The 57671-nt window shown below is 56.9% G+C and carries 57 protein-coding genes (1 of these 57 running past the window's edge); 46 read left to right on the top strand and 11 right to left on the bottom strand.

Translation table 11 applies throughout. From position 1 onward, the window contains the following. The 13 genes from LOM8899_RS19535 to LOM8899_RS19475 all read left to right on the top strand — a co-directional run. Positions 1-445 carry the 3' portion of a TRAP transporter small permease gene (locus LOM8899_RS19535; protein ID WP_093993942.1) on the top strand. 86 nt of this gene lie to the left of the window's left edge, so 445 of the gene's 531 nt are visible here — the last part of the coding sequence; its start codon lies off the left edge, out of view; it ends in the stop codon at positions 443-445. Next, positions 445-1719 (top strand): TRAP transporter large permease, encoded by a 1275-nt coding sequence (locus LOM8899_RS19530; RefSeq protein ID WP_093993941.1) that lies wholly within the window; start codon positions 445-447, stop codon positions 1717-1719. The genes LOM8899_RS19535 and LOM8899_RS19530 overlap by 1 nt, the downstream gene beginning before the upstream one ends. Positions 1720-1831: 112 nt before the next feature. Further along, positions 1832-2473, top strand: a complete 642-nt coding sequence (locus tag LOM8899_RS19525) for an RraA family protein (protein ID WP_211096232.1) — start codon at positions 1832-1834, stop codon at positions 2471-2473. Positions 2474-2898: 425 nt separating this feature from the next. Continuing rightward, entirely contained in the window at positions 2899-3993 is a 1095-nt protein-coding gene (locus LOM8899_RS19520) for an ABC transporter substrate-binding protein (RefSeq protein ID WP_168770606.1), read from the top strand. Between the two features lie 48 nt (positions 3994-4041). Further along, entirely contained in the window at positions 4042-5064 is a 1023-nt protein-coding gene (locus LOM8899_RS19515; RefSeq protein WP_093993938.1) for a sugar ABC transporter substrate-binding protein, read from the top strand. An 89-nt stretch (positions 5065-5153) separates the two neighbouring features. Beyond that, on the top strand, positions 5154-6134 hold the full coding sequence (locus LOM8899_RS19510; protein WP_093993937.1) for an ABC transporter permease: 981 nt from the start codon (positions 5154-5156) through the stop codon (positions 6132-6134). Next, positions 6127-7653 (top strand): sugar ABC transporter ATP-binding protein, encoded by a 1527-nt coding sequence (locus LOM8899_RS19505; protein ID WP_093993936.1) that lies wholly within the window; start codon positions 6127-6129, stop codon positions 7651-7653. Before LOM8899_RS19510 ends, LOM8899_RS19505 begins: the two co-directional genes overlap by 8 nt. After that, positions 7637-8629 (top strand): ABC transporter permease, encoded by a 993-nt coding sequence (locus tag LOM8899_RS19500; RefSeq protein ID WP_093993935.1) that lies wholly within the window; start codon positions 7637-7639, stop codon positions 8627-8629. Before LOM8899_RS19505 ends, LOM8899_RS19500 begins: the two co-directional genes overlap by 17 nt. 4 nt (positions 8630-8633) lie before the next feature. After that, entirely contained in the window at positions 8634-9434 is an 801-nt protein-coding gene (locus LOM8899_RS19495; protein WP_093993934.1) for an SDR family NAD(P)-dependent oxidoreductase, read from the top strand. 19 nt (positions 9435-9453) lie between these two features. Further along, the gene (locus LOM8899_RS19490) at positions 9454-10680 is read left to right on the top strand and encodes a CaiB/BaiF CoA transferase family protein (protein WP_093993933.1); all 1227 of its coding nucleotides are present in this window, start codon (positions 9454-9456) and stop codon (positions 10678-10680) included. 5 nt (positions 10681-10685) lie between these two features. Beyond that, a complete protein-coding gene (locus LOM8899_RS19485; RefSeq protein WP_133065078.1) occupies positions 10686-11735 on the top strand; it encodes a hypothetical protein in 1050 nt (349 codons plus the stop codon). Then, the gene (locus LOM8899_RS19480; protein ID WP_093993931.1) at positions 11732-13495 is read left to right on the top strand and encodes a CoA-transferase; all 1764 of its coding nucleotides are present in this window, start codon (positions 11732-11734) and stop codon (positions 13493-13495) included. The genes LOM8899_RS19485 and LOM8899_RS19480 overlap by 4 nt, the downstream gene beginning before the upstream one ends. Before the next feature lie 12 nt (positions 13496-13507). Then, the gene (locus LOM8899_RS19475) at positions 13508-14335 is read left to right on the top strand and encodes an SMP-30/gluconolactonase/LRE family protein (RefSeq protein ID WP_093993930.1); all 828 of its coding nucleotides are present in this window, start codon (positions 13508-13510) and stop codon (positions 14333-14335) included. Positions 14336-14362: 27 nt separating this feature from the next. Here the strand turns inward: LOM8899_RS19475 and LOM8899_RS19470 are convergent, their stop codons facing one another. Next, complete coding sequence (locus LOM8899_RS19470) at positions 14363-15142, bottom strand: IclR family transcriptional regulator (protein ID WP_168770605.1); 780 nt, start codon at positions 15140-15142, stop codon at positions 14363-14365. Positions 15143-15417: 275 nt separating this feature from the next. Between LOM8899_RS19470 and LOM8899_RS19465 the strand changes: the two genes are divergently transcribed. The 6 genes from LOM8899_RS19465 (at position 15418) to LOM8899_RS19440 (ending at position 21493) form a co-directional block, all read left to right on the top strand. Continuing rightward, entirely contained in the window at positions 15418-16440 is a 1023-nt protein-coding gene (locus LOM8899_RS19465; RefSeq protein ID WP_168770604.1) for a phosphotransferase family protein, read from the top strand. Next, positions 16437-17762: a phosphopyruvate hydratase gene (eno, locus tag LOM8899_RS19460; RefSeq protein WP_211096231.1), complete on the top strand. Its 1326-nt coding sequence runs from the start codon at positions 16437-16439 to the stop codon at positions 17760-17762. The genes LOM8899_RS19465 and eno overlap by 4 nt, the downstream gene beginning before the upstream one ends. Beyond that, positions 17759-18610, top strand: coding sequence for a fumarylacetoacetate hydrolase family protein (locus LOM8899_RS19455; protein WP_093993926.1), 852 nt, complete (start codon positions 17759-17761; stop codon positions 18608-18610). The genes eno and LOM8899_RS19455 overlap by 4 nt, the downstream gene beginning before the upstream one ends. Position 18611: 1 nt before the next feature. Then, positions 18612-19358 (top strand): SDR family oxidoreductase, encoded by a 747-nt coding sequence (locus LOM8899_RS19450; protein WP_093993925.1) that lies wholly within the window; start codon positions 18612-18614, stop codon positions 19356-19358. Positions 19359-19495: 137 nt separating this feature from the next. Further along, a complete protein-coding gene (locus tag LOM8899_RS19445; protein ID WP_093993924.1) occupies positions 19496-20245 on the top strand; it encodes an SDR family NAD(P)-dependent oxidoreductase in 750 nt (249 codons plus the stop codon). Between the two features lie 12 nt (positions 20246-20257). Further along, positions 20258-21493: an enolase C-terminal domain-like protein gene (locus tag LOM8899_RS19440; protein WP_093993923.1), complete on the top strand. Its 1236-nt coding sequence runs from the start codon at positions 20258-20260 to the stop codon at positions 21491-21493. 279 nt (positions 21494-21772) lie between these two features. Here LOM8899_RS19440 and LOM8899_RS19435 read toward each other — a convergent pair whose 3' ends face one another. Then, on the bottom strand, positions 21773-22129 hold the full coding sequence (locus LOM8899_RS19435) for an enolase C-terminal domain-like protein (RefSeq protein WP_093993922.1): 357 nt from the start codon (positions 22127-22129) through the stop codon (positions 21773-21775). 195 nt (positions 22130-22324) lie between these two features. Here LOM8899_RS19435 and LOM8899_RS19430 point away from each other — a divergent pair, with 195 nt between their 5' ends. Further along, entirely contained in the window at positions 22325-23359 is a 1035-nt protein-coding gene (locus LOM8899_RS19430; protein ID WP_093993921.1) for a lactonase family protein, read from the top strand. Positions 23360-23433: 74 nt separating this feature from the next. On the opposite strand, the gene LOM8899_RS19425 is transcribed toward LOM8899_RS19430, so the two are convergent. From LOM8899_RS19425 to LOM8899_RS19410, 4 genes are all read right to left on the bottom strand, one after another. Then, positions 23434-24560, bottom strand: a protein-coding gene (locus LOM8899_RS19425; RefSeq protein WP_093993920.1) for an IS3 family transposase whose coding sequence is annotated in 2 segments (ribosomal slippage) — positions 23434-24296 and positions 24296-24560 — 1128 coding nt in all. Because the reading frame shifts where the segments join, the coding sequence is not laid out codon by codon here. A gap of 73 nt (positions 24561-24633) precedes the next feature. After that, the gene (locus LOM8899_RS19420) at positions 24634-25320 is read right to left on the bottom strand and encodes a creatininase family protein (protein ID WP_093993919.1); all 687 of its coding nucleotides are present in this window, start codon (positions 25318-25320) and stop codon (positions 24634-24636) included. Further along, on the bottom strand, positions 25317-26291 hold the full coding sequence (locus tag LOM8899_RS19415) for an aldo/keto reductase (protein ID WP_093993918.1): 975 nt from the start codon (positions 26289-26291) through the stop codon (positions 25317-25319). Before LOM8899_RS19415 ends, LOM8899_RS19420 begins: the two co-directional genes overlap by 4 nt. Before the next feature lie 136 nt (positions 26292-26427). Beyond that, complete coding sequence (locus LOM8899_RS19410) at positions 26428-27465, bottom strand: LacI family DNA-binding transcriptional regulator (RefSeq protein WP_168770603.1); 1038 nt, start codon at positions 27463-27465, stop codon at positions 26428-26430. A gap of 179 nt (positions 27466-27644) precedes the next feature. On the opposite strand from LOM8899_RS19410, the gene LOM8899_RS19405 reads away from it, so the two are divergent. The 18 genes from LOM8899_RS19405 (at position 27645) to iolB (ending at position 46833) form a co-directional block, all read left to right on the top strand. After that, positions 27645-28658 (top strand): sterol desaturase family protein, encoded by a 1014-nt coding sequence (locus LOM8899_RS19405; protein WP_093993916.1) that lies wholly within the window; start codon positions 27645-27647, stop codon positions 28656-28658. A gap of 116 nt (positions 28659-28774) precedes the next feature. Continuing rightward, positions 28775-29752: a substrate-binding domain-containing protein gene (locus LOM8899_RS19400; protein WP_093993985.1), complete on the top strand. Its 978-nt coding sequence runs from the start codon at positions 28775-28777 to the stop codon at positions 29750-29752. A 104-nt stretch (positions 29753-29856) separates the two neighbouring features. After that, a complete protein-coding gene (locus LOM8899_RS19395) occupies positions 29857-30852 on the top strand; it encodes an ABC transporter permease (protein WP_093993915.1) in 996 nt (331 codons plus the stop codon). Positions 30853-30862: 10 nt separating this feature from the next. Beyond that, entirely contained in the window at positions 30863-31651 is a 789-nt protein-coding gene (locus LOM8899_RS19390; protein ID WP_093993914.1) for an ATP-binding cassette domain-containing protein, read from the top strand. Positions 31652-31773: 122 nt separating this feature from the next. Then, positions 31774-32778, top strand: coding sequence for a Gfo/Idh/MocA family protein (locus LOM8899_RS19385; RefSeq protein WP_093993913.1), 1005 nt, complete (start codon positions 31774-31776; stop codon positions 32776-32778). Continuing rightward, complete coding sequence (locus LOM8899_RS19380; protein ID WP_093993912.1) at positions 32775-33734, top strand: sugar phosphate isomerase/epimerase family protein; 960 nt, start codon at positions 32775-32777, stop codon at positions 33732-33734. The genes LOM8899_RS19385 and LOM8899_RS19380 overlap by 4 nt, the downstream gene beginning before the upstream one ends. Positions 33735-33803: 69 nt before the next feature. Beyond that, the gene (locus tag LOM8899_RS19375; RefSeq protein WP_093993911.1) at positions 33804-34115 is read left to right on the top strand and encodes a MocE family 2Fe-2S type ferredoxin; all 312 of its coding nucleotides are present in this window, start codon (positions 33804-33806) and stop codon (positions 34113-34115) included. Between the two features lie 108 nt (positions 34116-34223). Then, the gene (locus LOM8899_RS19370) at positions 34224-35255 is read left to right on the top strand and encodes a LacI family DNA-binding transcriptional regulator (RefSeq protein ID WP_093993910.1); all 1032 of its coding nucleotides are present in this window, start codon (positions 34224-34226) and stop codon (positions 35253-35255) included. 157 nt (positions 35256-35412) lie between these two features. Next, positions 35413-36228 (top strand): TIM barrel protein, encoded by an 816-nt coding sequence (locus LOM8899_RS19365; RefSeq protein ID WP_093993909.1) that lies wholly within the window; start codon positions 35413-35415, stop codon positions 36226-36228. An 80-nt stretch (positions 36229-36308) separates the two neighbouring features. Continuing rightward, complete coding sequence (locus tag LOM8899_RS19360) at positions 36309-37253, top strand: sugar ABC transporter substrate-binding protein (RefSeq protein WP_093993908.1); 945 nt, start codon at positions 36309-36311, stop codon at positions 37251-37253. 95 nt (positions 37254-37348) lie between these two features. After that, a complete protein-coding gene (locus LOM8899_RS19355; RefSeq protein WP_093993907.1) occupies positions 37349-38434 on the top strand; it encodes an ABC transporter permease in 1086 nt (361 codons plus the stop codon). A gap of 13 nt (positions 38435-38447) precedes the next feature. After that, a complete protein-coding gene (locus tag LOM8899_RS19350; protein WP_093993906.1) occupies positions 38448-39230 on the top strand; it encodes an ATP-binding cassette domain-containing protein in 783 nt (260 codons plus the stop codon). A 59-nt stretch (positions 39231-39289) separates the two neighbouring features. After that, positions 39290-40360 (top strand): Gfo/Idh/MocA family protein, encoded by a 1071-nt coding sequence (locus LOM8899_RS19345; RefSeq protein WP_093993905.1) that lies wholly within the window; start codon positions 39290-39292, stop codon positions 40358-40360. After that, positions 40357-41367, top strand: a complete 1011-nt coding sequence (iolG, locus tag LOM8899_RS19340; protein ID WP_093993904.1) for an inositol 2-dehydrogenase — start codon at positions 40357-40359, stop codon at positions 41365-41367. The genes LOM8899_RS19345 and iolG overlap by 4 nt, the downstream gene beginning before the upstream one ends. After that, positions 41364-43289 (top strand): bifunctional 5-dehydro-2-deoxygluconokinase/5-dehydro-2-deoxyphosphogluconate aldolase, encoded by a 1926-nt coding sequence (locus LOM8899_RS19335; RefSeq protein ID WP_093993903.1) that lies wholly within the window; start codon positions 41364-41366, stop codon positions 43287-43289. The genes iolG and LOM8899_RS19335 overlap by 4 nt, the downstream gene beginning before the upstream one ends. Beyond that, positions 43282-45111, top strand: a complete 1830-nt coding sequence (gene iolD / locus LOM8899_RS19330; protein ID WP_093993902.1) for a 3D-(3,5/4)-trihydroxycyclohexane-1,2-dione acylhydrolase (decyclizing) — start codon at positions 43282-43284, stop codon at positions 45109-45111. The genes LOM8899_RS19335 and iolD overlap by 8 nt, the downstream gene beginning before the upstream one ends. Then, positions 45111-46016 carry a myo-inosose-2 dehydratase gene (iolE, locus tag LOM8899_RS19325; protein ID WP_093993901.1) on the top strand — a complete coding sequence of 302 codons (906 nt, stop codon included), beginning with the start codon at positions 45111-45113 and terminating at the stop codon, positions 46014-46016. The genes iolD and iolE overlap by 1 nt, the downstream gene beginning before the upstream one ends. A gap of 10 nt (positions 46017-46026) precedes the next feature. Continuing rightward, a complete protein-coding gene (iolB, locus tag LOM8899_RS19320; protein WP_093993900.1) occupies positions 46027-46833 on the top strand; it encodes a 5-deoxy-glucuronate isomerase in 807 nt (268 codons plus the stop codon). Here iolB and LOM8899_RS19315 read toward each other — a convergent pair. Further along, complete coding sequence (locus LOM8899_RS19315; protein ID WP_093993899.1) at positions 46830-47861, bottom strand: LacI family DNA-binding transcriptional regulator; 1032 nt, start codon at positions 47859-47861, stop codon at positions 46830-46832. The genes iolB and LOM8899_RS19315 overlap by 4 nt on opposite strands. Before the next feature lie 135 nt (positions 47862-47996). Here LOM8899_RS19315 and LOM8899_RS19310 point away from each other — a divergent pair, with 135 nt between their 5' ends. From LOM8899_RS19310 to purU, 5 genes are read left to right on the top strand one after another with little or no spacing between them, the layout of a single operon-like run. Further along, entirely contained in the window at positions 47997-49094 is a 1098-nt protein-coding gene (locus LOM8899_RS19310) for a fatty acid desaturase family protein (RefSeq protein ID WP_245820625.1), read from the top strand. A gap of 11 nt (positions 49095-49105) precedes the next feature. Continuing rightward, positions 49106-49417, top strand: a complete 312-nt coding sequence (locus LOM8899_RS19305; protein ID WP_093993897.1) for a MocE family 2Fe-2S type ferredoxin — start codon at positions 49106-49108, stop codon at positions 49415-49417. Next, a complete protein-coding gene (locus LOM8899_RS19300) occupies positions 49418-50626 on the top strand; it encodes an NAD(P)/FAD-dependent oxidoreductase (RefSeq protein ID WP_093993896.1) in 1209 nt (402 codons plus the stop codon). A gap of 16 nt (positions 50627-50642) precedes the next feature. After that, positions 50643-51452: a 3-methyl-2-oxobutanoate hydroxymethyltransferase gene (locus LOM8899_RS19295; RefSeq protein WP_093993895.1), complete on the top strand. Its 810-nt coding sequence runs from the start codon at positions 50643-50645 to the stop codon at positions 51450-51452. 40 nt (positions 51453-51492) lie between these two features. Continuing rightward, positions 51493-52377 (top strand): formyltetrahydrofolate deformylase, encoded by an 885-nt coding sequence (gene purU, locus LOM8899_RS19290; RefSeq protein ID WP_093993894.1) that lies wholly within the window; start codon positions 51493-51495, stop codon positions 52375-52377. A gap of 89 nt (positions 52378-52466) precedes the next feature. Here purU and LOM8899_RS19285 read toward each other — a convergent pair whose 3' ends face one another. Next, positions 52467-53378, bottom strand: coding sequence for a LysR family transcriptional regulator (locus LOM8899_RS19285; RefSeq protein ID WP_245820623.1), 912 nt, complete (start codon positions 53376-53378; stop codon positions 52467-52469). A gap of 63 nt (positions 53379-53441) precedes the next feature. Here LOM8899_RS19285 and LOM8899_RS19280 point away from each other — a divergent pair, with 63 nt between their 5' ends. Further along, a complete protein-coding gene (locus LOM8899_RS19280) occupies positions 53442-54941 on the top strand; it encodes a CoA-acylating methylmalonate-semialdehyde dehydrogenase (RefSeq protein ID WP_093993893.1) in 1500 nt (499 codons plus the stop codon). 148 nt (positions 54942-55089) lie between these two features. Continuing rightward, positions 55090-55785, top strand: coding sequence for a hypothetical protein (locus LOM8899_RS19275; protein ID WP_245820621.1), 696 nt, complete (start codon positions 55090-55092; stop codon positions 55783-55785). 118 nt (positions 55786-55903) lie between these two features. Here LOM8899_RS19275 and LOM8899_RS19270 read toward each other — a convergent pair whose 3' ends face one another. The 3 genes from LOM8899_RS19270 to LOM8899_RS19260 all read right to left on the bottom strand — a co-directional run bounded on the left by LOM8899_RS19270 (position 55904) and on the right by LOM8899_RS19260 (position 56932). Then, a complete protein-coding gene (locus LOM8899_RS19270; RefSeq protein WP_093993892.1) occupies positions 55904-56131 on the bottom strand; it encodes a hypothetical protein in 228 nt (75 codons plus the stop codon). A 167-nt stretch (positions 56132-56298) separates the two neighbouring features. After that, positions 56299-56556, bottom strand: a complete 258-nt coding sequence (locus LOM8899_RS19265; protein ID WP_068241761.1) for a helix-turn-helix domain-containing protein — start codon at positions 56554-56556, stop codon at positions 56299-56301. A 124-nt stretch (positions 56557-56680) separates the two neighbouring features. After that, positions 56681-56932, bottom strand: a complete 252-nt coding sequence (locus LOM8899_RS19260) for a hypothetical protein (RefSeq protein ID WP_245820619.1) — start codon at positions 56930-56932, stop codon at positions 56681-56683. Positions 56933-57143: 211 nt separating this feature from the next. Here LOM8899_RS19260 and LOM8899_RS19255 point away from each other — a divergent pair, with 211 nt between their 5' ends. Continuing rightward, positions 57144-57497 (top strand): hypothetical protein, encoded by a 354-nt coding sequence (locus LOM8899_RS19255; RefSeq protein WP_093993890.1) that lies wholly within the window; start codon positions 57144-57146, stop codon positions 57495-57497. Positions 57498-57671 lie beyond the last annotated feature (174 nt).

Genomic DNA, 57671 nt, shown 5'->3' with positions numbered 1-57671 from the left:
TCTGGCGGTCGTCATGCGCTATGCGATCGGGCAGCCGCTGGTCTATTCATACGATCTGTCAACGCTTCTGTTTGCATGGACAGTCTTTCTGGGGCTGTCGCTGGCCGAGCACAAGGGCGCGCATCTTTCGATCATCAGGCCCGAGGATTTCGTCGGGCCGCGCACCGGACGCGCGATCGAGATCGTGCGTCTGACCGCCTTGCTGGCGATTTCGCTCGGGACGCTGTGGTTCGGGGTAAAGCTGCTCGGGCGAGCGGTCATGGTCATTCCCTCCATGCGCATCTCCATAGGGTGGCTCTACGCCAGCCTTCCGATCGGCTTTGGGCTGCTGTCGATCGAATATTTCCTCAAGCTGCTCATTGCCTTTAGCAAACGCGGGGGCGCTCCACGGGCCTTGGCCGCACCGCAAACCGGCCACGCAACCCTATTCAAGGACAGCAAGTGATGGGCTGGATCTCCGCAGGGCTGTTTGTCATCCTCGCACTGGCGGGAGTCCCGGTCGCGCTGATCTTTCTGGCGATCATCGCCGCATGGGTCGTGGCCGACCCCGCTATCCTCGACGTCGTCGCGGCGCAGCGTCTGGTCATGGGGACGCAGAGCTTTCCGCTCCTGGCGGTGCCGCTCTTTATCCTGACAGGCGAATTGATGAACATCTCGGGCATATCGCACCGGGTAACGCGCTTTGCTCTGGCGCTCACGCGAAACTATTCGGGTGGCCTCGCCAAGACCAACGTCGTGCTTTCGACACTGCTATCGGGCATGTCGGGCTCTGCAAATGGCGACGCAGCCATGCAGTCAAAAATCCTCGTGCCGCAGATGATACGCAACGGCTATCCGGCGGCGTTTTCGGCGGCTGTGACGGCCTCATCTGCACTGATAGCGCCACTCATTCCGCCCGGCATCGGGCTCATCCTGTTCGGGTTTGTCACCGACACATCAATCGGCGCGCTTTTCGCCGCCGCAATCCTGCCGGGGTTTCTATTGGCGTCGGCGCTCTTGGTGCTCGTGCATTTCCAATGCCGCCGAAATGGCTGGGACCCGGCGCGGGAGACAATAGAGGACGACGTGCCACTTGGTGTCGCGTTTCTTCATTCGCTTCCTGCGATCCTGATGCCCGTTCTCATCATCGTCGGAATTCGCGGCGGCGTCTTCACGCCGTCGGAGGCGGGCGGACTGGCCGTCGCCTACACGCTGGTCTTTCTTGTTTTCTACCGCGAGACCAGCCTAGGCGAATTGGTCGAAGCGCTGCGTTCCACAATCGTGACAAGCGCTGCGATTATCTTGATCCTCGCTGCTTCTGCGACACTGACTTGGGTTTTGACGTTCAACCATGTGCCGCAAGCAATCGGGGAAAGCCTTTTGTCTGTCACGGATGACCGGACAGTGATGCTGATCCTGCTGTCCTTGCTGCTTCTTGTTGCGGGAATCTTCATCGAGGGCACAGCGCTCATCCTGGTTCTGGCGCCGATGCTGATGCCCGTGGCCGAGGCACTCGGGGTGAGCCCAGTCCATTTTGGGATCGTATTCGTCTTCATGATTCATATGGGTGGCATCACCCCACCTGTCGGAACAGTGATGTTTACGACATGCGCCATCACTGGCGTGTCCATCGGACAGTTCAGCAAGGCGATCATTCCGTTTCTTTTGGTCTTTTTGCTCGTCGCGCTGATCCTCATTTTCGTGCCCGCAGTCTCGACGCTTCTAGGCGGGAGCGGTTGACCGGCGAGACCTCAGCTCGAACATCTTCTAACGCAAGGAATGTCCAATGACCCAAGAGCCTGTTGCTGAATGGACCACTGATGCCGATCTCTTCGATTTGATGCGGCGGGAATTGTTCACCGCCGTCATCGGCGATGTCATGGACAAGATCGGCCTGCAGAAGCAATTCCTTCCACCTTATCTTCGCGTGCTGGACCGCGGCATGATCATCGCGGGCAGGGCGGTGACTGTGCTTGAAGCAGACGTTTTCGCCGAAAGGATCGATAACAGCGCAAACCCACTGATGGCAAAACCTTTTGGTCTGATGTTCGAGGCGCTCGATAGTCTGACGCAGGACGACGTTTACATATGCACCGGGGCTTCGCCGGATTTTGCGCTGTGGGGCGGGCTGATGTCAACGCGGGCGCATTACCTCAAGGCGGCAGGGGCCGTGCTCGACGGCTATGTCCGCGACAGCAATGAGATTCTGGAAATCGGTCTGCCGGTAGCCTCGCGCGGGTGCTACGCGCAGGATCAGGGGCCGCGCGGCAAAGTGCTCGACTATAACGTGCCGTTGCGGATCGGCGGTGTGGACGTGCGTCCCGGCGACATCGTCTTTGCCGATTGCGATGGAATCGTCATCGTTCCTCGCGACCGCGAGGCGGAAGTCATCCGGCGCGCTTTGGAGAAGGTACGCACCGAGAGCGCCGTCAGGAAAGCTCTGGCGGGCGGGATGGGGACTGTCGAAGCCTTCGAGAAGTTCGGCGTGATGTAAGTTTTGGTGACCTCAGTCGGGCGCTTTTCCCGTGAGTTGCTTTGACGCCGTATTGAGTTTCACGCGACGACAGATCGTCTGGTGGATGTCTTCACGAAAGCCAGGTTTCTTCGCCTTTGCGGCCGGTCATCTACCAAGTCGGAGAACTTGGGAAGGACGGGGCGTTGTCGAGGAACGGCAACCCATTGGTCTGAAATTTGCCGCGTCGATAATTGCCGTCTTCGGTGCCGGAACAGGACTGGCCGCATGAAAATATTTCGGAACTGCGACGCTATCGGCGTACTCTCGGATTTCGCAAGATTTCAATAATAAAAAATACTTTGCGCATACGCCAAATATGGCTATCTTTCTCGAAAGGAGACGATTCGATTATGACAGAGCTTTGTGGAGTAGCGTGGGATCATCGGCGATGCTGGGGGCCGCTCGTGGATGACCCGGTCGTGCAGTGGTCGCGCCGGTCACTTTACAGTTTCGGGGAGGGGGACCTGTCCGAGTTCACTCCCGAGAACGATCTGATCATCTACGACCATCCGTTCACCGGAGACATCGCGCGGGACGGTCTGATGCTGGACCTGCTGCCGTATTTGTCGGCTGAGGATATCGAGATGCTCGAGAACAATCAGGTCGGCCAGTCCTACAAATCTTATTTCTTTGAGGGCGGGCTCTACGCGCTGCCGATTGATGCGGCGGCGGTGACTGCGGCTTGGCGACCGGATTTGTTGGCCGAGATTAATGCGGATGTTCCAGATACGCTCGATGATGTCGTGTCTCTCGGCATTGAAGCGAAAGCCAAGAGTAAATGGGTCGGGTGGGCGGCAAAGCCTACTGATCTGATGTGCAGCTACGTGACGATTGCCGCGAGCCTCGGTGCTGCGCCGGGTCAGGACGACGGGCCGTTCTTGTCGCGCGAGATCAGCTTGCAAGTGGTTGAGCTTATGCGGCGACTTGCCGAGGTCGCCCATCCCAGTTCGATGACGTGGAACCCTATTCAGCTGTTCGATTACATGTCGGCGAGCGACGATATCGTCTACACGCCATTTGCCTTCAACTATGTAAACTACGCCACGGCATCGGAAAGGCAGCTGCGCTTCGCGTCCGTTCCACGGGCCGCCGCCGGGCTGCAGGCGCGGGGTCTCTTGGGTGGCGCCGGCATCGCGGTAAGCGCGCAGAGTAAGAATCCCGAAGCGGCGGTGGCACAAGCGCTACGTCTGGTCGACCCGGCCTTTCAGGCCGGTGACTACGTGCGCAAGGGGGGGCAACCCGGGATGCGGTCCGCCTGGGTCTCGCGCGAGGCGGATGCGGCGACGAACGGGTTCCTGTCGGGATGTCTGCCTGCGATGGATGCGGCCTTCCTGAGGCCCAATATCCCCGGCTTCGTCCCGTTCTTTCACGATGCGACCCACGAAATTACCAAAGCCGTCACCGGCGAGATCACGCATGAAGCGTTCTGGTCTTGGCAGACGACGACCTACGACGCCCTTCGTGCAGACAATGCAAAAAGGGTGACAATCTCGGCCTGATTGCAGGAGGGCAATCGGGATTTCGACAAATTCAGGAGGAGAATCAAAATGAAATCGACACATGTTCTATCGGCGGTTGCGATAGCAGCGGCTCTTTCAGGAACGACTGCGCTGGCGCAGGACGGCGAGGGGCTGCGGATCGGCTATATTGTCAACTACGCCACCCACGAGTGGTATCAGAACGTCATCCTCGGCATGGAACAGCGCGCCGAACAGCTGGGCCATACCGTCGAAGTGATCGACGCCAACCTCGATATGGCCCGCCAGGTCGCCGCCGCCGAGGATTTCATGGCGCGGGAGATGGACGTGATCATCATGACGCCGGTAAACGAAGAAGGCGTTGTGCCGATCCTGCGCCGCGCTCGTGCTGACGGTGTGCCGATCGTGCTCGAGGGCAACCCCGCGCCGGGCATGCAGACCGTCGTGGCAATCTGTGACTATGACACAGGGTATCTCGCCGGTGTCGCCGCTGGCGAAGCACTTGGTGCGGATGCCGAAGGCATTCGGGTAATGAACGTCGGCCTGCCGCTACTGTCTGCGACGATCCTGCGCAGCCGGGGTTTCATGGATGGTCTGCAGACTGTCATCCCTTCTGCCGAGATGGTCCATGACCTCGACGGTGGCGGCAACCCGGATCGCTCGCAGGAAGTGTCGGCAGCGGCACTTGCTGCGGATTCCGATATCGACGTGATCTACGGCATTAACGACTCCTCTGCGCTTGGCGCGCTGCAGGCATGGCGCGCGGCTGGTCTGCCCGAGGATGATCTAATGGTCGTCGGCACCGGCGCTGAAGGGCTAGCGTTCCTCAACGAGATGCAGACAGAAGGGCCTTATCAGCTTGAGGCCGCGATGTTCCCCGAGAAGATCGGCTTCACGGCCATCGACACGGCTGTCGCTCTGTTCAACGGCGAAGAGGTGCCCGAATATGTTATTAGCCCGACGACGGCGCTCACTCTCGGCGAGGTGTCGTCCTACTACAGCTACGACGGTGAAAGCCGCGAGATTCAGTGGGATGCGGTCAACGCGCTGGAAGCACCCGAGCAGTGCATGATGTACGCTTCGGACCTTTGATCTTATCGCCCCTGCGCCCGGTTCGGGCGCAGGGGCACTAGACCGGGACGCGCAGCGCGTTCCCCAACCATCCTTCAAGGGGGCTCTCGATGCGTGATTTGACGGACGACGACCGTTCGGGTGCGCTGCTCCGGCGAGTGTTCAATTCCGAATACGGCTTTCTCGTCGTTGTTCTGACACTTCTGGTCGTGGGCCTGAGCCTCGCGGCCACGAATTTTCTCACTCCTAGCAATGCGGTCGCGATCCTTCACCAAAGCTCGCTGGTCCTGATCGTCGCGGTAGGCATGACATTTCTGCTGATCACGGCCGAGGTCGACATCTCTGTTGGGGCGAACCTCGCCTTCGCGTCCTGCGTCGTGATGGATGTAATCAACCAGACAAACTCGGTCGCGCTCGGTGCGTTGGCGGGCATCGCTTTCGGAGCGGGGGTCGGACTGATCAATGCTTTCGTAACGCTCGTCCTTAAGGTGAATTCGCTGATCGGGACAATCGCGATGATGATGGCTCTTCAAGGCGGGGTGTATCTTTACACCCGCGAAGCCGTTCAGAACCATCATCAGATCGAAATCTTCCCTAAGATCGCGACAGGGTTCATATTGGGCATCCCGGTGCCGGTGGTCTTCGCAGCCGTTGTTGCTTTGGCTGGTTGGTTCTATCTCGCGCGCACACGGGGCGGACGGCTCGTCTTTGCCAGCGGGGCCAACGAGGCGGCAGTGCGGCTGTCAGGATATTCCCCGGCACGCGTCAAATTCGGCGCCTTCGTAATGACCGGTGCGCTGGTAGGTCTTGCGGCCGTCATCCTTGCCTCCCTTCTCAATGCGGGCCAACCGACGGCGGGCACGGGATTCGAGCTGACCGTGATAGCTGCGGTTCTGCTGGGCGGTACGAGCCTGATGGGCGGGCGCGGCACGATCCTCGGCACCGTCCTTGCGGTGCTCATCCTCAAGATCATCGACAATGGGATCATCATGCTGCGCTGGAATCAGGACCTGCAGATCATCGTGCCGGGGCTGGTGCTGATCCTCGCGCTCTACATGGACCAGAAGAAGCGGGGGCCCGCACATGGGTAAGTCAGACGTGGCAACCGCAGGGGCCGCCGACTTTCACGATCTGGCACCGGCGCTCGCCGTCACGGGCCTAAGCAAGAGCTTTCCGGGCGTCAAGGCGCTCGACGATGTGAGCCTTTCAGTACGACCGGGAGAGGTCCTCGCGCTGCTGGGGGAGAACGGTGCCGGAAAATCGACGCTGATCAAGGTTCTGGCCGGCATCCACAAGGCCGACAGCGGGCAGATAGAGATCGACGGCGTGCCGCAGGACTTTACCAATCCGGCAGATGCGCTCGATGCCGGGATCAAGGTGGTGTTTCAGGAGATCGCCCTGATCCCCGAGTTTTCCGTGGCCGAGAACATGTTCCTCGAAGACCATCTCGCCGGCAAAGCGAACCTCGTCAACTGGCGCGAGATCCATCGCCGGGCTCAGGAGATATTCGACCGCGCGGGTTTTGCCCTGAACACCCGCGCAAAGGTCAAGGACCTCTCGGTCAGCGAACAGCAGCTCGTCGAGATTTCCCGTGCGATGGCGCGGGACGCGCGGATCGTCATCATGGACGAGCCTACGTCGTCGCTCACGCCCGCAGAGGTCACCCACCTGTTCGGGGTGATCAACCGGTTGCGCAAGCTTGGCATCGCCATCGTCTACGTCAGCCACAAGCTCGAAGAGATCTTCGAGATCGCCGACACCTGCGTGGTGCTGCGCGACGGGCGCTGGGTATCGACCAAACCGACGTCTGAGCATACGCCCGCAAGCCTCGTTAAGGACATGGTCGGGCGCGAAATCACCAGTTTGTTCCCGCATTCCGACCGCACGGTGGGACGCGAGATCGTGCAGGTCGAGGACCTGTCCAGCAAACGGCTCGACGACATCAGCTTTCACGTGCGCGCGGGCGAGGTCGTAGGCTTCTTCGGGCTGATGGGGGCCGGGCGGACGGAGGTGGCAAAGGCGATCGTCGGGTTCGATCCGATCACCAAGGGCCGTATTCGTATCGACGGAGAAGACCTAAAGCCGCACAGCACCGTCCGGAGCAAGGCACTGGGCATTGGCCTTCTGTCCGAGGATCGAAAGACCGAAGGTCTGATGCTCGATGGAAGCGTGACGCGCAACATGACGCTGGCGGCACTCGACCAGTTCACCAGGAACGGACTGATGGATCACCGTGCCGAGACGAAGCAGGCAGAGGGGTTCGTCGACCGGTTTGCGATCAAGCTGGCACGGTTGGGGCAACCCATTCGCAACCTCTCGGGGGGCAATCAGCAAAAGGTGCTGTTGTCGCGCTGGCTGATGTTCGGCCTGAAAGCCGTGGTGCTGGACGAGCCGACGCGCGGTATCGACGTAGGCGCCAAGGCCGAGATCTTCGCCCTGATCGACGAGCTGGCGGCGCAAGGGCTGGCAGTCATTCTGATGACGTCGGAAATGCCCGAACTGCTTGGCCTCAGCGACCGGATCTATGTGCTGTCAGAGGGCCGCATGACCGGCGAATTCACCCGTGAGAACGCGACCCAGGAGGAGATCCTCGATGCCGCTATCCGCTAATCCCGCCCTGCCGCAAAATATGCTGTCGCGCACGCTCCGCAAGGTGGCGGGGCAGAGCGAGATCGCGTTGTTCGTGAGCTTGGTGCTGATCGTCATCGTTTTCTCGTCTTTGTCCGAGTATTTCCTTACTACCCGCAACCTGACCAACGTATTGGGTCAGGCGTCGATCATCCTGTTGATCGCAACTGGCGTCGCAGTTGCGCTGATCGGGGGCGAGGTCGATATCTCAGTGGGCTCTCTGGTCGCGGCGGTGGCTCTGCCGCTGGTCGAGATCATGAATGCGACTGGGTCACTGAGCCTCGGCATTCTGGGCGCGCTGGTCCTAGGACTGATGATTGGCGCAATCAACGGCTATCTGTCGGCCTACCTGAGGATCAATTCGCTGATCGTGACGCTTGGCATGCTGTTCCTGATCCGGGGCGGCGTGTATTTGTGGACGAACAAGCGCGCGCAGGCGGATACCGCCTACCTCGACAGCTTTTTCGCCATCGGCAACGGCAAGGCCTTTGGTATCATGCCGATTCCCGCGATCATCGCGGGGGTGATCGTCCTGATGGTCATGTTCATCATGCATAAGACCCGCTTCGGCCGGCGCATTTATGCGGCCGGTGGCAGTGCAGAGGTCGCCCGCATGGTCGGCTATGACGTGCGACGGATCAAGTTTATCTGCTTTCTCATCAGTTCGACGCTGGCCACGATTGCCGGCATCCTGCTGGCGTCGCGGCTTGGCGCCGCGGTGCATACCTCGGGGCAGGGTTACGAGTTTCAGGCGATTGCCGCCGTCGTTCTGGGCGGGGTAAGTCTGGCGGGTGGGCGCGGGAACATTCTTGGCGCTGCACTCGGTGTGCTGATCCTCGCCTATTTGTCGAACGGTTTGGGTATGATCAATGCGCCGACAGAGTGGCAACTCGTTATCACAGGTATCGTGATCGTCGCCGCCGTCAGCCTCGACAGCTACAAAAAAAGCAAGGAGTAGGGTCATGAATAGATTGCAGGATAAGATCTGCGTCGTGACCGGTGCCGCCGACGGCATTGGCTACGCCATCGCCTCTGCCATGGCCGCTGAGGGCGCGCATGTCTGGCTGTCGGATATCGACGACGCCAAGGGAAAGGCTGCCGCCGAGAGGCTGAACGCCGGCCCCGGTGCCGCGACCTATCACCGTTGCGATGTTGCCATGGCGGGGGACGTCACGGCGCTGTTCGACGAGGTGCTCGCCGCGCACGGCCGCGTCGACGTTCTTGTGAATAACGCCGCCATCGCCATCGGCGGCATGCCCCTGCACGAGATGGAAGACGCCCAGTGGGACCGGCTCATGTCGGTAAACCTGACGTCCGTCTTCAGATGCTGTAAGGCCGTCCTGCCTGCGATGATCGCTCAGAAATCCGGCTCGATCATCAATATCGCCTCTGCGCAGGGCCACATCGGCCTTGATGGGTGGACGGCCTATGCCGGTGCCAAGGGGGCGATCATGGCGATGACACGCCAAATGTCGGTAGAGTTCGGCCCCAGCAACGTGCGGGTCAACTCGATCTCGCCCGGCACCATCGACACCCCGATGAACTTACAGGTCGTTGCCGACTTGGGCGAGCACCTGTCGAAGACCTGGGTCAAGATGCATCCCATCGGCCGGATCGGCCGGGCCGAGGAAGTGGCCGAGGCGGCGGTCTACCTCGCATCTGATCTTGCAGGTTTCACCACCGGCATCGATCTCAAGGTGGACGGAGGGCTGACGAACGCACCTCGATACGTCCCTGAATTCTTTCAACCAGACGCCAAATAACCCCGCGGAGATCTAAAAAATGGAAAAGGCCCTCGAAGGCATCAAAGTCCTCGATTTCAGTCATCTGCTGCAAGGCCCCTTCGCGACGCAGTTGCTGGGCGATATGGGTGCTGACATCGTCAAGATCGAACGTGCGGGAACGGGCGACATGTTCCGCGGCATGACGTTCTTCAACAAATGGGTCGGCGGCAGTGAAAGCCCGTCGTTCCTGTCGTGGAACCGTAACAAGCGGTCCATTGCGCTGAACCTCAAATCGCCCCGCGTGCGCGAGATCATCATGGAGATGGCCAAGGATGCCGACGTGGTGGTGCAGAATTTCCGCCCCGGCGTGATGGAAAAACTCGGCTACGGATATGAGGATTTCCGGGCGGTCAACGAGCGGATCATCTATTGCTCGGGCTCTGGCTACGGCGAAAGCGGCCCCTATGTGTCGCGCCCCGGTCAGGACATGCTGATCCAGGGTCTGACCGGCGTGGCGGCAGCGACGGGCCGAGCCGATCAGCCGCCGGTGCCATTGGGGGCAGGGATGCCCGATCAGCTTGGCGCGATGAATATGGTCTATGCGATCTTGTCCGCGATCATCTGGCGGCACAAATCGGGCAAGGGGCAAAAGATCGAGGTCAACCTAATGGCCGGCATGATGGCGCACCTCAATCAGGAATACGTCTCGGTTCTGAACCTCGATCAGGATTTCGAACGTCCCAATTCGGGCATCGGTCATCCGGGTGCCGAGGCCCCTTTTGGCATCTACGCCACCAAGGACGGGCGCTATGTGTCCATCGCAATGAGCCCATTCGGCCACCTGATGCGCACCCTCGGGGCCGAAGAGCTGCTGCGCTACGACAGTCGCGATCAGCTGTATTCCAAGCGCGACGAGATTTGGGAAGAGGTCAACAAGGTCACCCTGACATTTGACTGCGATCCGCTGCTCGAGATCCTTCTGGAGGCGGACGTCTGGACCGCCGAGGTCAAGGATTTCCGTAGCGCGACGCAGGACCCGCAGGTCGTTCACCTTGGGCTGATGACCAGTTATGAGCACCCGATCGCGGGGACGGTCAAATGCGTCGGTCCCGCCGTCAGGATGAGCGAGACGCCTGCGGAAATCAGCCGTCCCGCGCCGATGATCGGTCAGCACGGGCAGGATATCCTTGCCGAACACGGCATCGACGCAGCCGAGATCGAAGCGCTGATCGCATCGGGCGATATGACCATCCAGACCAAGGAAAACACCAAGGCGCGGAGCTGAACGTCATGGGTCGCACCGTTCACAACGAGCTACGTCATATGGCGTGGGCGCATGGGGAGGTCAGCGTCAGCGCCTTTGGCGGCATGATCGGACCCAGTGCCTTTGCACTGCCCGGTGGCAGAACCGTGCGCCCCTTTCATAGCGCGCCGTGGTTGACGCAAGGAGACGACGACGGCGCGGACGGTCTGCTGGCCGGGTTGCAGGGAGAGTGGCCCTGCGTGCCCTTCGGCTATCCAATGCCCGCGCCGGACGGGCCAGAAAGCTGGCCCACAGGCTGGCCCGGAGACATCGAGGCGGCGGCGCAGGTCTCCGATGTGCACGGATACGGTTCCGCCGCGCGCTGGACTTTCGACGAGAGCGGTAGCAATGCGATTTCGATGCATGTCGACTATCCGGACGACCACGCAATCGCCCGGCTGGAGCGCGTCGTGCGCCCGGTGCCGGATGCGCCGGCCTTGGACATCGACCTCGTCATCCACGCGCGCCGCGTCACATGCGAGCCTGTCGGCCTGCACGGCTGCTTTCGCCTGCCGCCACTGACCGGCGCCGCCGTGCTGGAGCCCGGCCGCTTCCGGGTCGGTCGCACGCACCCGTTGACGGTCGAGCCGGAGGCACCGATCTTTGCTCCGGACACGACCTTCGACAGCCTGGACGCGGTGGCGGCGCGGGGCGGTGGCCATATCGACGCGCGCCTTCTGCCATTTGCTGCGAACGGCGAAGACCTTCTGCAACTCGACGGCAGCGACGGGCATTTCGCGATGGCCGTCGGGGGAGACGGTCCAGATGGGGGATATCGTGTCACCTTCGACTGGGATGCGGACCTGCTGCCCAGCGTCGTGCTGTGGTATTCGAACCGGGGCCGCTCGGCCCCACCATGGAAGAACCGCCACCTTTGCATCGGCATTGAACCCGCTTGTTCGGCGTTCGGCCTGTCGCCTGACCTGTCCCGCAGCGACACCCCGATCTCCGCCGGCGGCACGCCGACGTGCCTGAACCTGACCCCCCAGACGCCCCTGACGATCCGCTACCGGATCGGTGTGAAAGATTTGACATGACCCTCGTAAAGCCTAACCGACCGCAGTTTCTTTCCCTCGACGCGATGATGGACGAGGTCCATTCCGGCGACTGCATTTCCATCGGTGGCCACCATTTCGCGCGACTGCCGATGGCGATGATCCGCACGCTCGCGGCGCGCAATCTCAAGGACCTGCATTACCTCAGCTGGGCGGGGGGGCTGCCGCTGGAATTCCTGCTCGAAGCGGGGGCGGTTTCGCAGATCGATATCTGCTTTTCCAGCCTCGACATCTTTGGCCTAGCGCCCCGGTTCCGCAAAGCCGTCGAAGGCGGCACGGTGCCGATGAATGACTGGCCCGCGCTGGCGCTGATCAACGCCTTCCGGGCACGAGAACAGAACCTGCCTTTCCTACCGATGCAAAAACCCGAAGGGTCTGCGGTGTCGGAAAGGTGCCCTGCCTTGCGACCGTGGACGGACCCTGTCTCGGGCCGCGACCTGATGCTGGTCGAAGCGCGCGAGATTGACGTCTTCCTAATGCACGCCGCTCGCGCTGATACTTCTGGCAACATCGAAATCTACGGCGCGCATGCACTCGATAAGGTGCAGGCAGGGGCCGCGCGAAAGGTGCTGGTGACGGTCGAGGAAATCGTCCCCGTCGGGCAGTTGAACCGTGACGGACGCGGTGTCGTGATTCCGCGCAACAAGGTCAGCGCAATTGCCACGGTGCCGGGCGGGGCCTACCCCTGTTCTTGTCTGCCGTATTATACCAACGACTGGGCCGCCTTGCGGAAGCTGGTGGAGGCAAAAGTCCTTCGCGACGCCGCAGACGCGCTCGGCAACGCCGTGCCGGACAGGCTGCGGCTGGCGGCAAAGGCACCGCGCGCAGCGATCAGCGCCGACAAGTTTCTTCCCGCCGCCGTGTCGATGGATGCGCCAGCGACGGTAGATGAAATAATGGCCGTGCGCATCGCCCGCACTCTCGACAACGACAGCTATGCCAGCGCGGGCGCGGTTTCGCCCTTGGGCAACGTGGCCTACCGTTTCGCCAAGATGACACACGCGCCCGACATGATCATCACGACGCTCAGTGGTGGTCATGTAGACATCGCCGCAGGTCCGATGTCGCTCTCGCTGGTTGAGGCGATGGACGTGGACTCAGCAGTGCAACTTACGGGGGGCGAGGACACCTATTGGGTCGCCTATCAAGGCGGTTTCGTCACAAGTGAAATCGTCGGCACCGCTCAGATCGACGCTCAAGGCCGGACCAACACCCTCGAGATCACTAAACCTTCTGGGGGCTTACTACGGCTGCCGGGGCAGGGTGGCATGTCGGATGTCGCTAATATGCACCGCGATTTTGTCGTCTATGTTCCGCGCCATAGTGCTTCAGCATTGGTTGAAACGGTCGAGGTTGTGAGTGCGGCGCGCGGCATTCATGACAAAGCGGCGCGCATCGCCGCGGGTTACAGGCCGGGGGACGTAATGGTGTTTACCAATCTTTGCGTGTTCCGATACGACGATTCCGCAGGCCAGCTTGTCGTAACGGAGATCATGCCGGACGTGACGCGCGAGGACATCGTGCAGAACACCGGTTTCAAAGTCGTGTTTCACGACGATTGCGGCCCTGTCGCGGAACCGACGCAAGACGACCTCTACATCCTGCGTCATCACGTCGACCCAATTGGATTGCGCCGATTGGAATTCGTAAGCGCGCGGGATCGTGTTGCCGTGATCGATGACGTTTTGGCCCGCGACGCAGCAGCCCTTCAGCACATTGCTGGAGATGTCCGACCTTCATAGGAGCCCACCAACATGAAAGCCCTCTTGCCCGCCTCTGCCGCGACTGTCTTTTTCGACGGTATCTTTACCGATCCATGTCTCGCGCACCCCGAGGGTGTGGCGATCCACGCGGATGGGTCGATCTGGGCTGGCACTGAAAGGGGGGACATCGTCCGAATTGCCGCAGATGGTTCAGGGATCGAGCGGATAACGTCGACGGGGGGCTTTCTGCTGGGTATCGCTTTCGACGCGGCCGGGAACTGCTTTGCTTGCGACATGAAGCACAAGGCGGTGTTCCGATATGACGCGGTCACCGGCGCCTGTGACCGTTTTGCTGACAGCGGTATTACAGTGCCGAATTACGCTGTCGTCGACGATACCGGCGGGTTTCTCTTCGTGTCGGATTCGCTCGACCCGGATGGGTCGATTTTCCGCTATGATCTCGCGACGGGAAAGGGAGGACGCTGGACGAACGAACCGCTGTGCTTTGCCAATGGCATGGCCATGGCGCCGGACAATAGCGGGCTCTATGTCGTTGAAAGCATGAAGGCACGGCTAAGTTTCGTGCCGATAGCCCCTGATGGTTCTGCTGGTGCGGCACGTGTCGTGACGGAAGGGTTGGAGACCGTTCCGGACGGAGTTCTGGCTATGGCGAACGGAGACATCCTGATTTCCAACTACGAGCCTTCCCGCATCTGGCGCTGGTCACAGCAATCTGGACTGGAGCTGTTGATCGAGGACCCGGTGGCAACGACCCTCGCACATCCGACCAATATCGCGCTGAAGGGTGACAAGCTCTATACTGCAAACCTTGGGCGCTGGCATGTATCGGTAATTGACCTGTCCCTCCTGCCGGAATGACGGTCCAATCATGGTCCGTTGCGGCACTTAGCCCAATAGCTTCATCATCCGCGCACTCGCCTTAAGCTGCAGATCGAGCACGGCCTGCGGGTCGAGCATTGCCTTGTTCTGCGCCAGATAGGGCACAGTCAAGGCTGCAAGAACCTTGCCCTGCTGCGAGTGGACCGGCACCGAGATATTGTCGAGGCCCGATACTGTAGCACTGGGCCTGATCTCGTAGCCGTTCTCGCGGGCTTTCTCGAAGCGTTCGTGCAAGAGCGCGCGTGTGGCGGGTTTTTCGGCCTTGAGCCACCTGTCGCGTTGCTCCTTGGGTGAGAATGCCGCGATTACCACCCCGGAACTGGTTTCGAACATGTCGAAGCTCGATCCCATGCGCACGCTGTAGCGCATCGGTAGGGGGCTTTCGCGCATCGTCACGATGGTGATCAACGTCTCTTCCGCGACGGCGAGATGGCACGATTGGTTGGTGCGTTTACTAAGGGCATCCATCTCTGGACGGGCGACCTGCACGAGGCGTTCCACGGGAGGGAACCGGTTGGCAAGATCATATAGCCGCAGCGACAGGCGAAACCGGTCGGTTGATTGATCCCGGCTGACGATGCTGCGGCGTTCGAGAGCGAGGACAATGCGGTAGATCTCTCCGACAGTGCGGTTCAGGCCGTCGGCGATCGCGGTGATCGAAACGCTCTCTTCCATCGAAGCCAGAAACTCGATGATATCCACGGCCTTGTCTACGGCGGGGGAGCTGTATTCGGCGCGCGCGGCCGATTTCTTCGGCTTGGCAGTGCTGGCTGCGGTATCGTTCAATGTTTCTTCCCCAATCGAAATTCTTCGTTGCCTCTGCGCCGGAGCCCTGACGACTGCACTGGCTAGGCCTTCGGTCCGCATCGGTGGCCAAGTGACCGTATCGATAGCATGAGCCGCTAAACCGGACAAATCGTTCCTCAACGGTCCCGTCTGACGTCAAGATGATCGAAACTATAGCGCACAAAAAAAATTTCGCGAATAAAAAATGTTTTGCATGAGCGAAATACTTTGCTAAGGTTGTCCCTGCAAGGCGCTGGCATTTGAGGAGGAGTGGCGTGAGCAATCCGGATTTCAACCTCGAGACACAATGCGCGGCTCTGGTGACAGAACTTGGATTGGGGCGAGCGGACGATGTCGTGCTTGTCGAACAACTGACCGGTGGAGTCGCGTCCGATATCGCCAAGGTCATATTGAAGGACAGGACTATTTGCGTGAAGTTCGCCCTCCGCAAGCTAAAGGTCGAGGAGGATTGGTTTGCGCCTGTGCATCGCAACAAGGCTGAATACGCGTGGTTGAGTGCCGCTGCAGCGATTGCACCCGAAGCCGCTTTGCAGCTTCACGGACGGTCGGAGGCCCGAAACGGCTTCGCGATGGAATTTCTAGACGGGCCTAACCAGTTTTTATTAAAGGACGCGCTGATGCAGGGGCCGGTGCCTTTGGGTGCAGCGGCTTCGGTAGGGGGTCTGGTGGGCCGCATCCATGCGACGTCCGCCAAGCCCGGGTTCGATAGGACGGCCTTCGCGAACCGCGCCGATTTCGACGCTCTGCGGCTTGATCCTTATTTGCGGTTCACTGCTGCGCGTCACCCTGCCGCCGCCGGTCGTATCATGCAGGTGCTCGACGGCCTCTATGAGGCGGAGACCGTGCTTGTCCACGGAGACGTCAGCCCGAAGAACATCATCATGCGCGGGAGCGTGCCTGTCATTCTCGACGCGGAATGTGCGACGATGGGAGATGCAAGCTTTGACCCTGCGTTCTGCCTCAACCATCTCGTTCTAAAGGCACTTTACCGGTCCGATGCGCGGCGAACCTTGCTGGAGGAGGCCGCTGACTTTTGGGATCACTACCGTGACCAGATCGATTGGGAAGACCCCGCTGCTCTAGCGAGTCGGGTGGCCATTTTGGTCCCGATGCTGATGCTTGCCCGGGTCGATGGGAAATCACCGGTCGAATATCTGACGAATGCACAGACCGAACACGTCCGCTCGGTCGCGCTCGACCTGATCCATAGGCCCCCGAAGACCATCGCGGAATTTCTGGACCAGATCACCGACCAATTCGAAAGGCAGCACGAGTGACGCAATCATCAATGATCATCGAGGCGATACGCAGCCGCAGGATTTGGGACTCTCGCGGAAATCCGACTGTGGAGGTCGACGTGACCCTCGAGGGCGGACACGTGGGACACGGCATCGCGCCTGCCGGGGCATCCCGCGGGACACGCGAGGCAATGGACCTGCGCGACGGCGGTCCGGCATTGCGTGGCATGGGGGTGGGCAGGGCCTTGGCCTCGGTCGATGACGTTGTCGCCCCTGCATTGATCGGGCGCGATGCTTCAGATCAGGCTGCAGTGGACGCGGTCTTGCTGTCACTTGATCCATCCCCGTTGAAGGACAGCCTTGGCGGTAACGCGACCGTCGCAGTGTCGATGGCCGTTCTGCATGCGGTGGCAACGGCGGCGGGCAAGCCACTGTGGCTACATATCTCGGACACCTATGGCGCCGCCCCGTCGATCCCATTGCCGGAGGTCCAGATATTCGGCGGCGGCGCCCATGCGGGGAGGCGCGTCGATATCCAAGACTTCATGATCATGGTTCCCGGCGCGGGCAGTTTCGACGAGGTGTTGGAAATTACCAACGAAGTCTACTTCGCCGCAGGAGACATCATGAAGCGAAAGGGAAAGCTGGCCGGTGTCGCCGACGAGGGCGGTTGGTGGCCAGCGTTCGACAACAACGAAGAAGCGCTCGAGACGCTGACCAACGCCATCAACGCTGCTGGGGAGACGCCGGGCAAGAATGTGGTGATTTCGCTAGATGTTGCAGCGTCAGAGTTTTGTGTAGACGGGCGCTATCGGTTGGCACTTGAGGATCGGGAACTCGACACAGGCGAGATGATCGATCTTCTGGGACGCTGGATCGACGCCTATCCGATCGTGTCGATCGAGGATCCGCTGAGCGAAGCGGACCCTTCCGGCATGGCGGAGTTCACCCGGCGGTTTGGAAAGAAGCTGCAGATCATCGGGGACGATTATCTCGTTACCAACGCGTCATTGGTGCGCGAGGCTGCATCGCAGGGGGCATGCAATGCCGTCCTGATCAAGGTGAACCAGGCCGGGACCATCTCAGAGGCGATCGACACGTTCCGTGCGGCGACCGAGACGGGTTACCGGTGCGTGGTTTCGGCCCGCTCGGGTGAGACTGAGGACGTCACAATCAGCCATCTGGCAGCGGGGCTGGGCACGGGGCAACTGAAGGTTGGATCGTTTACCCGTTCGGAACGCATGGCGAAATGGAACGAATGCCTACGTATTCAGGATGAACTGGGTGCCAAGGCGTTCGTCGGAGGCAGTCCGCTTTCCGCAACGTGGTGGGGCGACCAGAACATGGGAGAAAAGTCTTGAAACTTCTTAGGTTAGGGGCCGCAGGAGCGGAAACGCCGTGTGTGCTGGACGCAGAGGGTGTCGCGCGGGATGTGTCCGGCATTGTCACTGATATCTCCCCCGAAACCATCGCTGTCCTGCGGCAGTCGCTGGTGAACGTCGACTTGTCTGCATTGCCGGAAGTCGCGCAGGACGGGACACGGATCGGTGCACCGATGACCCAGCCGCGCAACATCTATTGCATTGGCCTGAACTATTCCGACCACGCAGCCGAGGCGGGCATGGACATCCCGCTAGAGCCGATCCTGTTCAACAAGTCCGCAGCGACCTATTGCGCACCCCACGATCCCATCCTTCATTCGCCCAAAATGACCAAACTCGACTGGGAAGTGGAATTGGGTGTGGTGATCGGCCGTCGGGCACTGAATATCTCTAAGGAGGACGCGCTCGACCATGTGCTGGGGTTCTGCGTCGTCAACGACGTGTCGGAACGAGCATGGCAACTCGACCGTGGAGGCCAGTGGGCGAAGGGGAAGAGCTTTCCAAACTTCTGCCCCACGGGGCCGTGGATCGTGACACCGGATGAGGTGGCCGACGCGCTGGCTCTGCCTATGTGGCTCGATGTGAATGGGCAGAGGATGCAGACCGGAAACACCAATACGATGATCTTCGATACTGCAACGATCGTGAGCTATCTGTCCGAATTCATGGTGCTGGAACCCGGCGATCTGATCTGCACTGGCACGCCGCCCGGTGTCGGTATGGGCAAAAAGCCTCCAACCTATCTCAGCATCGGCGATGAAGTCAGACTTGGCATCGAGGGGTTGGGGAGCCAGTCTCAGACTGTCATCGCGATTGAGGAGCAATGAGATGGATCTGACGAACAGATTGTCAGGCAAGGTCGCTGTTGTTACCGCTGCGGGACAGGGCATTGGGCGGGCCATCGCCGAGCGCCTAGTGGCCGAGGGGGCAGAGGTTCATGCCTCGGATATTAACGCGGCATTGCTGGAAGACCTGACAAGTACTGTGACGGCGGCGCTGGACGCCACGGACGCAAGTGCAGTCGACGCATATTTCGCCGGGTTCGATCGGATCGACGTCCTCGTTCACGGCGTGGGCTACGTTCATCAGGGCACCATAGAGGAATGCACTCTGGAGGATTGGCGTCGGTCGTGCTCCATCACGCTCGATAGTGCGTTCAATGTGCTGGGGGCGGCCATTCCGAAGATGAAGGATCACGGCGGCAGCATCGTCACGATTGGCTCCGTCGCAAGCTCCATCAAGGGGTTCCCCAAGCGCGCGGCCTACGGGGCGACGAAAGGCGGCGTAATAGGACTGACCAAATCGGTGGCGGCGGATTATCTGCCCTTTGGGATCCGGTGCAACTCCATTTGCCCGGGCACAGTCGATAGCCCAAGCCTTCGGGGCCGCATCGATGATCTGGCCGACCAGATGGGTAGCCATGACGCTGCGATGAAGTTCTTCATTGACCGGCAACCTGCCCGACGCTTCGGCACACCTGATGAAATCGCTGGACTATGTGCCTTCCTCGCGTCGGCCGACGGTGCTTTTGTGACGGGACAGGCGATCAACATCGACGGCGGGATCACGATCTAGGAGGGGCAACGGTGACGGGGCGCTGCGGCTATCCTCCAGTCATATTTGGAGTACGCCTGCGGTTCCTGCTGGAGTGTTAAACTTGCAAAAGACCATCGCCGGCGCAACACCGGCAGGGTCAGATCTGGGAGGATCATATGTGCATCGTTGTAACCGGAGCCGCCAAGGGCATCGGTGAGTCGGTCGCGCGGTGTCTTAAGGATGAAGGCGCGCTACTCGTCCTAGTGGACGTGGATGGTGCCGCCCTGCGCAAACTGGCGGCTGATCTTGGAGAGGGTCATATATGTGTCGAAGGCTCCGTCGCGGATGTGGCTACCGCGGCTGAAGTCGCGGAGGCTGCGACAAGGCTCGGCGGGGCCAAAGGGTTATCTTACAATGCCGGAGTCCAGCGCTATGGATCGGTGACGGATACCGATCCCGCGTTGTGGGACGAGGTCATGAGCGTTAATCTGCGTGGCGCATATCTGATGGCCCGCGCGCTTTTACCGCAAATCATCCAGCATCGCGGCGCATGTGTGTTCATGGCTTCTGTGCAGGGTCTGGCCACGCAACAGAACGTTGCGGCCTATACGGTATCGAAACACGGGTTGATCGGTCTGGCAAAATCGATTGCCATCGATTTTGCGGCGCAAGGGGTGCGCTCGAATGCAGTGGCACCGGGATCAGTCAAGACCCCAATGCTGGACTGGGCGGTGGGGCTGGCCGACGACCCTGATGCCGTCTGGAAAGAAATCAACGGCATGCACCCCTTGGGCCGCCCAGCCGAAGCGCGCGAGGTCGCCGATGTCGTGGCGTTCCTACTGTCCGAGAAGGCGTCCTTTATCACCGGCGAGGTCATTAAGGTGGACGGTGGGCTGATGGCGCGCCTCGGCGGATCGCCCAAATAGAAAGAGCGACAAATGAGCATCGCAGATATTAAGGTAACAACGGTTGCCGTCCCGCTGGAAGCGCCGCTGCGGCACTCTGCCGGGGCACATTGGGGCCGGTTCGTGCGCACAATCATTGAGGTGATCGGCGACGACGGGCTTTCTGGCTGGGGTGAACTGGGCGGCGGCGGAGAAAGTGCCGAGACGGCGGTTTTGTCGATGCTGCCCTATCTGAAGGGGCACGATCCGCTGAACCTTGAGCAATTGCGCTGGAAGATCATGAACCCGACGGCGACGCTCTATAACAACAGACTGCAAATCCACGCGGCTCTGGAAATGGCCTGCCTCGATCTAGCGGGCAAGCGTCTGGGCGTTCCGGCCCATGCCCTCTTGGGGGGCGCGATCCGCGACCGGGTAGAATTCGCCTCCTATCTCTTTTATCGCTACGAGCACGACGGCGCGGGCGGCGAGACGATGCCCGACGAGATCGTGGCCCACGCCAAAGCCCTGCGCGATGCATATGGTTTTCGGACACATAAGCTGAAGGGCGGGCATTTCGCGCCAGATCATGATGTAGAAGTGTTCGCCGCCTTGGCCGATGCTTTTCCAAAAGACGGTGTGCGGCTCGACCCCAATGGTGTTTGGTCAGTTGAAGAAGCGATCCGAGTGGGGCGGGCTATAGCCCCTTTCAACAACGATTATTTTGAAGATCCGACTTGGGGTCTGGATGGCATGCGTCGCGTGCGGGAAGGGCAACCAATCCCGACTGCGACGAATATGGTCGTGGTGAATTTTGAGCAGTTGGCGCAGTGTATTCGCCACGATCTGGTCGACGTTATCCTGCTTGACACAACTTTTTGGGGCGGATTGAGGCAGACCGTAAAGGCGGGCCAAGTGATGGAGACGTTCCAGCGGTCAGCCGCCGTTCACTCCTCCGGGGAGTTGGGTATCCAACTCGCGTCGATGCTGCATCTGGGGGCGGTACTCCCGAACCTGAACTTCGCTGCGGACGCCCATTATCACCACCTCAAGGATGACATCCTGACCGGGGGCAAGTTGCTTTACCGCGACGGCTGCATCGATGTGCCCACGGGTCCCGGTCTGGGGGTTGAGGTCAGCCGCGAAAAGCTTGCGCAATATGCCGAGTATTTCCGCGAAGCCGGTGGGTATACCTATGACCGCGACCCCGGTCGACCGAACTGGTTCTCGATATGGCCAGAGCGCAACTATGCCGATCCTAAAGTGAAATCTCTGCCGGGTGTTTTCTAAGGACTGAACCGTTGCACAGTTGGTCTCGACATTGGCCCAAGGCAGATAGTGACCGTCATCAAGGTCCAGCCTAGGCGACGGCTCACCAATCTTTCAAAAGACCAGGCACTTCATCACATTGAAGTCGGTATTTTCTAGGCGCAGGGCTGTATTTTCCGAAATAATTCGATTCTACGGATCAAATGTTTCGATCATTTGCTGGGCTCGGACGAATACCTTGCTCCTTGCTCTAATGAACCGAGCTTCCATCGGTCTTCGAGTGTCTTGAACACGACAGTGTTACGCGATGCTTAATCTCACTGGGGAGTAAAAATAGTGATGATTGGTCAGGCACGGCTGCGAGCATGTGCTCAAGGAACCGCCGAGTTCGGCGCAATCGGCTTCGGAATGGGCAAAGTTCCCAAGCGCCAGCGCAATGGCCGGATCCATCTCGGTCCGCAGCCGGATGAGCCCCGCGATGTCGTTTGCGGGGACCCGGTCCTCGATCCACTTCAGCTGCAGGTCGCGAGCGGCCTCGGCGAAGCGCGGGGTGTAGTCCACGTCCAAAGCCATAAAGGCGTCGATCTTGATGGGTCGGCCAGGTCCGGCTTGCTGCGCAAAGAAGATTTTGCGCGACGTTGGGCCGGGACGAGGCATCCGATATAGTCGACTGTCAGCACCGTTAGCGTCACCCAGAGATACGTCAACAGGGATGCTGCGAGGGTGGCAGCGCCCAGCTTACAAGGTGTCTATTGAGGTCTGACTTTCAGGGAAGGGAAACCTTCGTCTAGTGTGGACGTGTGCTTAGGCCAACGCACCAGTTTCGTTTCGGTAGCTTTATATGGAGTTTTCATGGACTTTCTGATCGGAACCTACACGCACGGGTTTGGTGATCCCTCGACACTGGGAAAGGGCATCTACCGCGTTTCCTTCGATCCGGATGCGGTCTCCTTCGGCACTCCAACCCTCGCGATAGGGCTCGAGAACGCGTCCGCCCTGACGATCGACCGGGCAGGGCGCGTGGTCTACAGCGTCCGCGAGGTGTTTCGTGACCGCCATCCCGGCGTTTCAGCATTTCGACTGGAGCCAGACGGTAGGTTATCCCCCATCGGAAGGTTAGACTTTGCCGGTGAACTACCATGCCACCTTGCCTTCGATCCGACCAACCGGCGTCTGGCGTCGGCTCAATACTGGACTGGCGAGGTTACCGTTTTCGACGCCGACGACAGGCTCTGTGAACTTGCTCGTCTAGAACGCAGCGGGACCGGCCCCAATGCGACTAGGCAGGAGGGGCCACATGCTCACTGTGTACAGTTCACTGATAAAGGCGACGTTCTGCATTTGGCCGATCTCGGAGCGGACTGCATCGTCAGCCACAGGCTCGCTTCGGATGGAAAAAACATCGAGACGAGCAGCCTGTCTCTGCCGTCAGGCGCTGGGCCGCGCCACTTTGTTATCAACAAGGCCGAGACACGGGCCTACGTCATCTGCGAACTGACCGAGTATCTGGCTGTTCTGCATCGCGACGGTCTGGGGTGGCGGCTGCAAGAGGCCGTCCCGGCCTTTGACTGTCCTGCGGACGCGGAAGGATCGGCAGCTGCCATCCGGCTGTCTCCGGACGAGCGGTTCATTTACGTTTCAGGGCGGCGGCAGTCGCGGATCGTATGCTTTTCCGTTGATGGAGTCCTAACGCGCATCGGCGATTACTCTACCGGTGGTAACTGTCCTCGAGAGTTCATCCTGACGAGCGATGGGGGTTGGGCTATTTGCGCCAACCAGGAAAGCGGGACACTATGCGCAAAGAAGCGCGACGACGGCGCGGGACATCTCGAAGAGGTCGCGGCGACATGCGACGTCCCGGCGCCTGTCGCCTTGCTGCAGCTTTAGCGGCGCCTCGTTGGAGGGGCGGCGGACAGGCCTACGTTTATGGTCTGCCCCCATCGAGTGGTCCATTTGGAATGTTAGTGCATGGTCGGTCTGTGGTCCATCGGCATGAAGCTTTCTGGCGCTGGCGGGCGATATCTGAGGGAGCTGTGCGGTCTGACAGTGTTGTAGTGGCGGCGCCATCGCTCGATCAGGATTTGGGCCTCACGCAGCGTTGAGAAGACCTCACCGTTCAGCAGCTCGTCCCGGAACCGAGCATTGAAGCTCTCGCAATAACCGTTCTCCCATGGCGAACCAGGCGCGATGAAAGCGGTCTTTGCGCCCACAGCTCCGATCCATGCCCGCACCTTCTTGGCGATAAATTCGGCGCCATTGTCGGATCTTATGTATTCCGGCGGGCCGCGCAGGATGAACAGGTCGGTCAAGGCATCGACCACGTCGACAGAATTGAGCTTTCGTTTGACGCGGATCACCAGCGCCTCCTTCGTGAACTCATCGATGATATTCAGGGTGCGGAAGATCCGCCCGTCATGCGTCCGATTCTGGACGAAGTCATAGGACCAGACATGGTTCGGGCGTTCCGGCCGCAACCGGACGCACGACCCATCATTCAGCCAGAGCCGTCCCTTCTTGGGTTGTTTTTGTGGGACTTTTAGCCCCTCCTGCCGCCAGATCCGTTCGACCCTCTTATGGTTCACATGCCAGCCGCTGTTGTTCAGCATCCCAGTGACCATGCGATATCCATAGCGCCCAAACTCTCTCGCCAGCTCAATGATGTCATCGGTCAGTCGCTCCTCGTCCGGCAGGCCGCAGGGAACCTTGCGCTGCGTGGAACGATGTTGACCGAGGGTGCGGCAGGCACGGCGCTCAGATACGCCAAGAGCCTGCCGCACATGATCTATGCACTGACGGCGGCGGGAGGGGCTTAGAAGTTTCCCCGGGCGGCCTCGGTCAGGATCATCTTGTCCAGTGTCAGATCCGACACGGCACGCCTGAGCCGGGTATTCTCGGTCTCCAGCTCCTTCAGCCGTTTGAGCTGATCACGGCTCATGCCACCAAATTCCTTGCGCCACCGATAATAGGTCTGCTGCGTCACACCGATCTGTCTGACCGCGTCTGCAATCGACTTGCCTTGACCTTGCAGCACTTCAACCTGCCGCAGCTTCAGAACGATCTCTTCGGGTTTGTCTCGCTTTCCAGCCATCTCTTGGTCCTCCTGGTTTGGGGATAAATCTATCCCAGTTGGTGGACCACTTCAGTGGGGGCACTCCACAGAGCTAGAGCGGTTGTCGCACTAACCACGCTGTCAGGGTCTCGACGAGACTATCGGCTTCGGAAAAGTCGGTAGTACGAGGGTCCGTTCCTATCACACCCCAGATTGGGCTTTTCTTGTCATGCCGATCGATTGCGTCCAGTGTTTTGTCAAGACTTGGAAGTTGTGACATGTCGACGGTTTCCGGCGCGATAGCATGCATTAAATTCGTCTCGAAGGCCCCTGCGTGATCCGGTTCAATATTCGCAGCCACACAGCGGTTTACTGCCGTGGCAATGATGTTGAGACGGTTGCTTTTGGCATTCCAATCCGCAGCGAAGCGGTCAATCATCACCAATTGTTCATCTGCAAAATGGCCGCTGAAAATGATCAACCGCTCAACATGCATCGCGCAAAGGCGTTCGGCAGTTCGAGCTAACATGGCTTCAATTTCGGCGGAGTCTTCCATCATAATCGTCCATGGGTATGCACTATGTCCGCCACCTGTTCCGAAATAAAGTGGCGGCATGACAAGCCCGCCACCTTGTTCAGCAGCACGAAGGCACAGGCCGTGCGCCGTGAGGGCGTCCAGCCCGACTGGCAGATGTTCGCAATGCCATTCGATCGTGCCGAGTGGCATCCAGATAGTGGATTTTTCCGCCAAAGCGGTGCGAATTTGATGCGGGCGCAGGCGTTCAATTTGCCTTGTCATGTGTAAAAATTCCTTGCCCAGGCGTGCTTTTCTAATCGTTCGAGCAGCGCATCCGGCAGGTGATTTCCGTCTGAATAGGCGATGTTCATATCGACCTCCTGTGGGGTTTTCATACCCGGAATCAAAACGCTAACGGCATCGTGCGACAAGACGTATCGCATTGCGGCTTCGGCGAGAGTCGGGAAAGCGTCGCCGAGTTCGCCCTTAAGCGCATCAAGCCGCATCAAGGTTTGCGCGAACCGATCTCCGCGAAACATTTCGTGTTGTTGTGAACCGGTTTCCCAAGTGGCGTAGCTGTCTTTAGTCCAGTGTCCAACCAGCGACCCGCTGTCCAATGGCACCCGTGCGATGATCGCGGTGTCGCTGGCTTTGGCGGCTCCGAACAATGCGTCGCGGGGCTGTTGTTCGAACAGGTTAAAAATGACCTGTTGCGAGCTTACCAGCCCAAGGTGCGCCAAGTTTACGCCTTCGTCGGGGCGATTGTCGCGCAGCGAAACGCCGATTTGGTCAATTTTGCCTTCACGGCGCAAATCATTCAGGGTTTCAAGCCAATCCAATTCCAGATGACCGTTTGGCGCCCAAGTGTGCAATTGAAACAGATCAAGGCGTTCCACGCCAAGGCGGCGCAGCGAGTTTTCGACGTTCTCACGAAGATGCCAATCGGGGAAACGTCCGCGAAAAGCAGGTGCGTTGTCACTTGCGTTTGGCCAGACAGTTGGTTGGGCCTTAGTCGCGACATAAATCTTGGCGCCGTTCCATTCTCGCAGCGCCCGTCCAATTATTTTTTCGGAATGTCCCGCCCCATAGAGCTGCGCGGTATCCACGAAATTTATGCCACGTTCAAAGGCGTGCAGCAGTGTGTATACGGATACGTCATCGTCAACCGGGCCCCAAGCGCCGCCAATTTGCCAGCCGCCGAAACCAATTTCCGAAACCATCCAACCTGTGCGACCAAAATCGCGATACTTCATGTGGGCAAGTTCGCTTTGATTTTGTTCACCAGCGCCTCCTTGGGTGTGGCCGCCGCAGGTGTGCGGACTAATTGCTTTTGGGCAAACCTATCGGTGCGGTCATGCTTTGTGCAGACACGAAGCTGATGTGAAACAATCAGGGCGCGGGCGGAATGTTCTCTGGTCCATACAGCACAATAGGGACGTTTGAGACATAAGGGCGCGCGACTGGTCTGCCTTCGTAACCAAAGTGATCCATCAGGACATCCAGAGAGAACTGGGCTTGGAGGCGCGGGTTTTGGTCTAGCGTGAGGGTCATTATCCCATCGCGGAGCATCTGGGTCGTATATTGGGTAAGTTCATGGCCGACGAACAACGGGCGTTCATGGAGTACGTCGGCTTCGATTGCTGCCCGGACCCCAAGATTAGCGCCGCCGACATTATATATCGCCGCGATATCTGGACGCTCGCGGAATGCCGCAATGAGCTTTTCCCGAGACCGGTCACGTTCGTCCAGCCCCTCAACCACACCTACAATCGTCAACTTTTGGGCATGTTCCGTCAGGTACTCCTTGAATCCGGCGATACGATCTGCGTGGGATTGGAAACCGAGGTGACTGCATAAAACCATGACAGGGCCACCAAGCGGCACCATGCGCGAGACGAAGAAGCCTGCGGTTCGTCCAGCGGTATGATGATTAGTTCCAGCATAGGCGAGTTGTTTAGAACCCGACAGGTCCGAGATAATCGAGATCACAGGAATGTTTCGTTTGCCGACATCATCTATCGCATCGTGGATCAGGGCATCGTTCTGGGCATAAGCAATCACTGCATCGCAATCCGTCGCCCTTATGGCTGCTGCGAGGGCCTCGGGGGTTTCATGGGGAAGGGTGGTGATGTGAAGGCTGATGCGCCTGTCGATTGTTTTGGCAAGGTTCCGAAACTCCAACGCAATGCGGGCGATAAGGGGTAGATCAGGACGTGCAAGGATCAGATTGAGTCGGATAAGTGGCTTATAGGACGGCGGCAATTGACGACGAAGTCCGAGCGCGCGGGCCGCGTCAATGACCTTGCGGCGGACGTCTTCGCTGACGTTGCCACGTTCATTTAACACGCGATCAACGGTAGCAGTGCCAACTCCGGCACGATGCGCTACGTCTTGTAATCTTGGTCGTGAGTCGCGCTTTTCTGCCATTTTGCCCTCTGAACTTGCGTTGCGAAGAAGCATAGTTTTTCTGCAGTTGATGTAAATCAATCAGTTTCCGACATGCGACAAACTGGTCCAGCGGGCATGATGGTTCTGATCAACCGAACCGAGTTTCGATCGCTGGATCGGCACAAATTCACTGTTCAGACTGTCAGGGGGCTGTAGCGATGGACGACTTGACGAGTGGCACGCGGGACAAGCGCGGCAATTGGCGCCCCAACGACGCGATTGAAAACGCACCGGTCTTTGTCTGGCCCATTCGCCCGATGAAATTCCTGCGCTGGTTGCCAAGCTATTTCCTGCCGTGGAACATTATTTTTTTTGCTATCAGTGCAGTGTTCTGGTTTCTGTTGACACCGTCCCGTGAGGCACTCGAAACGATTGAGTGGGGATGGGTGATTTACCTGTTTGCACGCAACTCCGCGATTGTGATCCTGTTTTACGGGGCGCTAGAACTACGATTGTATGTGAAGCGGCGTCAGGGGACACATTTCAAATATAACGGTAAGTTTCCGTCGGAACATCCGTCCGATGTATTCATGTTCAAAAGCCAAAACGTGGACAACATCATCCGCACATTTGGCACCGGATTGCCGATTTGGACCGCCTATGAGGTCGGAATGCTGTGGGCCTGGGCCAACGGCTGGGGACCTTGGGCCACCTTTTCTGAACATCCGATTTGGTTGATTTGCTTTGGTCTGATTCTTCCCATCCTGCACGAGTTCCATTTCTATTGTATTCATCGGCTGATCCATATCCCGGTGCTGTATAAGTGGATCCATTCTGTGCACCACAATTCGGTTAACCCGTCGCCATGGTCATCGTTGTCAATGCACCCCGTTGAACATCTGCTGTACTGGTCTGGCAGCCTGATCCATCTGGTTTTGCCATCGCACCCACTGCTCATGATCTATCACCTCAATATTGCGGGAACGGGAGCTGTGGTCGGGCATGTCGGCTTCGACAAGATAGAGACAGGTGAGGATGGCGCATTCGATACACATGCCTATGCCCACTACCTGCACCACAAGTACTTCGAAGTGAACTACGCCGATGGGATGATGCCATTGGATCGTTGGATGGGCACTTGGCATGACGGTTCGAAAGCCGGTGACAAGATCATGCAAGATCGATTTCGCAAGAAGAAAGAAAAAGCAAACGCGCGCAAAGGAGAGGCCTAATGGCCGTTGCTTGCAAGTCTAGGTTGTTCGCAGGTCGGACGTTCTAGCAAATGCCGGGTCCGATTGACCCACAACGAATGTCGTCAATTGTGACGGCGCAAAGGGAGGAAACTACAATGAGTATCTTTAAGAATGTAATGGGGGCACTGCTGGCGACAGCTACGCTAGGCGTTGCACCGGTAATGGCTCAAGATGGCGCAACCATCGCGATAATCGGGGGTCGTGCGGATGATGCGTTCTTCGCGAAAATTGGTCGTGGCATTGATGATGCAACGCTTGTTGTCGAAGCTCACGGGGGCACCGTCAATTATTTGCAGTTGCAAACGTATGATAACATTGGTGGTGACGCTGCAAACCTTATCCGAACAGCAATCAGCCAAGGTGTCGACATCATTGCGGTTCCAAATTGGGTTCCGGACGCACAAGACGAGGCGATCGAGGCAGCTATGGCTGCGGGCATTCCCGTTATGCTCTACAATGCTGGCGGCGGGGATAAGGCGGCAGAACTCGGCGCGATCAACTATATTGGCAACGAAGAATACCCTGCTGGCCTTGCTGGTGGGAAATACTTTGCCGAACATGGCGCGACGAACGTAATTTGCGTAAATACGGTGCCCGGCGCAGGAAATCTCGAAGCGCGCTGCGATGGCATCCGTGATGGGATGGCCGAGTCTGGTGGCGTTTCGGAACAGCTTCCCCTACCAGCAAGCGCATTTGGAGATCCAACCGCGGTTGCCGAAGCGATCAAAGCGACATTGCTTGGCGATGAAACTATCGATGGTATCTTTACGATTTCCTCTGCGGATGCAGACAGTGCGTACATCGGGATGCAGCAGGCGGGACGGGTGGAAACCGTCGCCCTTGGTTCATTCGACATGAACGTGGCTGGCCTTGAGCGTATCCGTGACGGTGAACAGCTTTTTGCGATAGACCAGCAGCCCTGGTTGCAGGGCTTTCTGGCGGTAACGCTAGCCGATGGATACGTGAACTATGGTCTAGCGATGGCGACGTCGCCGTTGCTGACAGGGCCGGGCATCGTGGATGCATCCAACATCGAAGCCACGCTTAAGGGCGGAGAACTCGGCTATCGCTAAGACTGGATTTGTTCGGCCCGTAGACGTTTCTGCGGGCCGTTACATCGGCATGACCTAACGATCTGGTTGCCACCAGCCACCGAACAAACACAGGGACATTTCCAATGAGTCGTTTATCAATCGGCAGTCTATTTCGCCGACCAGAGGCCGGAGCCTTTCTGGGAATGGTCGCAGTCATTGCCTTCTTTCTAATTTTCGGCGGCATAAATTTTTTGAAACCGTCAGGTATCGCGAGTTGGCTAAACGTTGCCGCCAACATTGGGATTATTGCAATACCGGTCGGGTTGTTGATGATCGCAGGTGAATTAGACATTTCCATCGGGTCAATGATCCCCGCGGGGTCGATGATCGTGGCAATCATGTCCGGCCACTATGACTTCCCGATTTGGATGTCGATCATTGTGGTGCTCGGGTTTGGCGTGGTTGTCGGGTTTATCAACGGCTTCTTGGTCGTTCACACAGCCGTCCCTTCGTTGATTGTAACGCTTGGTACTTTGTTCGCAGTAGCGGGTCTCGTGCTTGGCCTATCGGTGCTAATCACTGGAACGACCAGCGTATCGATCAAGGCACCGGACTTTTACAAAGCCGTTTTCGGGCAATTTATTGGTGGCACCTATCAAGTTATCATCTTGTGGTGGTTTGCTGTGACGGCCGTTTATGTTTTCTACATCCATTATACAAAGTACGGCAATTGGATTTTCGCCATTGGGGGCGACCGTGAAAGCGCACGCAATGCCGGTATTCCGACTACGAAACTGACAATCATCTTGTTCATCCTATCGGCGTGTAGTGCGGCGTTTGTGGGCATGTGTCAGGCTCTGTTGTTCAACTCGGCGCAAGTGTCTGCGGGGATGTCTTATATCTTTAACGTCATAATTTCAGTTGTCGTCGGGGGGGTTGTCCTGACGGGTGGATTTGGGTCAGTCGTCGGGATCGTGTTTGGCACCATTACTTTTGCGGTGGTCAATCAAGGCATCTATTTCACAAGTTTTGATCGCAACTGGTCAAGTTTGATTATCGGCGTGATGCTGTTGGCCGCCGTCCTGATGAACAACACCTTCCGCTCCATGGCGCTGTCTTATGCGCCAAAGAAGAAATGAGGGCTCACTGATGACTTCTCCAGTTCTGGAACTCCGAAGTGTTGATAAATCCTTTGGGCCGATCGACGTGCTGCATGATATTTCCCTCAAGATGAATGAAGGCGAGGTGCTTTGCCTGCTCGGAGATAACGGTGCGGGTAAATCAACGCTTATCAAGACGCTATGTGGTGTCCACAAGCCGACACGGGGTTCCATCCTTATGGATGGCGCAGAGGTGACATTCTCCACCCCGCGGGAGGCCCAAGATAAAGGCATCGCCACCGTGCACCAATTTGGCGGCACATTTCCGTTGATGAGCATTGGGCGCAGTTTCTTCGTGGGTGTGGAGCCCACCAAAGGCTGGGGTCCGTTTAAGATCTACGATCGTAAGAAAGCCAATAAGATCGCGGTCGAGGCTGTGCAGAACTTTGGCATCACGCGCGTCGATGACGGTGATCGCCTGATAGGCGGCTTGTCAGGCGGTGAACGTCAGTCGCTGGCTATCGCCCGAGCGGTCCATTTCGGCGCGCGTGTCCTTATCCTTGATGAACCAACAGCCGCGCTCGGGGTCAAACAGGCCGCACACGTTCTTCGTATCGTGAACGAGGCAAAACGCCGAGGATTGGCCGTGATCTTCATCACGCATCAGGTCATGCATGCCATGGCTGTGGGCGATCATTTCGCCGTGTTGATTCGTGGCGCGATTGCTGCGGATTTCCGCAAAGGCGAACGGACCCGCGAAGAGATCACCGATTTGATGGCTGGCGGCGAAACGATGGCAGACCTCGAAAGGCAAATCGAAGGCTATGCCGATGCTTAAGCTAACAACCCGACGCGCCGAGCTCCCAAGGTGTCGGTCGGGGAGCGCGGGCCAGTCCGGAGGTTGTCTCCTGGTCTCCCGCTCTGAAACGCGCTCCCCTTTTTATGATTTGGAAAACCTGAATGACCGTTAGAATTGCTGTTATCGGAGCAGGGTTGATGGGCGCGGACCACGCCAAAATCATCGCCGAGGACTTGCCGGGCGCACAGTTGCAAATTGTGTGCGATATGGACGTCGCCCGCGCACAAGGCCTGGCGGATCGCTATGGAGCGGTCGATGTTGCCATCCACCCGGACAGCGTGATTGCGCGCGATGACGTGGATGCAGTGATCGTGGCTAGCCCGGATTTCACACATACGCCTCTGTCATTGGCCTGCATCAAGGCGGGTAAGCGGGTGCTGTGTGAAAAGCCTTTGTCGCAGCTGCCCGATGAATGTCTTGCTGTCATGGCCGCTGAACAGGCCTCAGGTGCGAAGCATGTCATGTTAGGTTTCATGCGCCGATATGATCAATCCTACATCGAGATGAAGCAGGCGCTTGTCGGCGGCACTTTGGGTCGGGCGTTGATGATGCACAATTTCCACCGCAACGTGGAAACGCCTGCCGCTGATTTCACGGGCGCCATGGCGATCACAAACTCTGCGCCGCATGAATTTGACGTGGTTCGCCATGTGCTGGGAACAGAATATGCGTCGATCACGGCCTTTCAGCCACAGCGTTCTGACGCGCTGGTGGCCCCTGTAATCATGGTTCTGGAAACGACAGATGGCCACCTGGTGACAATCGAGATCAACAACAACGCCGCCTACGGATATGATGTGCGCGGCGAATTGGTGGGTGAGTCAGGTACGATAGCCACGAACACCGTGGCCTACAGCCGCACTGACATGAAGTTGTCAAGTTCCACCCGCTATGAAACCGATTGGCGTGGCCGTTATCATGCGGCTTATGTCCGCCAAAACCGCGACTTTCAGGCCTTTGTTGAAACAGGAAAGTTCCCTGACATTGCATCGGATTGCTGGGATGGATACTGCGCCGCGACTGTGGCGCAAGCTGGTGTTGAAGCCTTGGTTTCGGGCATGAAAACACAGGTCGAGATGGCCCCCAAACCGGAGTTTTACGCATGAAACTGGGCTTCGTATCTGATAGTCTTGGTGGCATGTCCCTGACCGACATGCTCGATCATGCGCAGCGCGTGGGCGTTTCGGGGGTTGAGGTAAACACTTGCGGGTGGTCCACGGCACCACATTTCGACCTAAAAGGACTGTTGGGCAACAAGACGGCCCAAGCCGCATATCTGAAAGAGTTTTCTGATCGCAACCTTGAGATCATCAGCTTGAATGCTAACGGAAATCCGCTGCATCCGACTGACCCGACACAAGGACAGGGGCTGCGCGACACCATCCGCGTCGCGGGTGAAATGGGCATCAAGACGGTTTGCACCATGTCGGGCCTACCGGCAGGATCCGCCAATGATACCATGCCCAACTGGATCGTTTCCTCTTGGCCACCTGAAACGCAAGATGTTTTGCGCTATCAATGGAACGAGAAACTGATCCCGTTTTGGACCGAAATTGTTGCGCTGGCACAAGAAAACGGGGTCGAGAAGATTGCATTGGAAATGCACGGTAACCAATGCGTCTACAACGTCCCGTCGCTGTTGAAACTGCGCGAAGCAGTAGGTTCGATTGTCGGCGCTAACCTTGATCCAAGCCACCTATTTTGGATGGGGGCTGATCCGCTGATGGCGGCGCAGGCATTAGGGCATGCAATTTATCACGTGCATGCAAAGGACACGATGCTTAATGCACCTGTGCAGGCAACCACCAGCTTACTGGAGAATGGCTCTCTTATGGATGTTCCGGCCCGCAGCTGGTCTTATATCACGCTCGGGTTTGGCCACGGTGAAGAATGGTGGCGACAGTTCTGCTACCGACTCAAAATGGCAAATTACGATGGTTGGCTTTCGATCGAGCATGAAGACGTTTTGCTGAACTCGTTAGAAGGATTGGAGAAGTCCGTGACGCTTCTTCAAGGTGTTATGCCTGATCGCCCGGCAGATTATAGGCCACAGGACATTTGAGGCCCGGGCGTGCGCCTGAGTGAATTGCCCAAACAGGGCGGTTATTAAACAAAAGAAAAGGAGCGAGTGATGGCCCAATGGATCAATGCCTGCGCACAAGATGACATCGACCAAGAAGACGTGATCCGTTTCGATCACGGGGAGCGCACGTTCATCATCGTTCGCGATCACGAGGATAATTATTATTGCTCTGATGGGCTGTGTACCCATGAGGAAGTCCACCTGAGTGATGGCTTGGTCATTGAAGCCACCATTGAATGTCCCAAGCATTCGTCAATTTTTGATTGCACTAACGGTGAGGTGGAAACGCCGCCCGCCTGCGAGAACTTGCATACCTATCCGACCAAGCTTGAGAACGGACGGGTCTTTGTCGAGATTTAAGGCGGGGCTTTTGCGGCCTAGGGCCCCACCAAAGACACATAATCTCGCTGGACTCGGTGTCGGCGCGCTTGTTAGAAAACTATGACGTAAAAACGTCATGGAGGCCAAATGGCAAACAGACCGACGATCAAAGATGTGGCGCGAGAGGCAGGTGTCAGTCCGACAACCGTTGACCGTGCGTTGAACGGGCGGTCGGTCGTACGCGAAGAAACGATGCGAAAAATTGCTGATGCAGCACAAAAAGTAGGCTACCACAGCAAGGGTATCTTTTTGAGCCGATTGGACAAGCCGTTGCCGGAATTACGGCTTGGCTTTGTCCTACTGAAAAAGAGCCAGCAATTTTACAGTGATTTCGCCACCCACATCGAAGCGGCCATTTCAGAACGAAATGATTACCGGATTACCTCCGATATTAGGTTTTCATCGTCGCAGTCACCGGATGAGTTTACCGATCTGTTGAAAACTCTGGGCCGTCGCTGCGATGCGCTTGCTTGCACTGCCGTGAACGACCCTCGGCTAAACCGCGTGGTGCAAGACTTGAAGGACAAGAATGTAGCCGTCGTGTCCCTCCTCAATGATTTCGCTCAAGGTATCCGGAAGAATTACATTGGCCTCAACAATATGAAAATTGGGCGGCTAGCTGGCTGGATGATAACGAAAACGGTGCATCAACCCGGGAAGCTTGCTATCTTTGTTGGCGGTAACCGTTGGCATGGACACGATTTGCGCGAAGTAGGGTATCGCTCATTTGTACGAGAAAGCGATCACGGATTTACTGTCCTTGATACCCTCGTGAACCTCGAAACGAGGCAAGTAACATATGAAGCTACGCTGGACTTATTGCAGCGTCATCCGGATCTGTGCGGCATCTATATAGCGGGCGGTGGCATGGAGGGTGCGATTGCTGCAGTGCGAGAGGTTCATTCCACCCCGAAAGTCGCGTTGATAGTCAACGAACTAACCGCCGAAAGTCGGGCTGGACTGATTGACGGCTATGTCACCATGGTGATTTCTACGCCACTCAAAGAGCTTTGTAAGACGTTAATTGATCTCATGATTCAATCCACTACCGAGGCGGACGATGGTGTGTCGGGGCAGATTTTTCTTGAACCCCGGATCGTGTTGCCAGAGTCTTTTTGATGACGTAAAAACATCATTTCTGCCTCAACCGGAACGTCATGAATGACGCATTAATCACCTCGATGCATTGACCAAATCCGAAGACTGACCTCAGTGTCCTGCAACGCGGCGATCGGTCCGTCCGAAAAGACGTTCGTGTCGTGATGAGGGGGATACAATGAACTTTGCACTTAATCATATGACAGTTCCAAACCTGAGCTATGTCGACTTCCTTGATTTGGCGACTAAGCTTGAGTGTGTCGGGGTCGAAGTCCGAAACGATATCGATCGTGAACTGTTTGATGGAATGGACCCCGCTGAAGCAGGTAGGATGGCAAGGGATAAAGGTCTGCGCCTCGTGGGTTTGAGCCAAGTCTATCCGTTCAACACCTGGGACGCAGAACGTGAAGTGGCGGTGCGTGATCTAATTGCAGTTGCAAAGGCCGCAGGCGCCGAAACTATTAGTCTGATCCCGCGTAATGACGGAACGGGGTTGGGCAACGGCGAACGCCAAGCCAACCTGCGCGTCGCAATGAAGGCGATTCTGCCGATGCTTAGAAAGGTGGACATGGTAGCCTTGGTTGAGCCGCTTGGTTTTACACGTTCGTCGCTGCGCTCAAAATCGGATTTGGTCGATACGATTAATGATATTGAGGGTAAAGATCACTTTAAGCTGGTGCACGATACCTTCCACCACACGCTTGCCGGTGAGGATGCTATTTTCACCCAGGCCACCGGAATTATTCATATCTCAGCAGTTGTCGATCCAGACTTGAAGATAACCGAGATGGAAGACGAGCATAGGGTCTTGGTCGATGCGCGAGATCGTCTTGGCAATATCGAACAGATCCGCGCCCTGATTGCGGACGGATACGATGGACCAATTTCGTATGAATGTTTCTCACCGAAAACCCATGCGATGCCGGATCCTTACTCAGAAATCAGAGCATCATTCGAATTTATTACCTCGCGATTGCGGCAGGAGGCCGCCTGAGCAAGAGGTTTAATACCCCGAAGATTAAGGGGTTCCGGCAAAAGAAATGGTGTGCCGGACACCACAACGGGAGGAACCCAATGAAAAAGACTATTATTGCCGCAGGCCTAGCCTCGCTCTTGTCCACGACAGCCATTGCCGAAAATATCGGCGTTTCCATGGCGCTTTTTGACGACAACTTTCTGACAGTTCTGCGTAATGGCATCGAGGAGGAAGCCAACGGTATGGACGGTATCGACGTCCAGATCGAGGACGCACAAAACGACGTTGCGCGCCAGCTTGACCAGATCAACAACTTTATCGCGTCTGGCGTAGACGCGATCATCGTAAACCCTGTTGATACGTCTGCAACACAGGCGATGACCGATGCGGCATCTTCTGCGGGTGTCCCGCTTGTATTTGTGAACCGTCAGCCGGTAAACGTTGATACGCTACCGGACAACCAGGCTTTCGTAGCTTCCAACGAAATCGAATCCGGCACGCTGGAAACATTCGAAATCTGTAAGATGCTTCGCGCTCAGGGTTTTGGCGGCGGCGCTCGTGCCTATGTCATGATGGGTGAGCTTTCGAACCAAGCGGCGGTCCAACGCACCAAAGACATCGAAGACGTTCTTGGCATGGACATGTGCAACTTCATAGAGGTTATCGACCAGCAGACCGCCAACTGGTCGCGCGAGCAGGCAAACTCCTTGATGACCAACTGGCTGGCATCCGGTGAAGATTTCCACGCAGTTATCGCGAACAATGACGAAATGGCACTCGGTGCGATCCAGGCAATGAAAGCCGCAGGCCTTGATATGGCTGACGTTGTTGTCGGTGGTGTTGACGCGACACAAGACGCATTGGCTGCTATGCAGGCCGGAGACCTTGATGTCACTGTGTTCCAGAACGCAGGTGGACAAGGTTCTGGCGCGTTGAACGCGGCTATCGCGCTCGCCAATGGCGAAGAAGTGGATCAAAAAGTCTACATCCCATTTGAGCTCGTGACACCAGCCAATATTGGCGACTACCTGTCACAAAACTAGGCCAAACCGGCTAAGCAGATCGGAGCGGTGCGCGAAATGTGTGCCGCTCCGGCAAATCGGCGTATCATCGGGCGAAAGCGGCTTGAGGGAAAAACATGGCAGATCAAACATCACACGGGATAGGCGGGCTGACATACGATAAGTCCAAGCGAGCATGGCCGAACGAGGCCAACGTGTTTATCGCGCTCGTTCTAATTATTTTGGCGTTTGAAGCCTTGGGGCAAATTCTGCCGTATATGAACAGCCAGAGTATGTTGTTTGACTTTAACACCAACCGCGACGGCACAATATTGAACGTCGCGCGGATCAAGATTGTGATCCTGCAGGTGTCGATCATCGGGATCATTTCGCTTGGAGTAACCCAGGTCATTATCTCCGGTGGTATTGATCTATCATCCGGCCCATTGGTCGGTGCGGCGGCTATGATCGTGATGTCGTTTGGTCAAACGGAACTTGTAAACGGTCAAATCAACCCCAAAGCGGTTTTCGGGCCTTGGGCTTTTGATCTCCCTGTTATCGTGCCCATACTTGCCGGCCTGTCATTTGGCGCACTCATAGGGTGTGTCAATGGCAGTCTGATCGCGTTCACGCGCATCCCACCTTTTATTGCGACGCTTGGCATGTTTCTGATTTGTCGCGGCATTTCGCAGTGGTGGACCAAGGGGCAGCCTGTGTCCTTCCCGACCGAGCAATTCGCAGCAATCGGGTCGGGTATGATGCCCGTTGTGTGGTTTGCTCTGCTTGCGGTTCTGTTGTTCTTCATAATGAAATTTACCGTCTACGGGAAACATACCTATGCGATCGGATCTAACGAAGACGCGGCGCGCATGTCAGGTATCAACGTAAAACGCCACAAGGTCCTCGTCTATATGATCGCGTCAATGCTGGCAGCTTTTGCCGCGATTGTGCTGAGTTCAAAAAACCTGACTGCACAGGCGGGCATGGGGCAATTTTATGAACTTTATGCGATTGCCATGGCGGTTATCGGCGGGGTCAGCCTGACCGGGGGGCGTGGATCTATTGTTGGCACGGTTCTTGGGGCCATGGTATTTGGAGTGATCCAGTCGGGCTTCACGTTCATTAAGCTCGATGCATTCTACCAACTTATGGCAATGGGTACGATTATTATCGGTGCGGTGGTTCTGGATCAGTATCGCCAGCAACGGTCTATGGCCGGTTAAAAGGAAATTTCACATGACCGATAACATCATCCTAGAAACCCGCGATTTGACGAAACACTATGGTGGCGTGCATGCCCTTGAAGGCGCAAATTTCAAACTGCGCGACGGAGAGCACATTGCGATCATGGGCGACAACGGGGCCGGAAAATCGACTTTTGTGCGCCAGATCACAGGTGTGGAGCAGCGTACCCGCGGCGATATCATTTTCGGCGGCAAGCCTGTGCATTTCGCTGGACCGCTGGACGCCCGTGAAGCCGGTATTGAAACCGTGTTCCAGACTTTGGCGCTGGCCGACGATTTGGACGTGCCGGACAACCTGTTTCTTGGACGAGAGATCACGAAATGGAATTTTCTCGGACCGTTCCGGCTCCTCGACTATCGCGCCATGCGTGAGGCGACCCTTGCTGGGCTTGAGAAAACAGCGGTGAAGATTCCCAATATCCGCAATGCAATCCGCAATATGTCGGGGGGGCAACGCCAGTGTGTGGCAATCGCCCGTACAGCGACGTTCCACTCCAAGCTAACGATTATGGACGAGCCTACGGCTGCACTGGGCGTCCAAGAAACCGCGCAGGTAGAGAACATCATCCGAACTCTCAAGGAAGCGGGTGAGCCCCTCATTCTGGTCAGCCACAATATGCGTCAGGTGTTTGACCTTGTGGACCGTGTCGTTGTGTTCCGGCGTGGACGGATTTGCGCTGACCTAGACATTACCAAGGGCGACATCACAGGCGAGGATGTTGTTGGTTATATCACCGGAGCCAAGACACAAGAGGGCTATGAAGACGCGGCTTAACGTCTTGGCCTTCGGGCATGAGAGGCGGGCCGTCAAAATCATTTAGATTTGAGGTATCCATGAAACTTGGACTTGTAGGCTACGGTTTCGGTGGCCGGATTTTTCACGCGCCGTTCATTCAGGCCGCTGACGGCGTCGAGATCGGCGGCGTGGTGGCGCGGTCCGCCGACAAGATCGCACAGATAGCCTTCGATCTCCCCGGTGTGCCGGTCTTTGCGAGTCTGTCCGATCTGATCGCAGATGGCAGCTTCGACGTGGTGACAATCACAACCCCGCCCGCGACACATACGCCTTTGACGCTTGAGGCTATTGAAGCCGGATTGCACGTGGTCTGCGACAAACCGTTCGCGATGAACCTTCGGGATGCCGCCCAAATGGCAGACGCGGCGGTCAAAAAGGGTGTCTTGTTGAATGTTTTTCAAAACCGCAGGCGCGACACCGATTTGGTGACACTGGCTTCCTTGATTGATGCGGGGGAGTTGGGGGATATCCAGCGCGTCCACAATCGAATGGACTTCGATCAGATAGAAACGCTAGAGCGCGGGCCGGATGGCGGTTTGTTGCGCGATCTGGGAAGTCATCTCGTGGATCAAATGATCTGGCTGTTAGGGCCAGTTGAATTCGTTGATGCGCAAGTCAACCATCTCAATTTTGCCGAAGGCCGCACGGACGTAGATTTCGTGATCCACCTGCGACACGTAAGCGGTGCGCACAGCTATATTTCTGCGACGAAGGCCAATTATCTCAATGCGCGGGAAATTCGTGTTTACGGGACAAAGGGCGCTTACGTTGTCAATGGCACCGACGTGCAGGCCCGCGAGGCCATTGACGGGAAACGACCCGCTACCTCCGACAATTGGGGCGAGGAGCCGCAATCGGCTTGGGGAACGCTTTATGGTGAAAGCGGCCCGCGCAGAATTCCGTCCCTTCGGTCCGACTACAGCGATTACTATACCGAATTTGCCAAAGCAATTCGGGACGGCACAGATGGGCCGGTCCCCGCGCGCCAATCTTTACGAACCGTCGAAGTGCTCGACGCGGCGCGCATCGCCGCTGCATCAGGCCAGATTGTTCAACTCGATTCAAAACTACAACAAACCGACACACCGGTAGACTGGAGACTATTATGACCGTTCGTTTTGCAATTCTGGGTGCTGGTCGGATCGGCCAGGTTCATGCCCGCGCTGTCGCTTCAACCGAGGGCGCGTCCCTTGTCGCAATCGCCGATCCTATGGCGGCTGCGGCGCAAAAAGTGGCTGCTAATTATGGTTGCGACATCCGCACAATTGACGCAATTGCCGCCAGCGATGATGTCGATGCCGTGGCAATCTGTACGCCGACAGACACCCACGCCACTTTGATCGAACAATTCGCCCGCGCTGGAAAGGCAGTGTTCTGCGAGAAGCCGATCGATCTTGATCTGGAACGGGTAAAGGAATGTCTCAAGACCGTCAGCGAAGAAAACGCGACCTTGATGGTTGGCTTCAATCGTCGGTTCGATCCCGATTTTATGGCGTTGAAGAAAGCTATTGACGATGGCAAGATCGGTGACGTTGAGATGGTCACGATTTCCAGCCGCGATCCCGGCGCACCACCTGCGGAATACATCAAGGTGTCGGGCGGTATTTTCCGCGACATGACAATTCATGATTTTGACGTGGCGAGATGGTTGCTGGGTGAAGAAATCGCAACCGTGCAAGCGGCGGCATCTGTCCTGACCGACTCCGAGATCGGTAAGCTGGGCGACTACGACAGCGTCAACGTTATCCTGACGACGGAAAGCGGAAAACAATGCACCATCACCAATTCGCGTCGTGCAACCTATGGCTACGACCAGCGGATTGAGGTTTTGGGATCCAAGGGGTCAGTCTCTGCCGAAAACATGCGCGAAGCCAATATCGTGTTGGCGGACGAAAGCGGGTTCCACCAGCCGCCGTTACTCGACTTCTTCATGACGCGCTATATCGCTGCTTATGCCAATGAGATAGCCGGATTTGTTGCGGCTGTTTCGGGCAAGACCGCAACGCCGACGACCGGCCACGACGGAATGGTTGCGCTGGCGCTGGCGGATGCGGCTTTGTTGTCAGTGGCGGAGCAGCGCGTGGTGAAATTGTCGGAGCTAAAGGTTTCGACATGACCAAGAACCTTGATTTAATCACGATAGGTCGAAGTTCGGTTGATCTCTACGGCGCGCAGATTGGTGGGCGCCTAGAGGACATGGGGGCGTTTGATAAATATATCGGTGGCTCACCAACGAATATCGCCTGTGGGACTGCGCGGTTGGGGTTGAAGTCTGGGGTTGTCACGGCGGTTGGTGATGAACACATGGGCCGCTTCATTAAGGAACAACTGGCGCGGGAAGGGGTGAGCACGCAGGGGGTGAAAGTTGACCCTGACCGCCTGACGGCACTGGTGTTGTTGGGCATCCGCGACAGCGAACAATTCCCGTTGATATTCTATCGCGAGAACTGCGCCGATATGGGACTGACGGTGGATGATATCGACGAGGAGTTTGTTACGTCGGCCCGTGCTGTGGTTGCGACAGGCACACATCTGAGCAACCCGCAGGTCGAGGCGGCGACGCTGAAGGCATTAGAAATCGCGCGGACCAATGACATGCAGACCGCGCTTGATATTGATTACCGTCCAAACTTGTGGGGCGTTGCGGGCCACGGTGATGGCGAAAGCCGTTTTGTTGAAAGCGCGGAAGTTACGTCCAGGCTTCAAACCACTTTGCATTTGTTTGATTTGATCGTGGGCACCGAAGAGGAGTTCCACATAGCTGGGGGCACCACTGACACCATCGCGGCGCTACGGGCCGTCCGCGCCGTGTCAGGTGCAACTTTGGTGTGTAAGCGCGGCGCGGATGGTGCGGTGGCGTTTACGGGAGACATTCCGGAGAGCCTTGACGATGGCCAATCCGGTCCGGGCTTTCCGATTGAGGTCTTTAATGTCTTGGGCGCGGGCGACGGCTTTATGTCCGGCCTTCTCAAGGGGTGGCTGGACGGTGAGGATTGGGCAAACACGTTGAAATATGCCAATGCCTGTGGCGCCTTTGCCGTTTCGCGACACGGTTGCACGCCAGCTTATCCATCTTGGGACGAACTCCAGTTTTTCTTTGAGCGCGGCATCAAGCAACCCGATTTGCGCAACGATGTCGAACTGGAACAGGTCCACTGGGCTACGAACCGTCGGGGAACTTGGTCTTCGGTCAAAACCTTCGCGTTTGATCACCGTTTGCAGCTTGAAGAGATGGATGGGTACAGCCTGAAGAAAGCCAGTACCTTTAAACGACTCTGCCTTGATGCGGCTTTGCAGGTGCAGAACGGACAGTCGGGTTTCGGAATTCTATGTGACAATCGGATTGGCCGTCAGGCGCTTCATGCGGCCAGCGGATCAGGACTTTGGATTGGCAGACCTACAGAATTGCCAGGATCACGCCCGATCGAGTTTGAACCGGAGTTGGGCGAGGATTTTGGCCAATTGCGAGAATGGCCGAAAGAGAATGTCGTGAAACTGTTGGTCTTTTGTCATCCAGATGATGACGTCGATACAAAGAAGACTCAGGAGGAGCGGGTTAAGCGCCTATTTACGGCGGCGCGGCGCAACGATTTGGAATTCCTGCTTGAGGTGATCCCATCCAAGGTTGGCCCCGTTGATGATATGACGACGCCGAAACTGATCCAGCAATTTTACGATGTCGGCGTATATCCCGATTGGTGGAAGCTTGAACCGTTCAAGACCGACGCCGCATGGTCCAACGCGGTAAAGGCAATCGGGCGCAACGATCCGCGCACCCGAGGGATTGTGGTTCTGGGTCTTGATGCCCCCGAGAGCGAGCTTGCAGCGTCTTTTGCGCTCGCGGCGAGACAGCCGTTAGTCAAAGGGTTTGCTGTTGGCCGCACCATCTTTGGTGATGCGGCGCGTGCATGGATGAAAGGTGAAATATCGGACGTTGACGCGGTTGACCAGATGGCAGCCCGCTTCGCTGGGCTTTGCGACGTCTGGGATGCGGCGCGTGTTGATGCCCGATTGAATAGGGAAAAGGCTAATGGCTAAAACAATTCGACTGACAGCGGCGCAGGCCATGGTGAAATTTGTTGCGGCCCAGAAAACCGAAACCGGAGAGCCTTTTATCGCCGGATGCTGGGCCATTTTTGGTCATGGGAACGTCGCCGGATTGGGCGAGGCGCTGTACCACGCGAAAGACGACCTGCCGACGTGGCGCGGGCACAATGAACAGACAATGGCACACGCAGCGATCGCCTATGCCAAACAATTAGGCCGCAAGCGGGCAATGATGGTCAGCTCGTCCATCGGGCCGGGAGCCACCAATATGGTCACCGCCGCGGCCTTGGCCCACGTAAATCGCCTACCAGTTCTTTTGGTGCCGGGAGATGTGTTTGCCAATCGCGGACCTGATCCGGTGTTGCAACAGATCGAGGACTTCAACGACGGCACGGTAAGCGCAAACGACGTGTTCAAACCTGTCAGTCGGTATTTTGATCGCATTACCCGGCCCGAACAATTGTTGACGGCATTGCCGCGTGCCTTTCGCACAATGACCGATCCTGCAGAGTGCGGTCCTGTAACATTGGCATTTTGCCAGGATGTGCAGGCCGAGGCCTTCGACTATCCCGAAAGCTTTTTTGCGCCCAAAGTCTGGGTCGCGCGCCGGATGCGTCCGGACGTTGATGAATTGGCCGCGATGGCGGATGCAATCAGGGCCGCCAAGCGTCCGATCGTCGTTGCGGGCGGCGGGGTGCACTATTCGGGCGCAACGGAGGCCTTGCGCAGCTTTGCAGAGACACACAACATTCCTGTCGCGGAAACACAGGCGGGGAAATCCGCGCTGCCGTGGGACCATCCTCTCAATCTGGGGCCGATCGGTGTGACGGGTGGCACGCCAGCGAATACTGTTTGTGCCGAGGCTGATTTGGTGTTGGGTGTCGGTACTCGGTTTCAGGATTTTACGACGGGGTCATGGGGATTGTTCGCTAATCCCGTCCGCAAGATCGCTTGCCTGAACGTCGCTGCGTACGATGCGGCCAAGCATGACGCTCTGCCGTTGCTTGCTGATGCGAAAGCGGGGCTTGAAGAGTTGTCTGCCGCGCTAGAAAACTATCAATCGAGGGCAGGTATTGAAGACCTGAAATCTGACTGGTTTGGCAAGGTCGATCCATTGACCGAAAGGCCCGATGGCAATGCTTTGCCCACCGATATGCAGGTCGTGGGCGCAGTACAACGGGCGGCGACCGACGACACGGTGGTGATGTGCGCAGCGGGCACGATGCCCGGTGAGCTCCATAAGTTGTGGAAATCCAGCCGCCCGATGTCTTATCACATGGAATACGGTTTCAGCTGCATGGGCTACGAGATCGCCGGCGCAATGGGCATCAAGATGGCACAGCCAGGGCGCGACGTAATCTGCTTTACCGGCGACGGCACCTACATGATGGCGAACTCAGAAATGGCGACAGCCGCGATGATGGGCATATCGTTTACTGTCGTGGTGACGGACAATCGCGGCTATGGCTGTATCAACAGGCTACAAATGGGCACAGGTGGCGCAGAGTTTAACAACCTGCTGGACCATTCGGTTCATGCGAACCCCTCTGCCATCGACTTTGCTGCCCATGCGGCCTCTATGGGGGCGACAAGCGTTAAGGTCTCATCAATTGAAGATCTTGAACAGGCCTTGGCAAAGCGGGGCGATGTATCGGGGCCATATGTTGTGGTCATCGACACCGATCCTTATCCGTCAACGGAACACGGGGGAACCTGGTGGGACGTTGCCGTGCCAGAGGTTTCCCAACGCGAAAAGGTCAGCGCGGCGCGCTCGGCTTATGTAACAAACAAGACACAGCAAAGGGCAGATTGATGGCTGTCAAAATTGGTATTTCCCTCATCGCTTGGCAGAACGATGACTTACCGGACCTGACTGCCGACTTTACGACCGAAGGCGCGATGGAGGATGCTGGGCGCATCGGCTATCAAGGTGTTGAACGCGGCCGTCGGATGCCCGCCGATACGGATGGGCTGCGCAGCTATCTCGACCGTTACGGTGTGTCGCTGTGTGGGGGGTGGTGTTCAGGCAGCCTGATGACCGCCTCGCTCGAGGATGAGAAAGCTGCCGTGCGTCAACAAGTAGAACAATTCGTGGCACTTGATGCGCCTTGCATCGTTTACGCTGAATGTTCGAACACCGTGCAGGGCGACCTTTCGACGCCCGTTCGTAATCGCCCGAAGTTAAGCCGTGACGACGTGAAATCCTACGCATTAAAGCTGACGGAACTAGCCAAATGGATGTCGGACAAGGGGATGACGCTGTCATATCACCACCATATGGGCAGCATGATTGAGGACTCCGAAGACATAGATTGGCTCATGGAGGGGTCGGGCCCCGAAGTGACGCTGCTATATGATACAGGCCATTTGCTATTTGCGGGGGCCGACCCGCTGGCGGTACTCGATCGATGGGGTGATCGCGTGCACCATGTCCATTTCAAAGACGTGCGTCCCGACAAGATGGCATGGGTTCGCACCGAAAACCACAGCTTTCTAGATGGCGTGCGGGCAGGGGTTTACTCAGTACCAGGCGATCCCGAAGGCTGCATTGATTTTCAGACAATAACAGATCGGCTTAAGGCGATGGACTATGGCGGCTGGATCGTGGTCGAGGCTGAGCAAGATCCGGCACTGGCTCCGCCGTATGAGTATTCAAAGTTGGGCTATGATCATATCGTCGACATTTGTGGCCGCTCTGGCCTGACACTCGAAAACTGAAGGGAACGGCATGGCTGATCTGTTGAAAAAACCGTTTGGCACCCGCGGCAAGGTGCATCAAATCACACCAGAAAGCGCTGGCTGGCGATATGTTGGATTCTCGCTTTATCGCCTGAAAACGGGGGACAACGCGGCAGAGGTGACAGGGGGCCGAGAGGTCATTTTGGTCATGGTCGAAGGTAAGGCGGCTATCACGGGGGCCGGTCAGGATTGGGGTGTTTTGGGCGAACGGATGGATGTGTTCGAAAAGACGCCGCCGCATTGCCTCTATTTGCCAAACGGAACCGATTGGACAGCCAAAGCGGAAACCGATTGTGTTATCGCTGTTTGTTCGGCACCGGGGGTTGGCGGACACGAAGCGCGCCGCATCGGGCCGGATGGCATCACGCTGACCGAACGCGGCAAGGGCACCAACACACGCCACATCAACAATATCGCGATGGAAAATGAAGACTACTGCGACAGCTTACTGGTCACAGAAGTGTTCACTCCGGCCGGTCACTGGTCGTCCTATCCAAGTCACCGGCACGATGAAGACGACTACCCCCGCATCACTCACCTTGAGGAAACCTATTACCACCGCCTGAACCCTGCGTCAGGCTTTGGTATCCAAAGGGTCTATACTGACGACGGGCAGTTGGACGAAACAATGGCGGTGTCTGATGGCGACGTCGTTTGCGTGCCGCGCGGTCATCATCCCTGTGGCGCGCCCTACGGGTTCGAGATGTATTACCTCAATGTCATGGCTGGGCCGCTGCGAAAGTGGCGTTTCGTTGCGGCTGCCGAGGTTGAATGGATCATGGAACGCGACGCCTAGAAGGATTCCGGCACATACAACTGAGGTGTCAGGAAGTGCTGGCCCGGGCTGGAAGTTCGTCCGCTAAGCTGCGACTCAATCATCAACTGAACCACATTTTCGCACAGTTCTTGCAGTGGTGTGGCGATAACCATTGTGGCATAGCGATCTACAAGGGCCTTTCGGCTGTCATCTGTCAGCTCATTTACAACGAGCGCCACCTTACCGGGCGGTCGCTTTTCGCGCAAAGCGGCGATCGCGCCTTCCATCCCGCCGCCGGCGACGTAGATGCCACGCAGATCTGGTTGGCGGTCCAGGAGATCTAGCGTTGTTTCATAGGTGACCTGGCGGGTTTCAAGATTGACCACCGTGTCGATCATCGAGAAATCCGGCGCGTACTCGCGGATGTAACTTTGGAATCCCGTCTCACGCATCAGATGTCCGTGCCACCGGTTGCCGCCCACAAATACAGCCAACTTACCGGGAGTGCGTGCGTGCGTTGTTAGCATCCATGCCGCAGTGCGCCCGACTTTGACGTTGTCCAGCCCAAGGTAGTTCTGTCGGATGCTTTGGGCAAAGTCGTTCAACAGCGCAAAGACAGGCGTGCCTGTGCGGGCAAGGTTGCTTACCAGTTCGGATAGGGACGGGTGGTTGATTGCCGATGTTGCAATCGCATCCGTCTGCAGTGCAACGAATTCTATTTCTTTTGCGAAGTCGTCGGGCGCTTGCGACGCTGCGAAGCGAATGACTGCCCGGCCACGGATGTCGGTCCGGCTATTGACAGCATCTTGCAGGGCTGCTGCGAAATTACGGTAAAACTCTTGCGATCCTTTATGAAGTACGAATCCAAAACGGATCAGAGGGCGACTGGCCTCGTCGCGTCGTGCGGATAACACGCGGCTCGGGTAGCCGATACGTTCGGCCGCGTCCAAAACACGATCGAGTGTTTCCTGGCGCACGTTGGAGCGCCCGTTAAGCGCACGATCAACCGTCGCAACGCCAACGCCAGCGGCATGCGCAAGATCTCTAAGGGTCGGGCGCTTCGTCATGGATATCCTTGATTGAATCACATCACTTGTTGGCGTTCTAATGATGTATTTTGATGTACAAACATGCTCACCACAAGACGAGAACTGCCGCAGTCTGATATTCATAGGTTAGATTGCTGATAACGAGATATGACGATGCAAAAACGTGATTATTCACTGCTGGGACCGGATGCGCAGCGCGCAGTTGAAACAGGATTGGCAGCCGCTGACTGGTATCATACCGACATTGCCCGCAAGGACATGAAGGCGCTGATGAAGCGCGAGGATCAGCCGGCGATCCGTGACACGATCATCCTGTTCGGAGCCATGGTGGTCTTTGCTATTTTGGGTGTCGCGCTTTGGCCAACATGGTGGTCGGTTCCGTTTTGGCTCGCTTATGGTGTTCTGTACGGCTCGGCGATGGACAGCCGCTGGCATGAATGCGGGCATGGTACACCATTCCGCACTGCGAAATATAATGACTGGGTCTACCAAATCGCGTCATTCTGCATGGTTCGCAATCCGGTGACGTGGCGTTGGGGTCATGCGCGCCACCATACCGATACCGTAATCGTCGGTCGCGACCCCGAGATCGTCGCGATGCGGCCACCTGCGCTGTTTCGCATTCTTCTGAACTTCTTTGGTATTCTGGATGCGTTCCAAGGCTGGAAAACGATGGTCCAGAATGCATCTGGCCACCTTGATCCCGAAGCCGCAAGTTACATCCCCCAAAGCGAGCAGCCCAAGGTGTTTCGCACAGCGCGGATCTGGGTTGCGATCTATGCAGTTGTCCTGCTTCTTGCGGTGGCGACGCAATCCATTCTACCGCTCATGATCATCGGATTGCCGCGCCTTTACGGGGCCTGGCATCACGTTATGACCGGCATTTTGCAGCACGCGGGTCTTGCAGATAACGTCATCGACCACCGCCTGAACAGCCGCACGGTCTACATGAACCCGATCAGCCGGTTCATCTACTGGAACATGAACTACCACGTGGAACACCATATGTTTCCGATGGTTCCCTATCATCGGCTGCCGGAACTGCATGCGGCGATCAAACATGACCTGCCGGCACCGAATCCGTCAATTTGGCATGCCTACAAAGAGGTTTGGCCAATCCTGAAGCGGCAACTGACTTATCATGATGAATTTCTGATGCGATCTCTCCCTGACGGCGCGCAGCCATACCGCACGGATTTGCATCTAAAGGCGCTTGGCGACGTCACACAAACACCTACTCAGGCAGAATAAGGAACAGACAATTGGCAAACTGGATTGACGCTTGTAGTGCAGATGACATCGACGAAGAGGACGTGATCCGCTTCGACCACGAAGGGCGCACATTTGCGATCTATCGCTCGCCTGATGATGAATATTTTTGCACGGACGGTCTGTGCACCCATGAAAACGTTCATTTGGCGGATGGTCTTGTGATGGATCACACCATTGAATGCCCCAAACACAACGGTCAGTTTGACTATCGTACGGGCGAGGCAGCGCGCGCACCTGTCTGTGTCAATCTTGGAGTGTATCCCGTCAAGGTTGAGGGCGATCGCGTCCTGATCGAAATTTAGATGTCGGGTATTGTGATCATCGGGGCAGGGGAGTGCGGTGTCCGTGCAGCCTTTGCCGCCCGTGCCAATGGGTTCGACGGTAAAGTGACACTGGTTGGCGATGAAAGTGGCCTGCCCTACGAACGCCCGCCGCTTTCCAAACCCGACGCGAATGGCGCAACCCTTAAGCCGATTTGCACCACGCAGATGTTAGCCGCAAAAGATATCACGTTGCTCGATGGTGTCGGGGCGCTACGAATTGACAGAGATACCTCTTGTGTGCGCTTGTCGACGGGGGAGGACCTTCCGTATTTGCGGTTGCTTCTGGCGATAGGTGCCAGCCCGCGCAGATTGACCTGCGAGGGCAGCGAGCACGCGGTGACGCTGCGGACCATTGAAGATGCGAACCGGATTTACAGCCAGGCTGTGAACGGGTCGCGCACGGTCATTATCGGGGCTGGTCTTATCGGGCTTGAACTCGCCGCTGAACTGGTTGGACGTGGTAACAAGGTTACGATTCTTGAGGCTGGTCCTGTGCCGCTTGGCCGCAATGTTCCGCAGCCCCTCGCGCAGCGTATCGTCGAACGTCACATCGCCGAGGGCGTGGATATCGTCTGTAACGTCGAGGTCGCGCGCATTTCCGGTCGTGCTGTCGAATTGGTGGGCGGTCAGTCGATTGCCGCAGATCTGGTTGTTGCGGCCATTGGTGTCGTTCCAAATACGGATCTCGCACAGGCCGCTGGTTTGTATATCGGTAACGGGATCGTCGTTGATGAGGCTTTGCGCACCAATGATACCAACATTTTTGCCGCTGGAGATTGCGCAAGTGTGAACTTCTCGGGGCTTGGGCTTCAAAGATTTGAAACTTGGCAGAATGCTCAGTTGCAAGGTGAGATCGCGGGTCGGAACTTGGCAGGTGCGTCCGGTGTTTTCCAACCTCCAGTCTGGTTTTGGTCCGACCAATATGACCTTGGCTTGCAGGGTGTCGGGCAAACCAATGGAACAGCGACTGCGCTTCGCACGCTTTCAGATGATGCAGAGATCCTGTTTTACTTGAATAATAGCAACCAATTGGTTGGTGCGGCCGGCTTGGGTGTCGGCAATGCGGTCGCCAAAGATATCAAGTTGGCGCACAAGCTGATTGAGGCCAAGGTAGCGATAGAGGCTGCGCACCTTGAAGACCCTACAACAAATTTAAAAAAATTGCTCAGACCCGTTCCGGCGAACTGAGCTTAAGGAGAACAACATGGACCTGTATCACAAGCGGCCAACAGTTGCGGATATTCGCGCGCTTAAGGGCAAGCGTCAACTGACGATGTTATACGTAGAAACGCCCGATGAGGCCGCAGCGGCGGCGGAGGCGGGTATTGATATGTTGTCGATCATTGACCCCGTCTGGACAGAAGAAATGCGTAAGGCGGCGGGAAATTGCTTTGTGCAAGTCGGGCTGCTTTACGGCCAACTCGTCACGCTTGAAGATTACCAACGTGCCGCGCACCGCGCAGTGCAAACGGGGGCCGATTGCGTCTATTGTGCATCGTCCATGGGTACGATCAAAGCGCTCGCTGATGATGGAATTCCGGTTGTGAGCCACGTCGGTTTGATCCCGTCCAAGGCAACTTGGACCGGCGGCTTTAAAGCGGTTGGGAAAACCGCTGAGAGCGCAATGCAGGTTATGGATCAGGTCAAAAGACTCGAAGACATCGGCTGTTTTGGTGTGGAACTAGAAGTTGTTCCTGATCGCGTCGGTTTTGAGATATCGAAACGCACAAACCTTGTTCTGCTCGGCATGGGGGCTGGCCCCTATGCGGACGCGCAATACCTCTTCGCCGAAGACGTATTGGGGTGCACAAGGGGCCATAAGCCGCGCCACGCTAAGACCTACCGCGATTTTGCCAGCGAATTCGACCGGCTTCAGAAAGAACGCATTGCCGCGTTCCGCGAGTTCAAGACCGATGTCGACAAGGCTGTCTATCCCGCTGCGGAACACTCCATAAAAATCAGCGATGACGAGCTTGAAAAATTCGTCGCCCGATTGAGTGATCGAACGTCCTGAATTTCGGCCCTTCCGCCACACTCCATTTTGAAAGCCAATAATGCCCAACTTTGCCCTTACAGTGTCATGCGTTTCTACCATTGGCATTGTCGCAGCAATCTCGACATGCCTTGCAGAGCATGATTGCAACATCACCGACAGCGCCCAATTTGATGACCCAATCACGGGCGCGTTTTTCACGCGCGTTAGCTTCAAAGCGCCCGACGCCATGGATATGGATGACCTGCGCGCTCGTTTCAACGAAACCGCCGCGCAATTTGAGATGGACTGGGCTATCCACGACCAAGCCACAAAAATGAAGGTTGCGATCATGGTGTCGCGTTTCGGGCATTGTTTGAACGATCTGCTGTATCGCTGGCGCATCGGTGCCCTGCCGATTGATATTGTCGCCGTTATTTCAAACCACACCGATTATCAGAAGCTGGTCGTCAATCATGACATCCCATTTCATCACATCAAAGTCACTAAAGAGAATAAGCCAGACGCCGAGGCGCGGATTATGCAAGTAATTGAGGAGTCCGATGCTGAGCTCGTTGTCTTAGCGCGGTATATGCAGATCCTGAGCGACCAGATGTGCCGAAAAATGTCAGGCCGCATTATCAATATCCACCACTCCTTCTTGCCGAGTTTCAAAGGTGCAAACCCTTATAAGCAGGCCTTTGAACGCGGTGTGAAACTGATTGGTGCAACAGCGCACTATGTAACGGCCGACCTTGATGAGGGGCCGATCATTGAACAAGACACAATCCGCGTAACGCATGCGCAAAGCGCAAGCGATTACGTCACACTTGGTCGTGACGTCGAAGCGCAGGTATTCGCCAGGGCGATCCATGCCCATATTCACCACCGCGTATTTCAAAATGGCGACAAAACCGTGGTCTTTCCGGCCAGCCCAGGCGGGTACGCCTCAGAAAGGCTAGGCTGACCGAACTGTGTCACCGCGCATGCCATTGGGGCACACGCAGCGGCGGCTTCGACGGAACGCATCCGTGATGCGATGCATTTCGCCCAACTTCAATGGTTGAATTTCTGGCGGTCTTCTCGGACAAAAGCGTCGATCAGATCAGCAACTGCTTGCACACGCCGCGTGACGCCTTGGTTTTCGTGCCAAACCATCCAGTAGCTCCGCTTTACGGTGGCCCCGCAAAATAGCCGTTCAAGGTCTGGCAGGCCGTCGGCCATAAAGTCATGTAAAATACCAATACCTGCTCCTGCGCGAACAGCTTCAAACTGACCAATTGCCGTCGAAACTTCAATGTCTCGCCGCCAGTCCTTTATGACGTCCCCAACATAGTTCAGTTCGGGGGTGTAGATAAGATCATCTACGTATCCGATGAGGGTGTGCCCCATTAGATTACTGATATCGTTCGGTTTTCCTGCGCGCTCCAAATATGATTTCGCAGCATAAAGCGACAATGAATAATCGACCAACTTTCGAACACGCAGTCGCCCTTTCGTAGGCCGGCCGACCATGATGGCCAGATCTGCTTCTCGTTCCGACAGTGAAAAACTGCGCGGCGCAGGAACAAGCTGAATGCGCAAATCAGGATAAGCGGTGCGAAACCGTCCAAGACGCGGGGCCAAAAAGGCGCTACCGAATCCATCGGGCGCGCCGATGCGGATGGTTCCTGAAACCTCTTCTCGCTTTTGCAAGTCTTGGGCTGCGCTTTGAGTTTCAGCCTCCATGCGTTCGGCTGTGCTGATAAGTATCTCACCGTCGCTCGTCAGGGTGCAGCCACGTGTTGTGCGATTAAAGAGTCGTGTGCCGACAGCCTGTTCCAGCGATGCAATATGCCGGCTAAGGCGGGCCTGACTGACACCCAATCTGCGAGCTGCGCCCAGCATCTGCCCTTCGCGTGCCACCGCAAGAAAATAGCGAAGATCATCCCAGTTCATTATCAACGTTTCTGCATAACGATTTGCCATTTCTGACTATTTATATGCAAATTTATTTAAGCCACAAAGCACAAAACCCAAGGAGATCAAACTATGACCGAGATTGCTCACTATATCGACAATGTACCCGTCGCAGGAAGTTCAGGTCGGAGTCTGCCCGTCTTCGACCCAGCAACAGGTGAGACGAAGCACACCGTCGCCCTTGCCTCATCTGTTGAAGTTGAACGCGCAGTTGCCTCCGCTCACAATGCTTGGCTGACTTGGTCAAAAACGCCTCCGCTACGTCGCGCCCGCATTCTGGATCGTTTCAAGATGATCTTATGGGATCGAGCCGATCAACTTGCAGAAGTTATTTCCGCTGAACATGGAAAGACCCATGATGATGCGGTTGGGGAGGTTACTCGCGGGCTTGAAGTGGTGGAATTCGCTGTTGGGGCGCCGCATTTGTTGAAAGGTGAGACGACAGAAAATGTAGGCACTGCTGTCGACAGCCACTCGCTGCGCCAGCCACTTGGCGTTGTTGTCGGTATTGCACCTTTTAACTTTCCCGTGATGGTGCCGATGTGGATGTTTCCTGTCGCACTTGCCTGCGGGAACACGTTCATCTTGAAACCATCAGAACGTGATCCTTCTGCGTCGCTCTTGATTGCGGAATGGCTGACCGAGGCTGGTCTCCCTGCCGGCGTGTTCAATGTCATCCAGGGCGACAAAGAAGCCGTCGACGCCCTGTTGACTCATCCAAACGTTAAAGCGGTCAGCTTTGTCGGCTCAACTCCTATTGCCAAGTACATTTACCAAACGGGCACTGCGAATGGCAAGCGCGTGCAAGCGTTGGGGGGGGCCAAAAATCACATGGTCATTCTGCCCGATGCTGACATTGAAATGGCTGCAAATGCGCTGATGGGAGCGGCCTACGGTTCAGCTGGAGAACGTTGCATGGCAATTTCCGTGGCTGTGGCGGTCACAGACAAGGTGGCTGACGCGTTGATTGAAAAACTGGTGCCAAAGATCGAGGCTCTCAAAGTTGGCCCGGCCGCTGATCGAAAATCAGACATGGGCCCGGTAATTACCGCTGCCGCGCGTGAAAAAATCAAGGGGTTGATTGACCGCGGCGAAGCGGAAGGTGCGAAAATCGTGGTTGACGGGCGCGACTTCCAAGGGCCCCAAGGTTATGAGAAAGGCTACTACGTCGGCCCGACGTTGATCGATGGAGTGACGTCTGACATGACAGTCTGGCAGGAAGAGATATTTGGTCCGGTGCTATCGATTGCACGTCGCAAGAACTATGCCGATGCGGTGGATCTGGTCCATAAACATGACTACGCCAACGGTGTCGCAATTTTTACGCGGGATGGGGATGCTGCTCGCACCTTTGCTCATGACATTGAGGTCGGGATGGTGGGAGTCAATGTACCTATTCCAGTGCCGATGGCGTTTCACTCCTTTGGAGGTTGGAAGCAGTCCTTGTTTGGTGATCATCACATGCATGGAATGGAAGGTATTCGATTTTATACACGCCTCAAAACTATAACGACACGTTGGCCGTCCGGTGTGCGCAGCGATCCGGAATTTGTAATGCCGACAATGGGCTAAAACGAATGTCAGCGCCGCATGAGCGGCGCTGAACATAGCTGTCCAAATTACGTAATTAACATAAACTTCATTATGCGTATTTATACTTAGTGTTGCGTTAGTATATTATCGTAAGTATGCTGAACTCCTCTCACGGAGGTTCCGCAGCATGCGCCATCTACTCAAGAAGCTCCTGCCCTCGGTCGCAGTCGCTTTGACCGTGACAGGTATTTCGCTGCCGATACCTGCGCGTGCGCAGACATACCCGATCGATTGCGCGATCCTCTTGTGTCTGTCTGGTGGCTGGCCCGCTTCCGTCCCTTGCGCCCGGGCCCGCGCCGAATTCATCCGGCGGATTACGCCCTGGCCGGTGGAACCGCCGCTGCAAATCTGGCGCTGTCCCATGGGTGCCTCCTACGAGCGCGATCGGCCATCAAACAACGCTGGGCGCATCTTTGAAGTTTTGTACCGGCCCGACAACCGTCGACCGCTCCAATCCTCGCCATTCTACGATCTCGTTCCAGCCGACTGGGCCCTCCTGCTCGTTCAAGATCGCGCGGACATCGATATCAGCGGACCTGAGTTCAACGTCGTACGATCAATCCGAGTCTTCGATGTCCGGTATGCGCGACAGCACGAATCCGGACGTGACGGCGACTGCAACCGTAGCGCCACCGTGGTCCTCGGCACATATGGGACGCAAGGTGACTTCGCCTGGCAGAGGTCTTCCATAGCCGCCCTACCAGCCGACCATGTCGGTCTCGAACGATGGGGCCAGAATTGCCCCGGTATCTATCATCGATCCGTCTTCGTCGATTGGCGCGACTACGAGGGCAACTACGGCTTTGAGCAGGTGAACTACTGACCTGCCACCGCATTGACTTGCCACGGAACTCGGCTTCTTTGACTTGTACGACGGCACCGCGTACCCGTCGCGGTCCACAAGCAAATTGGCATTTCGGCAAACATTGCGGGTCCTCACCTCACCCGTCCTCGTCTCTTTCGATCCGCGTGAGCGCATCGAAGTCGATTTCCTGTTTCTGTTCCGCAGTGAGATCCGGCCGGATTTCCGACACCGGCTTAGGCCCGCAGTCGTCCCACATCACCGCAAGCTCACTCGTACTCCAGCGATAAACCCAACCAACGATGCTGCACCCATTGGTCCCAATCAGATTGGCGATCGCGACGCCTTCACCTTTATCATCGTCCACTGTTTACTGACTTCCTGCACTCTGGCGCTGCAACCGCGGCATCGTGTTTCCAGGCCTAGCCTGCACAGCATGACGCAATTGGTGGATGTTTGCTGACTACTCTTCCTTGAAGGAGCTCACTTCACATGGGGACGTCCAATGCGGCACGCCCCAAAATTTCTTTGTTTTCAAATCTTGTGGTCGGGCTCCGTGGCGGCTTCGACAATCGACAGGACTTCATTTTTGTCAAAGCCAATGACCCTCGCCAGAACTGTAAACTCCACGACGTCGATACGACGCTCGCCGCTTTCGAGACGTGCCACAAATGACTGGTGGCGTTTGAGCTTCGCCGCCAACTGCTGCTGGCTGAGACCCGCATTCTGGCGTGCATCGACCAACGCACGGACGAGCGCCAACTGGCCATTTGTTCTGATTGTTTTCGCCACGCGTCACATACCTTTTGTGACGTCGCTAGCGGATGAAATCTGTTATCTAAAAAGTAGATATTTGAGGGTGTTATCGGCGTCTGGTTTCCAAGGGGTGCACGTCTGGTGCATGCCCAGTGGCCCATCAATCCCCCACCAGTTCCAGAAACCGACCGTAGTCCAGACTGACTTCACGGGCTTCCTCGAAAGCACGCGCGCGCTCCTGTTCAAGGCAGCGAAAGTAGTCCTGGACGTCCGTGATGTAGACCTCAAAGTCCCGCCGGATGAAGTCGGCAAAATCCCGGGCGGCCTGCGAATCGCTTAGTACGAAAGGCCGGATCGGGGCGAGACAGGATCCGGCTTGGCTTGCGACCGGAACGAGCATCAGCAAGGCCATAGCCTGCATCTTCACCCATCGGCTCAACCACAGGTTTCTAAAACCCCTATTTTCCTTGATAGACGCCAATGGCCGTGCCTAGAGTTTGAGTAACCGAGATACAGCCGTATCTTCCGCATTATATCTTGCGGTTAATAATATACTATCGTAACTCTAGGCTTCAAGTGGGAATGCCTAGTCGTTGCGCGTTGAAGAAAGCGTGAGCCGGGCCATGAACTGGGACATCGAAGCACCAAATGTGGTTACGGAAGCACGTTTCCGCGAACTCGTGGAAAGTGGCTATAGCGCTGAAATCCTGTGCCAGGAGTCGGCACACAAGAAGGGCCCCAGCTATTATGGGGTCTGGATCATGCGCGTCGTCTCTGACGAGGGCGTGGAAAAGCTGCTGGTCACGGCCCGCACCCGGACAACCTATAACGACATCAAGATCCGCGAATTCAAAACCATCACCGGCGTGGTCTCCTTCCTCATCGGGATCGGTTTCTCCCACGCCGATGTCCCGCTCGAAGAAGGCCAGCGGACGACCCACAAGCTGGCTGCGACCGACAAGGGCGGCCGCAAGTAGCCTTCTCCTTTTCTGGTTCCTGACGGGTTCCGCCAATGCGCAGATGGTGGCGTGCCCCCATCGGGTGGTCCGGTTTGATTGTTAGTGCATCGTGGGCCTCTGGTCCATTGTGACGATGCTTTCTGGCGCGGGTGGGCGATAGCCTAGTGCGCTGTGCGGCCTGACGGTGTTGTA

The sequence above is a fragment of the Flavimaricola marinus genome (genome assembly GCF_900184895.1).
Lineage (GTDB): Bacteria > Pseudomonadota > Alphaproteobacteria > Rhodobacterales > Rhodobacteraceae > Flavimaricola > Flavimaricola marinus.
Note: the sequence above shows the minus strand (reverse complement) of the source record. Positions and strands in the feature narration are given on the sequence as shown.

Bases quoted from the DNA above. Each gene is read 5' to 3' on its own strand.
- LOM8899_RS19300 (WP_093993896.1), top strand. From the start codon at position 49,418: ATGTCGGGTATTGTGATCATCGGGGCAGGGGAGTGCGGTGTCCGTGCA.
- LOM8899_RS19515 (WP_093993938.1), top strand. From the start codon at position 4,042: ATGAAATCGACACATGTTCTATCGGCGGTTGCGATAGCAGCGGCTCTT.
- LOM8899_RS19380 (WP_093993912.1), top strand. From the start codon at position 32,775: ATGAAACTGGGCTTCGTATCTGATAGTCTTGGTGGCATGTCCCTGACC.
- LOM8899_RS19295 (WP_093993895.1), top strand. From the start codon at position 50,643: ATGGACCTGTATCACAAGCGGCCAACAGTTGCGGATATTCGCGCGCTT.
- LOM8899_RS19370 (WP_093993910.1), top strand. From the start codon at position 34,224: ATGGCAAACAGACCGACGATCAAAGATGTGGCGCGAGAGGCAGGTGTC.
- LOM8899_RS19530 (WP_093993941.1), top strand. From the start codon at position 445: ATGGGCTGGATCTCCGCAGGGCTGTTTGTCATCCTCGCACTGGCGGGA.
- LOM8899_RS19400 (WP_093993985.1), top strand. From the start codon at position 28,775: ATGAGTATCTTTAAGAATGTAATGGGGGCACTGCTGGCGACAGCTACG.
- LOM8899_RS19500 (WP_093993935.1), top strand. From the start codon at position 7,637: ATGCCGCTATCCGCTAATCCCGCCCTGCCGCAAAATATGCTGTCGCGC.
- LOM8899_RS19345 (WP_093993905.1), top strand. From the start codon at position 39,290: ATGAAACTTGGACTTGTAGGCTACGGTTTCGGTGGCCGGATTTTTCAC.
- LOM8899_RS19280 (WP_093993893.1), top strand. From the start codon at position 53,442: ATGACCGAGATTGCTCACTATATCGACAATGTACCCGTCGCAGGAAGT.
- LOM8899_RS19415 (WP_093993918.1), bottom strand. From the start codon at position 26,291: ATGAAGTATCGCGATTTTGGTCGCACAGGTTGGATGGTTTCGGAAATT.
- iolE (WP_093993901.1), top strand. From the start codon at position 45,111: ATGGCTGTCAAAATTGGTATTTCCCTCATCGCTTGGCAGAACGATGAC.
- iolD (WP_093993902.1), top strand. From the start codon at position 43,282: ATGGCTAAAACAATTCGACTGACAGCGGCGCAGGCCATGGTGAAATTT.
- LOM8899_RS19355 (WP_093993907.1), top strand. From the start codon at position 37,349: ATGGCAGATCAAACATCACACGGGATAGGCGGGCTGACATACGATAAG.
- LOM8899_RS19275 (WP_245820621.1), top strand. From the start codon at position 55,090: ATGCGCCATCTACTCAAGAAGCTCCTGCCCTCGGTCGCAGTCGCTTTG.
- LOM8899_RS19430 (WP_093993921.1), top strand. From the start codon at position 22,325: ATGGACTTTCTGATCGGAACCTACACGCACGGGTTTGGTGATCCCTCG.
- LOM8899_RS19490 (WP_093993933.1), top strand. From the start codon at position 9,454: ATGGAAAAGGCCCTCGAAGGCATCAAAGTCCTCGATTTCAGTCATCTG.
- LOM8899_RS19375 (WP_093993911.1), top strand. From the start codon at position 33,804: ATGGCCCAATGGATCAATGCCTGCGCACAAGATGACATCGACCAAGAA.
- LOM8899_RS19420 (WP_093993919.1), bottom strand. From the start codon at position 25,320: ATGACAAGGCAAATTGAACGCCTGCGCCCGCATCAAATTCGCACCGCT.
- purU (WP_093993894.1), top strand. From the start codon at position 51,493: ATGCCCAACTTTGCCCTTACAGTGTCATGCGTTTCTACCATTGGCATT.
- LOM8899_RS19360 (WP_093993908.1), top strand. From the start codon at position 36,309: ATGAAAAAGACTATTATTGCCGCAGGCCTAGCCTCGCTCTTGTCCACG.
- LOM8899_RS19475 (WP_093993930.1), top strand. From the start codon at position 13,508: ATGAAAGCCCTCTTGCCCGCCTCTGCCGCGACTGTCTTTTTCGACGGT.
- LOM8899_RS19285 (WP_245820623.1), bottom strand. From the start codon at position 53,378: ATGGCAAATCGTTATGCAGAAACGTTGATAATGAACTGGGATGATCTT.
- LOM8899_RS19350 (WP_093993906.1), top strand. From the start codon at position 38,448: ATGACCGATAACATCATCCTAGAAACCCGCGATTTGACGAAACACTAT.
- LOM8899_RS19495 (WP_093993934.1), top strand. From the start codon at position 8,634: ATGAATAGATTGCAGGATAAGATCTGCGTCGTGACCGGTGCCGCCGAC.
- LOM8899_RS19510 (WP_093993937.1), top strand. From the start codon at position 5,154: ATGCGTGATTTGACGGACGACGACCGTTCGGGTGCGCTGCTCCGGCGA.
- LOM8899_RS19435 (WP_093993922.1), bottom strand. From the start codon at position 22,129: ATGCCTCGTCCCGGCCCAACGTCGCGCAAAATCTTCTTTGCGCAGCAA.
- LOM8899_RS19390 (WP_093993914.1), top strand. From the start codon at position 30,863: ATGACTTCTCCAGTTCTGGAACTCCGAAGTGTTGATAAATCCTTTGGG.
- LOM8899_RS19450 (WP_093993925.1), top strand. From the start codon at position 18,612: ATGGATCTGACGAACAGATTGTCAGGCAAGGTCGCTGTTGTTACCGCT.
- LOM8899_RS19255 (WP_093993890.1), top strand. From the start codon at position 57,144: ATGAACTGGGACATCGAAGCACCAAATGTGGTTACGGAAGCACGTTTC.
- LOM8899_RS19260 (WP_245820619.1), bottom strand. From the start codon at position 56,932: ATGGCCTTGCTGATGCTCGTTCCGGTCGCAAGCCAAGCCGGATCCTGT.
- LOM8899_RS19410 (WP_168770603.1), bottom strand. From the start codon at position 27,465: ATGGCAGAAAAGCGCGACTCACGACCAAGATTACAAGACGTAGCGCAT.
- iolB (WP_093993900.1), top strand. From the start codon at position 46,027: ATGGCTGATCTGTTGAAAAAACCGTTTGGCACCCGCGGCAAGGTGCAT.
- LOM8899_RS19395 (WP_093993915.1), top strand. From the start codon at position 29,857: ATGAGTCGTTTATCAATCGGCAGTCTATTTCGCCGACCAGAGGCCGGA.
- LOM8899_RS19315 (WP_093993899.1), bottom strand. From the start codon at position 47,861: ATGACGAAGCGCCCGACCCTTAGAGATCTTGCGCATGCCGCTGGCGTT.
- LOM8899_RS19485 (WP_133065078.1), top strand. From the start codon at position 10,686: ATGGGTCGCACCGTTCACAACGAGCTACGTCATATGGCGTGGGCGCAT.
- LOM8899_RS19445 (WP_093993924.1), top strand. From the start codon at position 19,496: ATGTGCATCGTTGTAACCGGAGCCGCCAAGGGCATCGGTGAGTCGGTC.
- LOM8899_RS19405 (WP_093993916.1), top strand. From the start codon at position 27,645: ATGGACGACTTGACGAGTGGCACGCGGGACAAGCGCGGCAATTGGCGC.
- iolG (WP_093993904.1), top strand. From the start codon at position 40,357: ATGACCGTTCGTTTTGCAATTCTGGGTGCTGGTCGGATCGGCCAGGTT.
- LOM8899_RS19505 (WP_093993936.1), top strand. From the start codon at position 6,127: ATGGGTAAGTCAGACGTGGCAACCGCAGGGGCCGCCGACTTTCACGAT.
- LOM8899_RS19310 (WP_245820625.1), top strand. From the start codon at position 47,997: ATGCAAAAACGTGATTATTCACTGCTGGGACCGGATGCGCAGCGCGCA.
- LOM8899_RS19480 (WP_093993931.1), top strand. From the start codon at position 11,732: ATGACCCTCGTAAAGCCTAACCGACCGCAGTTTCTTTCCCTCGACGCG.
- LOM8899_RS19365 (WP_093993909.1), top strand. From the start codon at position 35,413: ATGAACTTTGCACTTAATCATATGACAGTTCCAAACCTGAGCTATGTC.
- LOM8899_RS19440 (WP_093993923.1), top strand. From the start codon at position 20,258: ATGAGCATCGCAGATATTAAGGTAACAACGGTTGCCGTCCCGCTGGAA.
- LOM8899_RS19385 (WP_093993913.1), top strand. From the start codon at position 31,774: ATGACCGTTAGAATTGCTGTTATCGGAGCAGGGTTGATGGGCGCGGAC.
- LOM8899_RS19335 (WP_093993903.1), top strand. From the start codon at position 41,364: ATGACCAAGAACCTTGATTTAATCACGATAGGTCGAAGTTCGGTTGAT.